Genomic DNA, 57,671 nt, shown 5'->3' with positions numbered 1-57,671 from the left:
AACGCTTTGAATGGCATGTCGCCCTGCCCGGAAATACAGGCTTTATGCCCCAGTCCACCGTCTTCATTGACGATAAGCGCATCTTTAATATGCACCTGGGTGATATGCGGGGACATGGTTTTTAACGCGTCCAAAGGATGTTCGTTGGCGTTAATCATGTTCGCAAAATCAAACAGTAAGGAGAGAGAATCCATCCCGCTGTCTTGAATAAGCATCGCCAGTTCGTGGCTCTTCAGGTCTTCATGCTGTTCAAGAGTGAAGGTCAACCCGCTGCCCTGATAGGTATCGCGAATGTATGCGATATCACAGGCAATCATCGCCATCACTTCCTGCAAATGCCCTTCGTAGCGCGGATAGAAACGGACCGATGACGCGCCCGTTTTTAAGGCAATGCCGGCAGCCAAATCGATCGCTTTTTTATCGGAAGCGCTGGTTTCGATATGCACATCCAGATTGAGCTGACGCGCTTTCTCACCAAAAGCGGCGAGTTCATTATCGCTCATGTTTTCCAGCGAGAAGCGCTCGCCATCCAGTACGTGAATTTTTACACCGCGTAGCTGATTCTCATGAGCAATATCCAGCAAATCACCTGGTAATACCCTTTCCAGACGCATATTTAAATGATACGCGTAGGCATGCAGATAAAGAGGAAGATTATCGACACGTTGTAGAATTTTTCTTGCGTTATTTATTGTGAGCATAAAACACCTACAGATTAATGATGAGGTCAACCGCCTCAAACCGCCAATATTCAATATCTACTTGTACAATATTGCCATTCCGGTCGGCCCGGTGTTTTTCAATTAAAATAGCTGGCATACCGGCAGAACCCCCCAGATATTTACTGATATCGCCCGGCATTCTGACGGGTTTAAACACTAGTTTTTTTACGATGGTCTCTTTTTGATAGCATTTTTCCCACACCGAGGAAAAAGAGTGGTTTTCAAGTTGATCGATAAAGCCCGGCGCCACTTCCGGGTTGATAAACGTTTCATGATAGAAGACTTTATGGCCTTCCAGCGCGCCCCAGCCGGTTACGCGATAAAGCGTCTCAGAGGGCGTCGCCGCCGTCAGAGGCAGCAGCATTTCCGGCAGGTCCGTAATACGGGTTTTCTCCGTAAATCCCCAGGAGGGCTCTCTACCCTGCTCTATGGCCGCGCGTTGAAAGCTTGCCGACAGTTCGGGGCTGTAATTAAAACGCGGTTGCGTGACAAACCAGCCTTTACGGTCTTTGCGGAAGATTTTTGATTCCGCCTCAAGGTTCAACAATGCCTGGCGCAGGGTCATACGTTTGATGCCCAGCAGCTCGCACAACTCTCTTTCAGAAGGGAGCTTTCCGCCCGGCGGGGTAAGGCCATCTTTTAACCACCGATCTAACTTCTCTTTGGCATTCTCAACGGTGGACTGATTTTCCGTCATTGTTTGTTTTAATCCTATTGGTTTAAACCAGATGATGCATCTTACGCTCACGGTGAAAATGAACGCAAACAGCGCCGCAGAACTTTGCGGATAATTGTGACAAAGCTCTCTTAAGCAGTAACCCTGGTGATGTCAGGGCAAAAAAAAACCTGCCATCGCTGGCAGGTTTTTCATGCGTTAAAGAGGAGGATTACTCTTCTTTCGCACCGCGCATCGCGCGTTTACGGTCGTTCTCGGTCAGGTGACGTTTACGGATACGGATAGACAGCGGAGTCACTTCTACCAGTTCGTCGTCATCGATGAACTCAAGAGCCTGTTCCAGCGTCATTTTAACCGGCGGAACCAGAACCGTTGCTTCGTCTGTACCAGACGCACGCATGTTGGTCAGTTTCTTACCGGTCAGGCAGTTTACAGTCAGGTCGTTAGAACGACTGTGAATACCGATGATCTGGCCTTCATAAACTTCAGCACCGTGACCCAGGAACAGCTTACCGCGGTCCTGCAGGCTGAACAGTGCGAACGCAACTGCTTTACCCTGGCCGTTAGAGATCAGTACGCCGTTCTGGCGCTGACCCACATCACCCGGACGAACATCGTCGTAGTGGCTGAAGGTGGAGTACAGCAGACCGGTACCGGAAGTCATGGTCATGAATTCTGAACGGAAGCCGATCAGGCCACGGCTTGGGATCACGTAGTCGAGACGTACGCGGCCTTTGCCATCTGGATTCATGTTTTTCAGGTCGCCTTTACGCTCACCCAGAGCCTGCATCACAGAACCCTGATGTTGCTCTTCAACGTCCAGCGTAACGTTTTCGAACGGCTCTTGTTTACGGCCATCGATTTCGCGGAAGATAACTTTCGGACGGGAAACCGCCATTTCGAAACCTTCACGACGCATGTTTTCGATAAGAACGGACAGGTGCAGTTCACCACGGCCAGAAACGCGGAATGCGTCTGCGTCCGGGGTTTCTTCAACGCGCAGCGCAACGTTGTGGACCAGCTCTTTGTTCAGACGATCAAGGATCTGACGAGAGGTAACGAATTTACCTTCTTTACCGCAGAACGGAGAGGTGTTGACGTTGAAGAACATGGAAACGGTCGGTTCATCAACGGACAGCGCCGGCAGCGCTTCCACATTTTGCGTATCGCAAATGGTATCGGAGATGTTCAGTTCGCCAAGACCAGTGATTGCGATGATGTCGCCAGCTTCCGCCTGATCGCTATCGATACGTTCCAGCCCCAGATGGGTCAGAACTTTACCGACTTTCGCGTTACGGGTTTTGCCTTCGCTATCGATGATAGTGACCTGCTGGTTCGGTTTCACTTTACCGCGTTTGATACGGCCGATACCGATAACACCCACATAGCTGTTGTAGTCCAGCTGGGAGATCTGCATCTGCAGCGGACCGTCGAGATCGACGTCCGGCGCAGGAACATGGTCAACAATCGCCTGATACAGCGGGGTCATGTCTTCAGCCATGTCTTCGTGATCCAGACCCGCGATACCGTTCAGCGCAGAGGCGTAAACGATCGGGAAGTCCAGCTGTTCGTCGGTCGCATCAAGGTTAACGAACAGGTCAAAGACCTGGTCAACAACCCAGTCAGGACGCGCGCCAGGGCGGTCAACTTTGTTGATAACAACAATAGGTTTCAGGCCATAGGCAAAGGCTTTCTTGGTCACGAAGCGCGTCTGCGGCATCGGGCCGTCAAATGCGTCAACGACCAGCAGCACGGAGTCTACCATGGACATTACACGTTCAACTTCACCACCGAAGTCGGCGTGCCCTGGGGTATCAACGATGTTGATACGGTAGTCATTCCATTTGATAGCGGTGTTTTTCGCGAGGATGGTAATCCCACGCTCTTTCTCCAAATCGTTGGAGTCCATCACACGCTCTTGAGTTTCGGCACGTGCATCAAACGTACCGGATTGCTGCAGCAGCTTATCAACCAGGGTAGTTTTACCATGGTCAACGTGCGCGATGATGGCGATGTTACGCAAATTTTCGATCACAACTTTGCCTCGGGCATTAGAAATAGCGCGTTATTGTACACGGATTAATCGCAGTACAAAACAGGATCACAAACATCCTCCGCAAACAAGTATTGCAGAGTTCCTTTGTGATCGCTTTCACGGAGCGAAAAAAGGGCACCTTAACGCAAATTGCACCAATATGGTGCTCTATGTTCACATATAAGCACTATACTGGTGCAATGACACCATCGTGGTGCAGCCCTTTTGCACTATGATGCGCATGATAGCGCCTTTTGGGGGTAATTTAAAAGTTGGCACAGATTTCGCTTTATAAATTTCAGGGCAACAACGCCACTTTTAAGAAGTGTTTGAAGACCTCGTTACCACGACGACAATGACAAATCCGGGAGATGTAAAGTATGTCCGCTGAACACGTTTTGACGATGCTGAATGAGCACGAAGTGAAGTTTGTCGATCTGCGCTTCACCGATACCAAAGGTAAAGAACAGCACGTCACTATCCCTTCCCATCAGGTTAATGCCGAATTCTTTGAAGAAGGCAAAATGTTTGACGGCTCCTCTATCGGCGGCTGGAAAGGCATTAACGAATCTGACATGGTTCTGATGCCGGACGCATCTACCGCACTCATTGACCCGTTCTACGAAGAACCTACACTGATCATCCGCTGCGATATCCTGGAACCAGGTACCCTGCAGGGCTATGACCGTGACCCGCGCTCTATCGCAAAACGCGCTGAAGAATACCTGCGCTCTACTGGCATCGCCGACACCGTACTGTTCGGGCCAGAACCAGAATTCTTCCTGTTTGACGACATCCGCTTCGGCGCATCCATTTCCGGTTCTCACGTGGCTATCGACGATATCGAAGGCGCGTGGAACTCTTCCACCAAATACGAAGGTGGTAACAAAGGTCACCGTCCGGGCGTGAAAGGCGGTTACTTCCCGGTTCCGCCGGTCGATTCCTCCCAGGACATCCGTTCTACCATGTGTATGATCATGGAAGAAATGGGCCTGGTTGTTGAAGCTCACCACCACGAAGTGGCAACGGCAGGTCAGAACGAAATCGCGACCCGCTTCAACACCATGACTAAAAAAGCGGACGAAATTCAGATCTACAAATATGTCGTTCACAACGTTGCGCACCGTTTCGGTAAAACCGCAACCTTCATGCCAAAACCGATGTTTGGCGATAACGGTTCCGGTATGCACTGCCACATGTCTCTGTCCAAGAACGGCGTAAACCTGTTCTCTGGCGACAAATACGCGGGTCTGTCTGAGCAGGCGCTGCACTACATCGGCGGTGTTATCAAACACGCAAAAGCAATCAACGCCCTGGCGAACCCGACCACCAACTCCTACAAACGTCTGGTCCCGGGTTACGAAGCGCCGGTTATGCTGGCTTACTCTGCCCGTAACCGTTCAGCTTCCATCCGTATTCCGGTTGTTACCAGCCCGAAAGCGCGTCGTATCGAAGTGCGCTTCCCGGACCCGGCAGCTAACCCGTACCTGTGCTTCGCAGCGCTGCTGATGGCTGGCCTTGACGGCATCAAGAACAAAATCCATCCGGGCGAAGCGATGGACAAAAACCTGTATGACCTGCCGCCGGAAGAAGCGAAAGAGATCCCACAGGTTGCGGGTTCTCTGGAAGAAGCACTGAAAGAACTGGATCTGGACCGCGAGTTCCTGAAAGCCGGTGGTGTGTTCACTGACGAATCCATCGATGCTTACATCGCGCTGCGCCGCGAAGAAGATGACCGTGTGCGCATGACTCCGCACCCGGTAGAGTTCGAGCTGTACTACAGCGTTTAATTTAAGTTAGTCATTCTCCGCCCACTTCTTGTCGCCACCTGGCGGCAAGAACAAGCTGAGTAAGTTGTTGCCGTGGAACTTTTAGCCCATCTCTGGATGGGCTTTTTTCTCCACAAAAACGCGTAGTTAGCGCCTTTTTCCCGTCCATCCAGCTATAATGCACTAAAACAGTGCAATCTAAGGAGACTGCTAAATGGCAACCGGCGCGCTGCCCGATGCTGGGCAGATCCTCAATTCTTTAATTAATAGCATTCTGCTGGTCGATGACGACCTGGCGGTGCATTACGCCAACCCGGCGGCGCAGCAGCTGCTGGCGCAAAGCTCGCGAAAACTGTTCGGTACGCCGTTACCGGAACTGCTGAGCTATTTCTCGCTGAATATCGGTTTGATGCAGGAGAGCCTGCAAACGGGCCAGGGCTTCACGGATAACGAAGTGACGCTGGTGATCGACGGACGCTCGCATATCCTCTCTCTGACGGCCCAGCGGCTGCCTGACGGCTTTATTTTGCTGGAGATGGCCCCGATGGATAACCAACGTCGTCTGAGCCAGGAGCAGCTACAGCACGCCCAGCAGATTGCGGCGCGTGATTTGGTCCGTGGCTTAGCCCATGAGATTAAAAACCCGCTCGGCGGCCTACGCGGCGCAGCACAGCTGTTAAGCAGAGCGCTGCCCGACCCGTCGCTCACTGAATACACCAAAATGATCATTGAGCAGGCCGACCGCCTGCGCAACCTGGTCGACCGACTGTTGGGGCCGCAACAGCCGGGCATGCACGTGACCGAAAGCATCCACAAGGTGGCCGAACGCGTCTTTTCGCTGGTGTCGATGGAGCTGCCGGATAACGTGCGGCTGGTGCGTGATTACGATCCGAGTTTGCCGGAGTTACCGCACGATCCCGACCAGATTGAACAAGTTTTGCTGAATATTGTTCGCAATGCGTTGCAGGCGTTAGGGCCAGAAGGCGGCGAGATCATTCTGCGCACGCGCACCGCGTTCCAGTTAACGCTGCACGGCGAGCGCTATCGCCTGGCGGCACGTATTGACGTTGAAGATAACGGGCCGGGCATTCCGTCCCATTTACAGGACACGCTGTTCTATCCGATGGTAAGTGGCCGCGAAGGCGGCACCGGGCTGGGTTTATCTATCGCCCGCAGCCTGATCGATCAGCATTCCGGAAAAATTGAATTTACCAGTTGGCCAGGCCATACCGAGTTCTCGGTTTACCTGCCAATTCGAAAATAAGGTGTGTTTATGCAACGAGGGATAGTCTGGGTCGTAGATGACGATAGCTCCATCCGTTGGGTGCTTGAACGCGCACTCACCGGGGCGGGCTTAAGCTGTACCACATTTGAAAGCGGCAACGAGGTGCTGGACGCGCTCACCACCAAAACGCCGGACGTGCTGCTATCGGATATCCGTATGCCGGGCATGGACGGCCTTGCGCTGCTGAAACAGATTAAACAGCGTCATCCGATGCTTCCGGTCATCATAATGACCGCTCATTCAGATCTGGACGCGGCGGTCAGCGCTTATCAACAAGGCGCATTCGATTACCTGCCCAAACCGTTCGATATCGATGAGGCGGTGGCGCTGGTTGAACGCGCCATCAGCCACTATCAGGAACAGCAGCAGCCGCGCGACGTGCCCGCGTTCGGGCCTACCGCCGATATTATCGGTGAAGCGCCGGCGATGCAGGACGTCTTTCGCATTATCGGGCGACTCTCCCGGTCATCAATAAGCGTGCTGATTAACGGCGAATCCGGTACCGGTAAAGAGCTTGTCGCACATGCGCTGCATCGCCACAGCCCTCGCGCGAAAGCGCCGTTTATCGCCCTGAACATGGCGGCGATACCGAAAGATTTGATTGAATCCGAACTCTTTGGCCACGAGAAAGGCGCGTTCACCGGTGCGAATACCGTGCGTCAGGGGCGTTTTGAGCAGGCGGACGGCGGCACACTGTTTCTCGATGAAATTGGCGACATGCCGAACGATGTGCAAACCCGTTTGCTGCGCGTGCTGGCAGATGGGCAGTTTTACCGCGTCGGCGGCTATGCACCGGTAAAAGTGGATGTGCGTATCATTGCAGCGACTCACCAGAATCTGGAGCTGCGCGTGCAGGAGGGGAAATTTCGCGAGGATTTATTCCACCGCCTGAACGTGATCCGCGTGCATCTGCCGCCGCTGCGCGAGCGTCGCGAGGACATTCCCCGTCTGGCGCGTCACTTCCTGCAAATTGCCGCACGCGAGCTCGGCGTAGAAGTGAAACTGCTGCACCCGGAAACCGAAGCGGCGCTAACGCGTCTGGCGTGGCCTGGCAACGTACGCCAGCTGGAAAACACCTGCCGCTGGCTGACGGTGATGGCCGCAGGCCAGGAAGTGTTGATTCAGGATCTGCCGAGCGAACTGTTCGAAACCACCGTTCCGGATGGTTCGACCCACACTCAGCCGGATAACTGGGCGACGCTGCTGGCGCAGTGGGCCGATCGCGCGCTGCGTTCCGGTCATCAAAACCTGTTATCAGAAGCGCAGCCGGAAATGGAGCGTACACTGCTGACAACCGCGCTACGTCATACTCAGGGGCATAAACAGGAAGCCGCGCGTTTGCTGGGTTGGGGGCGTAATACCCTGACGCGCAAGCTGAAAGAGCTGGGGATGGAGTAGCGCAGCGTTGCGCCGGATGGCGCTTCGCTTATCCGGCCTACAAACAACGAGGCGTTGTAGGCCCGGTAAGCGCCACGGGGCAATAACTTAAATCACGCGTGAGAACTGCTGCATCCGCGCTTTCTGGCGCAGGTAAGCATCGAAGCACATGCAGATATTACGTATCAACAGACGACCTTTTGGCGTCACCTGAATCCCCTTTTCATCCACATCCACCAGCCCATCTTTCGCCAGCGGCGCCAGCAGTTTTAAATCTTCTGCAAAATAGTCAGCAAAGTTCAGATCCCACTGCTGCTCAACGGCGGCGTAATCCAGGCGAAAATTACAAATCAACGCCTTAATCACGTCACGACGAATGCAGTCATCGCGCGTTAGGGCAATGCCGCGCCACAGCGCATCGCCGCGTTCATCAACCTGTTGATAATAGAGTTTCAGCTCTTTCTGGTTCTGCGCGTAGCAGTCGCCAATCATGCTGATCGCCGACACGCCCATGCCGAGCAGGTCGGTATCGCCCTGCGTGGTGTAGCCCTGGAAGTTACGATGCAGCACGCCGTCACGCTGAGCAACGGCCAGCTCGTTGTCCGGACGGGCGAAGTGATCCATACCGATAAACTGGTAACCGGCATCAGTGAGCGACGAGATGGTTTCCTGAAGAATATCCAGCTTCTGCTGGGCGGTCGGTAAATCTGCATCTTTAATTTTACGCTGCGCGGCAAACAGGGTGGGCAGATGCGCATAGTTAAAGACGCTCAGGCGATCCGGATTCAGTTCCGCCACGCGTTTAAGCGTAAAGGCGAAACTTTCCGGCGTCTGCTTCGGCAGGCCGTAGATCAGGTCAATGTTGGTTGAGGTAAAACCAATCTCGCGTGCGTGATTCAGCAACGCGAAGATAAATTCTTCATCCTGCTCGCGATTTACCAGACGCTGAACTTCTTTGTTGAAGTCCTGCACGCCCATGCTCAGGCGGTTAAATCCTTCAGCGCGCAGATGGTCGATCACGTCCAGTTCGATTTCGCGCGGGTCAACTTCAATCGAGATCTCGGCGTCGGCGGTAAAGTGGAAGTTCTCGCGCAGCAGCGTCATCAGGCGAGAAATTTGCGCTTTATTCAGATAGGTTGGCGTGCCGCCGCCCCAGTGTAGCTGGGTAACATGGCGCTCAGTGAACAATGGTGCGCGGTGGCGAATTTCCTGCTCCAGCGCGTCGAGATACTGATCGGCTTTATGCTGCTGGCGAGTGACAATTTTATTGCAGCCGCAGAAATAGCAGAGCTTATGGCAGAACGGAATGTGCACGTACAGCGACAGCGGCCGCTCGGGATAACGTGCAACCGCATTCAGAAACTCGCTTTCGCCGAACGCGTCAGAAAACTCCAGCGCGGTGGGATACGAAGTGTAACGTGGCCCGGAATAGTTATATTTCTGGATCAGGGCCAGATCCCAGTCGATTAACTGCACAGACATGCTTACTCCTTCCAGTGACGTCGCTAACGACGACGGCGTGCCGGCCTGGCTCCTTGTTGAGCCATTAGCCGGTTGCGCAGCCGTTTTTGACGCCGCGACAACCGTTGTAGTTTAACGAATAACCACACCAGATAACATATAACCAGAAGGGTTATAAGCAGGACCGGGAAACCGACTGCATGCAAACGTTAGTTTCCGCCCTTAAGCAGACGCATCATGTCTTCCTTGCCCTCTTCTTCCTCTTCTTCTTCGTCATCGTCGTAGGAGAGGCCAAGCTGCTGCATCAGCTCGTCGATGCGATCCAGTTTGGCATCGACCCAGCTTTGCTCTTCAGCATTCAGTTTTCCGCCTTCTTCCAGGCGTTCCAGCAGCGCATCCAAACGCTCATCCGTTTCTAACTGCTCCAGCTCAGCTTGCGGTGAAAGCATAGGTTTCTCGCTTTTTGGTTTTTGCTGACGAGGGGGTGTCTGCACAGCGGTAACGCCCAACTGAACAGGTTTTTTACTGCCAATACGGGGATCTTTTTCCTGACCTTTTTGGCCCGAGCGACCCGACTCACCGCCGCCACTTGCACGGCTGCCCGGCGTATGGCCACGATGCTTCTTCTGGCGCTTACGGTCGCGCGCTTCCTGGTCCAGTTCTTCGCGGGTTTTGCGGCGTGTTTTGGCACGCGGTGCAGATGTTGGTTTTTTCATGGTGTCGTCTTATGGCCGTTTTATTCAGTATAGAATTGAGGCGGAATCTAGCAGAATACCAACAAAGAAAAAAGGCGACAGAGTAATCTGTCGCCTTTTTCTTGACTCTCCACCCTCAACGGGCGCTACATTCCATGTTAGCTACCGACACACCCTGTCTTTCCTTTAGCCTGGAACAATCCCTGTACGATTCCATTTCCTTTTTCTACGTCTCCGGACGTTTGTCATCCTGACAATCCTAAGTCTTCGCCTCCTGGCGCTCCTGACCCTCATCCTGAGTTAGAAATCCTTCCGGCGTCCTCGCCAATGAGTGATACTTTACCTTGTTGAGCTAAACTAACAAGCAGCGAAACGGCACATAAATATAAAATCAGAGTTTTCCCCAACATTAACTCTATGATTTATCTATTTTTACCGATTTTTTCTTCTCAAACTTCTCTGAAATTTCGCATAGGGTTTATGGGCAATATCTCACAAACTGTAGGGGTTTTGCTTACATCCTGTAGACTCGCTGAGGAAAATCAGCCTTTTTTTACCGATCGGGTATAATCGCCAGCATTGCCTGATTTAACGGAGACGACCGTTTTGACTAACTGGAATTACCAACTGACGCACTTTGTGACCAGTGCGCCAGATATCCGCCATTTACCTTCCGATACCGGAATTGAAGTGGCATTTGCGGGCCGCTCCAACGCCGGAAAGTCCAGCGCGCTGAATACGCTGACCAACCAAAAAAGTCTGGCCCGTACGTCAAAGACGCCTGGCCGTACGCAGTTGATTAACCTGTTTGAAGTGGCTGACGGTAAACGTCTGGTCGACTTACCGGGCTACGGTTACGCCGAAGTGCCGGAAGAGATGAAAATCAAATGGCAGCGTGCGCTGGGTGAATACCTGGAAAAACGCCTGTGTCTGAAAGGGATTGTTATCCTGATGGACATCCGCCATCCGCTGAAAGATCTCGATCAACAGATGATTCAGTGGGCCGTAGACAGTGAAATTGAAGTGCTGGTATTGCTGACCAAAGCCGATAAGCTCGCCAGCGGTGCGCGCAAAGCGCAGGTTAATATGGTGCGCGAAGCCGTGCTCGCCTTTAACGGTGACGTGCAGGTTGAAGCGTTTTCATCGCTGAAAAAACAGGGTGTGGATAAGCTGCGTCAGAAGCTGGACACCTGGTTTGATGAGATCCCGCCAGAAGTGGCGGCTGAAGAAGCCGAAGAGTAATCGTTTTGTCGTCGGGCGCGCTGCCCGACCCTGATTTCACGCCAAAGCTGCCATCCGGCGGCTTTTCTTTCGCCCAATAAAAAACGCCCCGGTCATGACTGACCGGGGCGGCTAAAATATTCAGCCAAATCCGATTACGTGAAGTAAAAGGTCTGAAAGATAGAACATCTTACCTCTGTACCCTACGCGACTAACTCTACTCTTTTTTTTTGGTCACAGAAAGCACTTTTTGTAGTTTTTTTTCACTCATTACATAGCGAATTCTAATGTTCATCACAAAACGCTATAAGTTATGTTGCTTACTTACCAAAAAAGCGCTTGGTCACCGAAAGCTTAGTGCGCCTGATCCCAGTTTTCGCCACTGCCCACTTCCACCAGCAATGGCACATCCAGTTTGGTGCTGTTTTCCATCAGTTCATGGATTTTCTTCGACACGGCATCCACATCATCTTTATGTACTTCAAACACCAGTTCATCGTGCACCTGCATAATCATACGCACGCGCGGTTTTTCGCTCTCAAGCCAGGCATCCACAGCAATCATCGCACGCTTGATGATATCTGCGGCAGTGCCCTGCATTGGGGCGTTGATCGCGGCTCGTTCAGCCCCGGCACGACGCGCGCCGTTGCTGGATTTGATGTCCGGGAGGTAAAGACGACGGCCATCCAGCGTTTCAACGTAGCCCTGATCTTTCGCCTGTGCTCGGGTACGCTCCATATACTCCAGTACGCCAGGGTAACGCTCGAAGTAGAGATCCATATACTTCTGCGACTCTTTACGCGGAATGTTGAGCTGGCGAGAGAGGCCAAAAGCGCTCATGCCGTAGATCAGACCGAAGTTAATCGCCTTCGCGCTGCGACGCTGCTCGCTGCTTACGCTCTCTAATGGCAAGCCAAAAACTTCCGCCGCCGTCGCGCGGTGGATATCTTTCCCTTCCGCAAACGCGGTCAGCAGGCCCTTATCACGCGACAGATGCGCCATAATGCGCAGCTCGATTTGCGAGTAGTCCGCAGAGACAATCACGTAATCTTTCGGCGCAATAAACGCCTGGCGAATACGACGCCCTTCATCATTACGTACCGGAATGTTTTGCAGGTTCGGATCCGTCGAGGAGAGACGCCCCGTTGCGGTGACAGCCTGATGATAAGACGTGTGCACGCGCCCGGTTTTCGGGTTGATCATCAACGGCAGTTTGTCGGTATAGGTGGATTTCAGCTTCGCGAGGCCGCGATATTCAAGAATGACTTTTGGCAGCGGATAATCCAGCGCCAGCTCTTCCAGCACTTCTTCCGACGTAGACGGTGCGCCGCCCGGCGTTTTCTTCAGCGGTTTAATGCCCTGTTTTTCAAACAGAATGGTTTGCAACTGTTTCGGCGAGGAGAGGTTAAACTCTTCACCTGCGACCTCAAAGGCTTTCTGCTCCAGCTCCACCAGCCGTTTCGCAATCTCCTGCGAATGCGCATGCAGCACGGCCGGGTCGATCTTCACGCCGTTGCGTTCCACGCGCGACAGCACCGGCACCAGTGGCATCTCGATATTTTCGAAGACGCTCAGCGGCCCCTTCTCCTTTTGCAGCTTCGGCCACATTTTCAGATGCAGTTGCAGCGTGACGTCGGCGTCTTCCGCCGCATAGCGGCCTGCTTCTTCCAGTGCGATCTGGTTGAAGGTCAGTTGCTTCTTACCTTTACCGGCGATCTCTTCAAAGGTGATGGTTTTGTGCTTCAGCCAGCGTTCGGAAAGGCTGTCCATGTCGTGGCGGCCCGCAACGCTATCCAGCGTGTAGGATTCCAGCATGGTGTCATAGGCAATCCCACGCAGTTCAATACCGTAGTTAGCGAGGATCCCGCGGTCATATTTCAGGTTCTGCCCGACTTTCAGGCATTTTTCATCTTCCAGCAGCGGCTTGAGCAGTTCCAGCGCGCGTTCGCGGGAAATCTGTTCTGGCGCGTCAAGATAATCGTGCGCCACTGGCACGTACGCGGCAACACCGGGTTCGGTTGCGAACGACAGGCCAACCATATTGGCAGAGACATTATCGAGGCTGTCCGTTTCCGTATCGAAAGCAAACAACGGCGCTTTTTTCAGCTTCTCAATCCACTCGACCAGGGTCGCCTCGTCCAGGATCGTAACGTAGTTATCGGCGCTCAGGGTGGCGGTAGTTTCGACTTCATCTTCCACCATGATGGTTTCCGCAGGTTTAGCGGCGGATTTCGTCGGCTTCGCGCCTTTCGCCTGCAACCATTTACCGGACTCAACATCGGTTATCCAGCGTTTAAACTCGTACTTTTTGAACAGGCCCAACAGTTCTTCCGCCGCTGGCGGCTGTACTTCCAGCTGTTCACAGGTCAGTTCCAGCTCAACGTCGGTTTTGATGGTCGCGAGTTTATAGGAGAGATAGGCCACCTCTTTGTTCTGCTCGAGCTTCGCGGCCATGGTTTTCGCGCCACGGAAGCTCAGCCCGGCGATTTTATCCGACTCAGCATAAAGGGTATCCAGCCCCCCCAGCCCCTGAAGCAGAGCCTGCGCGGTTTTTTCGCCCACGCCCGGCACGCCAGGAATGTTATCCGAGGAGTCGCCCATCAGCGCGAGGAAGTCGATGATCAGTTCCGGCGGCACACCGTACTTGGTTACCACTTCATCCGGGCCAAGAATGGTGTTGGTCATGGTGTTAATCAGGGTGATACCTGGCGTAACCAGCTGCGCCATATCTTTATCACCGGTGCTGATCAACACCGGGCGACCCGCCGCTTCCGCTTCGCGCGCCAGCGTGCCGATTACATCATCCGCTTCAACGCCCGATACAGCCATCAACGGAAGCCCCATGGCTTTTACCATCGCGTGCAGCGGCTCGATCTGCGCACGCAGATCGTCAGGCATCGGTGGTCGGTGAGATTTGTAATCCTCAAACAGTTCGTCACGGAAGGTTTTACCCTTCGCATCAAATACCACGACCGCATGCGTCGGCTGATATTGCAGCAACAGGCTGCGCAGCATATTCAACACGCCATACATCGCGCCGGTCGGTTCACCTGCGCCATTGGTCAGCGGTGGGAAAGCATGATACGCCCTGTAAAGATACGAAGAGCCATCAACGAGGATAAGGGGATTTTCGGGGATCTGAACCATAATTTCCGTGCCTGTTTATCAGATTATGGTTAAAGGATGCCACAGACAGCATGAAAACATGAGTTTTTCGCCCCATTTACGCGAAAAGATTTGCAGATCTTCTGGATCACTCGCAAATCAAATCTGTGGATAACTTTGTGCATAGTTTTATTGTGCTAATAACATGTGATCATTTATGTCTATACAATCCATAAATATATTCTATTTTTCATATAGTTAAATAACGATCGTCAACACAAAGCAAGATGTGGTGACAATTTATGCTGTGTGGATATAAGCAGTGGTTATTTTTCTGTTCTGGTAAGACCCGTCATTAGGTGTGTTTTCTGATAAAATCAGCCCCTTGTGCGTTTTGCCTGCGCGCGTTAAATGACTAACTATCTGAATAAACTAATTATGTCGAGATTGCTCGCGGCGATTACGCTTCCCATAAGTATCGCGCTTACTATTTTACTGACCATATTGTGTTCCGTGCCGATCATCATCGCCGGGCTTGTTAAGCTTATTTTGCCCATCCCGGCAATCTGGCGTTCCGTCTCCGTTTTTTGCAATTTTATGATGTACTGCTGGTGTGAAGGCCTGGCGGCGTTGCTGCATCTCAACCCGCATCTGAAGTGGGAAATTGAGGGTCTGGAAAAGCTGAACAAAAAGAACTGGTATCTGCTTATCTGTAATCACCACAGCTGGGCCGACATCGTGGTGCTGTGCGTGATTTTCCGTAAGCATATTCCCATGAATAAGTATTTCCTGAAACAGCAACTGGCCTGGGTTCCCTTTATCGGTCTGGCCTGCTGGGCGCTGGATATGCCATTTATGCGCCGCTACTCGCACAGCTATCTCATCCGCCATCCGGAGCGTCGCGGAAAAGATGTTGAAACCACGCGCCGCTCCTGCGAGAAATTTCGCACGCATCCCACCACTATCGTGAATTTTGTCGAAGGCTCACGCTTTACCGAAGAGAAACGCCGCCAGACACGCTCGCCGTATAAAAATCTGCTGCCGCCAAAAGCTGCCGGTATTGCGATGGCGCTGGGCGTGCTGGGTGCGCAGTTCGATAAGTTGCTTGATGTGACGCTGTGTTACCCGGAAAACAACGATAGCCCGTTCTTTGACATGCTGAGCGGAAAGCTGACGCGCATAGTGGTACGCGTGAATCTGCTGCCTGTGGCCGAGGAGTTACACGGTGATTATGTCTCAGATAAGAACTTTAAGCGCCGTTTCCAGCAGTGGCTGAATACCCTGTGGGAAGAAAAAGATACGCTGCTGACGTCACTCATTACGCCGCACCCGCAGAAGAAATAATGCCTAACCTCGCCTCCTGAATGACAGGAGGCGAGGTAATCAGCTTATTGCAGGAAACGACCGCCCCGCGCCATAAACTCTTCCGCCGTCATCTCTTTGCCATTAAAGACAACTTTGCCCTGCTGATATTCAAAATCAAGCTTCGCCGCTTTGTCGTCTACGCTTATGACATCCATCATTTTGCCTAGCATCGTCGCATTTTTGACTTCTTTCTCTGCTTGTTTCTGAGCAGCAGCGTCATCCTTACCTTCTGCCAGCTTAACCTGCTTCGCGGTATAAGTGATGACATCCAGAGGCAGCATGATGTTTGCCGTAATGGTTTTGACATTCTGGTCAACGGATTCGGTTAACGACCCTGCCGTGAATTTCGCTTTGGCCGGGTCGGCAATAGCGATATTAACATTCCCCGTCATTTCGCCTTTGTCATTTTTCCAGCTAATCGGGAGTTTGATGACTGGCTCGCTTTTCTGGATATTGGCGATGTACTTCGTGAGCAGTTTCAAACTGACCTCACCCATCGCATCTTCATCCTCACCCAGCGCAGGATTCGCCACGATAGCCTTACTCAGTTCCGCGTTGTAGTTAGTGAACAACTCGCGAAGCGCGACAGGATCGAGATTCTCTAAGACCAGCGCAAATTTACCGCTTCCCAGATTCTGTTTTTCACGAATCAAATCCTTGATGCCATATTCCTGGGTGTAGTTAATGTGTTTTTTATCACTGGATAATGCCAAAGCGGTTGTTCCGGTGAAGGCATTAATCTGTACTAAATCTTTGCCGTTAGCGTTTACCCGTATGTTATTCAGTGATACATCCGCCTGCCCAACGGTAATATTTTCATCCACCTTATGACCCGTTGATGTAACAGTCATTGAATCTGAATAAATTTTTACATCATTACTATCCTGACTAATAACAATGTTTTTTAACTGACCATTAATCTGCGCATCCGTGAGCAATGAATTTTCGCCTGATACATTAAATTCACCGCCGTCAAAAGAAAATGTGGTTTTGGTATCTGAATAAGAGGCCGGCGCCACTACAACCTGGGTCGCGATAGATTTATCATAACTTGCACGAATATTTGCATCGATCGGCGAATGCCCTTTGGACGCGTCAAACAGCGGTTTGGTCATTTCGCCGTTAACCAGCGACACGTTCATCGCCGCCATGGCGGGCCCGAAATGTCCTTTAGCCAGCGAGGAAAGCGGGAAAGGGCCGTGATCAACATCGACATTAAACGCAATGTTCTGCCCGGCTTTAATTCCGCTTGCCTCTACGCCATGTTCAAACGTTAGTACCACCTGAAAATGAGAACTCAGTAAGCCGCTGGAGAAATCCTTGTAGCTTAATGTCATACCCATTTTTGAAGATTTCGCTTTACTGGCCTGATTAAACGAAGAAACAAAATCGGCAACTTTCGGTTCGATCTGTTTGCCGGTATACCATGCGCTTCCCAACCAACATACACCCAAAGCAACCACTACGCCCGCCGCTACGACACTCTTTTTCATGACAATCATCCCTAATAAATTGTTGGTTCAACTTATAAAAAATTAATATTTTAATTTTGGAACCTTAGTGGTTCTTCGATAAAAGATCTGCTACTGAAATTTCCTTATTGTTAAGGATCACTTTACCTTTGCTATACTGAAACTGCATTGTAACAATGTCATCATTCACATTGATAAGATCATATGTATTCGCCAACATAATAATATTTACCATATCATTATGTGCATATTTTTCTGCATTGTTTTTGTTTTCTCCTTTTGCTTGTTTAAACTGACTATCCAACTGCGCAGCTGCATTTATCGGAACGGTCATGCTCAGCGAAATATTATGTAAATTACGATCAATATTTGCAGTAATACTCTCATCATTGGTGACTGTCTTTTGTGGGTCAGCTATTGAAACATCAAGATTAGCCAATATGTCTCCCTTATCATTTTTCCAGTGCACGGGAACATTTATCGTAGGCTCGCTGATTTGTAACAGGGGAACATATGTAGAAATAATATTACTTATAATCTTGTTTATCCCTTGTGGATCACCTTTAATACGGCTTTCCTTAGCTACGAGAAGGTCCAGATCAGAGTTATATTTATCAACTGCTTTTTTGAGAATTTCCACATTCAACTTTCCTATATTAACTGAAAACTCTCCACTACCAATATTACGGCCTTCATTTTTTAAATTTTTAACCATATATCTTAATTTTAAATCTGAATTTATTTTATCTTTTGATTGATTAAGAGAGATAGATGCTGCAATTTGATCAGCACTTAAAACTTCCTTACCATTATCTTTTTTAGCAATGCCGTTAAATTCTATATCGACATGACCAGAGTCGACAATTTCAGAATAGTAGTGATCAGTAGCTTTTAATGAAATATCCTTAAGATAAAATAGACTTCCATTACCTAAATCTAATATAACCTTATCAATTTTCCCTTCTAGAGTATCATTGTCTGAACCTTCAAGATCTGCGAGATAGGTTATGTTCCCGCCGCCAATCGAAAGAGAACCAGTCGTTAAATTTAACGTCCCAGGGAAAATATTGATATCAGTCGTCATTTTTTTATCATATCCAATTACAGACTGAATATTGAGATCAAAAAATCGATTATTTTCACTCGATGTATTATAGCTAATATCTTCGATAAATTTAGCCTGAATGCTTGCACGTTGAGGAGAGAAGTGTCCTTTTTTCAAGCTAAGAAAAGGAAACGGGCCATGAGCAATATTAACATCCATCACAACACTGTTTTCAGGATCGTTATTTTTCTTATTAAGAAAAATAACTAACTGAAGATGAGAAGTGAACACTCCTCCTGAAAAGTTCTTACATACAATTTTCAGTGAGCGAGTATTAGAACTATTATATTCGTTGATGAGTCTCGTGACGACAGGTCCGACCTGCGTACCGGTATACCATGAGCAACCAGCCCAACATACACCTAAAGCAACGATAATCCCACCGAATAAAATGAATTTTTTCATAACTATCATCCTTAATATAAGATGGATGCAGTATATAAAAGGATAACAACGAAATCTAAGTAAATGTGTTTTATTGTTGATTAATAGGAATGTATTAATTTGCTCATATAAAAAAGGCCCGCAATAATTTGCGAGCCTTATATATTATTAATTAAACTTATTTTTTCTCAATAAGTTGTTTTACGGTATCAGCATACTGCTGAACAAAGATTTCCATATTGCTGGCATCCATACCCTGCGGATTCAGCTGATATTTGCCGTTAACAAACATCGCCGGAACACCCTGCAGTTGCAGATCAGCGGCCGCTTTTTCCTGCTGTGCTACCAGGGATTTCACCACAAAGCTGTTCCATGCGGCATCGTATTCTTCACCTTTCACGCCAGCATCAACGAAGACCTTACGGATATCGGCAACGTTCTGGACGGTCTGTGTTTTCTGAATGGCTTCGAACATCGGCGCAGTGATTTTATCTTCCACGCCCAGTGCCATTGCAACTGCCCACGCCTGAGTCAGGTCTTTGCCCAATGGGCCCAGGAACTCAACGTGGTATTTGGTCATTTTGGTGCCTTCCGGCAGTTTCTGTTTCACAGTATCGGAAACATGCAGCACTTCTTCAAACTGATAGCAGTGCGGGCAGTAGAACGAGAAGAACTCCAGCACCTGCGGCTCGCCGGCAACCGGTTTATCGAGGGTGGTGTATTGTTTGCCGTCGGTGATCTGAGCAGCGGAAGCGCTGAATGCCAGAATCATACCTGCCAGCGCAAGCCAAATTTTTTTCATAACGAATTCTCTCCTGAATATGTCAAATTAATACATTGGCGTTAACTGAAGAGGGGGCTCCTGAAGAACCTTCACCTGCTCAATAAATATCGAAATCTGCCGCAGCCAGAAATCTTCCCCGGTAAGCCAGGGGAAATTCTGAGGAAACGCAGGGTCATCCCAGCGCCTGATAATCCACGCAAGATAATAAACCAATCGCATCGCGCGTAAAGGCTCAATGAGAGCCAGCTCATCCAGATTAAAATTGCTGAACTCCTCATAGGCTTCAACAATCATCTCCATCTGCATCCGCTGCTCGGCACGATCGCCATTCAGCAACATCCACAGATCCTGTACGGCCGGGCCAGTGCGCGCATCATCCAAATCAACAAACAGCGGGCCGTCACGCCAGAGAATATTACCGGCATGGCAATCACCGTGCAGGCGCAGCGTGTTAAAGCGGCCATGCCACTGCGCCATTACGGCGTCAATGAGGTCATCGGTCGCTTTCAGAAAACGTTCTTTCAACGCGGCGGGAACCAGAGCGGAATGTTCAAAAACGGCGCGCGGCTCAATAAGATACTCTTTCACGCCAATTTCCGGACGGGCTACAAAGCGCGACTTACGGCCGGTTTGGTGCAAGCGGCCCAGATACCGCCCAACCAACTCCATTTGGTCCAGATTATCAGATTCAAACTGGCGGCCTCCCAGGCTTGGGAATACGGCGAAGTAAAACCCCTGATGGGTCAGCAGCGTTTTGTTGTTGAAAGCGATGGGGGCGGCAACAGGCACTTCATCATTAAGAAGTTCCTGGGCGAAGAGATGTTCTTCCAGAATTTGGTCAGCCGACCAGCGTTCGGGGCGATAGAACTTCACCACCATACGGCGGCGATCTTCATCCTGAAATTGATAAACCCGGTTTTCATAGCTGTTTAACGGGGTAAGGCCAGAATCCACCCAAATACCTTGATCGAATAACGCATCGATGATGGTATCCGGGTGCAATGTCTGAAAAGTGAAAGCCTTGTCGTTCATCCTGCCAATCCGACTAACTATACGAATAGTTCAGGATATCATTTCGTAGCGCTTTCAGCGGCTGTGCTTACAACCTTTTACTCTTTAATCACACCGCGTGCGCGTAACAGCGCGGTTTTAAAATCTTCTTCGTAATCTTTCTGAATACCCGGAATCACGGCATCTTTCGCCGAGTCACGCATTTTCAGGTGATAGATCAGAATATCATCCGTTAAATCCGCCAGTTCACCCTCATAACCTGACTCCTTCGCCAGTTTCTGCAAAAATTGCATCAGGTTCAGTTCCGGCTCTTTCTGCCAGGCTGGCTGGAGGAGTTCAATAACTTCATTCAGACGTTTACATTTCATGGTCGTGCTCCTTACTCTTGATTAACACACGGTAGCAGGGTCAAACCCACAATAAAAGAGGCGATATAGTGAATATAACGGGCGTCGTGCTGGCGGGCGGTAAAGCATCACGAATGGGCGGGCAGGATAAGGGGTTAATGCCGCTGCACGGGAAACCGCTATGGAAACATGTGGCGGATCGTTTACAGCCGCAGGTGAGCGCCGTGGCGATCAGCGCTAATCGCAATATTTCGGTGTATCAGGCCAGCGGTTTTCCCGTTTATCAGGATACGCTTGCCGACTTTCCGGGGCCGCTTGCCGGGATGGCCTCGGTAATCAGGCAAGCCGAGGGAGAGTGGTTCCTGTTCTGCCCCTGTGATACGCCGTTTATTCCTGCTCACCTTGCTGAACGACTGCAATCTCAGCGTAATGAAGCGCCGGTGGTGTGGGTTCATGATGGGGATCGCGATCATCCAGCAATCGCGTTAGTCCATCGGCGAATTGCTGCGGATATTGAAGCCTATCTTGCACGCGGCGACCGACGCGTGATGGTCTTTATGCGTGAGGCCGGTGGTCATGCGGTGGATTTTAGCGATTGCCGGGAAGCGTTCAGTAACGTGAACACGCCAGAGGATTTGGCCTGGTTTGAGGCGCACTCATGATTCCCTTATTAGCGATAGCGGCATGGAGCGGGACCGGGAAGACAACACTACTTAAGCAGTTGATCCCCGTACTATGTCAGCGCGGGATACGTCCGGGGCTTATAAAGCATACGCACCACAATATGGATGTGGATAAACCGGGCAAGGATAGTTATGAATTACGTAAAGCAGGCGCTGCGCAGACGCTGGTTGCCAGCAAACAGCGCTGGGCGCTGATGACGGAGACGCCGGAGGAAGAGGAGCTGGATCTCGTATTCCTGGCCAGCAGAATGGACGCATCAAAGCTGGATTTAATTCTGGTAGAGGGATTCAAGCATGAGGAGATCGCGAAGATTGTGTTGTTTCGCGAGGATGCCGGGCATCAGCCAGAAGAGCTGGTGATCGATCAGCATGTTATCGCGGTGGCCAGTGATGTTTCGCTTAGCGTGGATGTGCCGTTATTGGATATCAATGACGTCGAGGGAATAGCGGATTTTGTTGTGCGGTGGATGCGGATGTTGTGAGTTATGTGCGCTGTGTTGCCCGGTGGCGCTTGCGCTTACCGGGCCTACGGGTTCGTGCCATTCGGTGGGGGAGGTTATTCTTTTGTAGGCCGGATAAGGCGCAGCCGCCATCCGGCGTTGCTTTTCGCACCAACGCAAAAAGGCCATCCTTGCGGATGGCCTTCTGCTTTATTTGATGCCTGGCAGTTTATGGCGGGCGTCCTGCCCGCCACCCTTCGGGCCGTTGCTTCGCAACGTTCAAATCCGCTCCCGGCGGATTTGTCCTACTCGGGAGAGCGTTCACCGACAAACAACAGATAAAACAAAAGGCCCAGTCTTTCGACTGAGCCTTTCGTTTTATTTGATGCCTGGCAGTTCCCTACTCTCGCATGGGGAGACCCCACACTACCATCGGCGCTACGGCGTTTCACTTCTGAGTTCGGCATGGGGTCAGGTGGGACCACCGCGCTACTGCCGCCAGGCAAATTCTGTTGTATTAACCCGCTTATCGCCGGTCAATTTAATCTGTTATCAAGCTTACTTATCGATGTCTCTTCGCCAAAACATCTTCGGCGTTGTAAGGTTAAGCCTCACGGTTCATTAGTACTGGTTAGCTCAATGCATCGCTGCACTTACACACCCAGCCTATCAACGTCGTCGTCTTCAACGTTCCTTCAGGACTCTTAAAGAGTCAGGGAGAACTCATCTCGGGGCAAGTTTCGTGCTTAGATGCTTTCAGCACTTATCTCTTCCGCATGTAGCTACCGGGCAATGCCATTGGCATGACAACCCGAACACCAGTGATGCGTCCACTCCGGTCCTCTCGTACTAGGAGCAGCCCCCCTCAATTCTCCAGCGCCCACGGCAGATAGGGACCGAACTGTCTCACGACGTTCTAAACCCAGCTCGCGTACCACTTTAAATGGCGAACAGCCATACCCTTGGGACCTACTTCAGCCCCAGGATGTGATGAGCCGACATCGAGGTGCCAAACACCGCCGTCGATATGAACTCTTGGGCGGTATCAGCCTGTTATCCCCGGAGTACCTTTTATCCGTTGAGCGATGGCCCTTCCATTCAGAACCACCGGATCACTATGACCTGCTTTCGCACCTGCTCGCGCCGTCACGCTCGCAGTCAAGCTAGCTTATGCCATTGCACTAACCTCCTGATGTCCGACCAGGATTAGCTAACCTTCGTGCTCCTCCGTTACTCTTTGGGAGGAGACCGCCCCAGTCAAACTACCCACCAGACACTGTCCGCAACCCGGATCACGGGTCTACGTTAGAACATCAAACATTAAAGGGTGGTATTTCAAGGTTGGCTCCATGCAGACTGGCGTCCACACTTCAAAGCCTCCCACCTATCCTACACATCAAGGCTCAATGTTCAGTGTCAAGCTATAGTAAAGGTTCACGGGGTCTTTCCGTCTTGCCGCGGGTACACTGCATCTTCACAGCGAGTTCAATTTCACTGAGTCTCGGGTGGAGACAGCCTGGCCATCATTACGCCATTCGTGCAGGTCGGAACTTACCCGACAAGGAATTTCGCTACCTTAGGACCGTTATAGTTACGGCCGCCGTTTACCGGGGCTTCGATCAAGAGCTTCGCGTTGCCGCTAACCCCATCAATTAACCTTCCGGCACCGGGCAGGCGTCACACCGTATACGTCCACTTTCGTGTTTGCACAGTGCTGTGTTTTTAATAAACAGTTGCAGCCAGCTGGTATCTTCGACTGATTTCAGCTCCATGAGTAAATCACTTCACCTACATATCAGCGTGCCTTCTCCCGAAGTTACGGCACCATTTTGCCTAGTTCCTTCACCCGAGTTCTCTCAAGCGCCTTGGTATTCTCTACCTGACCACCTGTGTCGGTTTGGGGTACGATTCAATGTTACCTATAGCTTAGAGGCTTTTCCTGGAAGCAGGGCATTTGTTACTTCAGCACCGTAGTGCCTCGTCATCACGTCTCAGTGTTAACAGAAGTCCGGATTTACCTAAACTTCCCACCTACACGCTTAAACCGGGACAACCGTCGCCCGGCCAACATAGCCTTCTCCGTCCCCCCTTCGCAGTAACACCAAGTACAGGAATATTAACCTGTTTCCCATCGACTACGCCTTTCGGCCTCGCCTTAGGGGTCGACTCACCCTGCCCCGATTAACGTTGGACAGGAACCCTTGGTCTTCCGGCGAGCGGGCTTTTCACCCGCTTTATCGTTACTTATGTCAGCATTCGCACTTCTGATACCTCCAGCATGCCTCACGACACACCTTCGACGGCTTACAGAACGCTCCCCTACCCAACAACACTTAGTGTCGCTGCCGCAGCTTCGGTGCACAGTTTAGCCCCGTTACATCTTCCGCGCAGGCCGACTCGACCAGTGAGCTATTACGCTTTCTTTAAATGATGGCTGCTTCTAAGCCAACATCCTGGCTGTCTGAGCCTTCCCACATCGTTTCCCACTTAACTGTGACTTTGGGACCTTAGCTGGCGGTCTGGGTTGTTTCCCTCTTCACGACGGACGTTAGCACCCGCCGTGTGTCTCCCGTGATAACATTCTTCGGTATTCGTAGTTTGCATCGGGTTGGTAAGTCGGGATGACCCCCTAGCCGAAACAGTGCTCTACCCCCGAAGATGAGTTCACGAGGCGCTACCTAAATAGCTTTCGGGGAGAACCAGCTATCTCCCGGTTTGATTGGCCTTTCACCCCCAGCCACAAGTCATCCGCTAATTTTTCAACATTAGTCGGTTCGGTCCTCCAGTTAGTGTTACCCAACCTTCAACCTGCCCATGGCTAGATCACCGGGTTTCGGGTCTATACCCTGCAACTTAACGCCCAGTTAAGACTCGGTTTCCCTTCGGCTCCCCTATTCGGTTAACCTTGCTACAGAATATAAGTCGCTGACCCATTATACAAAAGGTACGCAGTCACCTAACAAGTAGGCTCCCACTGCTTGTACGTACACGGTTTCAGGTTCTTTTTCACTCCCCTCGCCGGGGTTCTTTTCGCCTTTCCCTCACGGTACTGGTTCACTATCGGTCAGTCAGGAGTATTTAGCCTTGGAGGATGGTCCCCCCATATTCAGACAGGATACCACGTGTCCCGCCCTACTCTTCGAGTTCACAACATATGCATTTTGGTGTACGGGACTTTCACCCTGTATCGTGCGACTTTCCAGACGCTTCCACTAACACACATGCTGATTCAGACTCTGGGCTGCTCCCCGTTCGCTCGCCGCTACTGGGGGAATCTCGGTTGATTTCTTTTCCTCGGGGTACTTAGATGTTTCAGTTCCCCCGGTTCGCTTCATTACGCTATGTATTCACGTAATGATAGTGTGACGAATCACACTGGGTTTCCCCATTCGGAAATCGCCGGTTATAACGGTTCATATCACCTTACCGACGCTTATCGCAGATTAGCACGTCCTTCATCGCCTCTGACTGCCAGGGCATCCACCGTGTACGCTTAGTCGCTTAACCTCACAACCCGAAGATGTTTCGTAAAACACCATCGTGTTGCGAAAATTTGAGAGACTCGAACACACTTAAAGTGTGTCGTTTCAATTTTCAGCTTGATCCAGATTTTTAAAGAGCAAAACTTCTTAATGCACTCGAAAGTACATTCAGAAGTTCATCATTTATCAGACAATTTGTGTGAGCACTTCAAGGAACGGTTCTTTAAGGTAAGGAGGTGATCCAACCGCAGGTTCCCCTACGGTTACCTTGTTACGACTTCACCCCAGTCATGAATCACAAAGTGGTAAGCGCCCTCCCGAAGGTTAAGCTACCTACTTCTTTTGCAACCCACTCCCATGGTGTGACGGGCGGTGTGTACAAGGCCCGGGAACGTATTCACCGTAGCATTCTGATCTACGATTACTAGCGATTCCGACTTCATGGAGTCGAGTTGCAGACTCCAATCCGGACTACGACATACTTTATGAGGTCCGCTTGCTCTCGCGAGGTCGCTTCTCTTTGTATATGCCATTGTAGCACGTGTGTAGCCCTACTCGTAAGGGCCATGATGACTTGACGTCATCCCCACCTTCCTCCAGTTTATCACTGGCAGTCTCCTTTGAGTTCCCGGCCGAACCGCTGGCAACAAAGGATAAGGGTTGCGCTCGTTGCGGGACTTAACCCAACATTTCACAACACGAGCTGACGACAGCCATGCAGCACCTGTCTCACGGTTCCCGAAGGCACCAATTCATCTCTGAAAAGTTCCGTGGATGTCAAGAGTAGGTAAGGTTCTTCGCGTTGCATCGAATTAAACCACATGCTCCACCGCTTGTGCGGGCCCCCGTCAATTCATTTGAGTTTTAACCTTGCGGCCGTACTCCCCAGGCGGTCGACTTAACGCGTTAGCTCCGGAAGCCACGCCTCAAGGGCACAACCTCCAAGTCGACATCGTTTACAGCGTGGACTACCAGGGTATCTAATCCTGTTTGCTCCCCACGCTTTCGCACCTGAGCGTCAGTCTTCGTCCAGGGGGCCGCCTTCGCCACCGGTATTCCTCCAGATCTCTACGCATTTCACCGCTACACCTGGAATTCTACCCCCCTCTACGAGACTCAAGCTTGCCAGTTTCAAATGCAGTTCCCAGGTTGAGCCCGGGGATTTCACATCTGACTTAACAAACCGCCTGCGTGCGCTTTACGCCCAGTAATTCCGATTAACGCTTGCACCCTCCGTATTACCGCGGCTGCTGGCACGGAGTTAGCCGGTGCTTCTTCTGCGAGTAACGTCAATTGCTGTGGTTATTAACCACAACACCTTCCTCCTCGCTGAAAGTACTTTACAACCCGAAGGCCTTCTTCATACACGCGGCATGGCTGCATCAGGCTTGCGCCCATTGTGCAATATTCCCCACTGCTGCCTCCCGTAGGAGTCTGGACCGTGTCTCAGTTCCAGTGTGGCTGGTCATCCTCTCAGACCAGCTAGGGATCGTCGCCTAGGTGAGCCGTTACCCCACCTACTAGCTAATCCCATCTGGGCACATCCGATGGCAAGAGGCCCGAAGGTCCCCCTCTTTGGTCTTGCGACGTTATGCGGTATTAGCTACCGTTTCCAGTAGTTATCCCCCTCCATCAGGCAGTTTCCCAGACATTACTCACCCGTCCGCCACTCGTCAGCAAAGCAGCAAGCTGCTTTCTGTTACCGTTCGACTTGCATGTGTTAGGCCTGCCGCCAGCGTTCAATCTGAGCCATGATCAAACTCTTCAATTTAAGTTTGATGCTCGTGAATTAAACTTCGTAATGAATTACGTGTTCACTCAGAGACTTGGTATTCATTTATCGTCTTGCGACGTTAAGAATCCGTATCATTGAGTGCCCACACAGATTGTCTGATAAATTGTTAAAGAGCAGTGCAACGCGGCGTGAAGCTCACCGTTGCGAGGTGCGCATAATACGCTTTCCTCCTTCAGAGTCAAGCGCTTATTTTCGCTTTTCTCTGGCGGCAATCCCGAAGGAAGCCTGCTCACCCGGCGGCTTAGAGGCCGTTGTTCCGTGTCAGTGGAGGCGCATTATAGGGAGTTATTTCACGCAGACAAGCGTTTATTTAAAAAAAATTACAGTCCGTGCTTTTTTTCACCAATCCGCATGGTAATACGCCATAAAATGCACTCTTTGGTGTTTTTACAGCCGATTTCTGTCGGTGAATGGCATACTAGAAACAATAACAAGATACAGGACACCTTTTATGTCTTTAAGCGCACAGCAATTAGCAGCTCAAAAAAACATCTCGTGGGTATTAGCAGAGAAGTTAGCCCAGAAAATCCTTAAGGGTGAATATCCTCCAGAAAGCATTCTGCCTGGCGAAATGGAATTAGGGGATCTCTTCGGCGTAAGCCGTACCGCCGTTCGAGAAGCGGTCAAAACCCTTTCCGCAAAAGGGATGCTTTTGCCACGCCCGCGCATTGGCACTCGTGTTATGCCGCAATCGCACTGGAACTTTCTCGATACCGAGCTGCTTTCCTGGTGGCTGACGGAAGATAATTTTCAGGAAGTAATGAAACACTTTGTGGTTCTCCGCCACAGTCTTGAGCCGCAAGCCTGCTTACTGGCCGCCGTATTAGGCACCGCAGAGCAAAAAGCGGAGCTCAATACCTTAATGAAGGAGATGGCAATTCTGAAAAAGAACTTCGATCGCCAACGCTGGATTGATGTGGATACCGCCTGGCATGAACATATCTATGAAATGACGGCCAATCCGTTCCTGATATCCTTTGCGAAACTCTTCCATTCGGTCTATCACACCTACTTTACGTCGATTACCCAGGATGAAGTGATCGAACTGGAAAAGCATCAGGCAATTGTTAACGCTATTCAGGAAAGCGATAGTCAAAAAGCGTTTATTGCCTGCCAGGCGCTATTAAGCGCACCGCATATTCGACCTGGAGTATAAAAGCATCGCATGATAAAGAAAAAAGCGCGGAGTATGGCCGGACTGCCGTGGATAGCCGCCATGGCATTTTTTATGCAGGCCCTGGATGCGACAATCCTTAATACAGCGCTCCCCGCCATCGCACATAGCCTTAATCGTTCACCGCTCGCTATGCAGTCCGCCATCATCAGTTACACCCTGACGGTAGCCATGCTGATACCGGTTAGCGGCTGGTTAGCCGACCGCTTCGGTACTCGTCGCATCTTTATGATTGCGGTGACGCTTTTCACGCTGGGTTCGTTAGCCTGCGCCCTCTCAACATCGTTACTTGAGCTGGTTATCTTTCGCGTTATTCAGGGCATCGGCGGGGCGATGATGATGCCCGTCGCTCGCCTGGCGCTACTGCGAGCCTACCCGCGCAGCGAACTTCTACCGGTACTCAATTTTGTCACCATGCCTGGTCTTGTGGGCCCCATTCTTGGCCCGGTACTTGGCGGCGTGCTGGTCACGTGGGCCAGTTGGCATTGGATTTTCCTGATTAACATCCCGATTGGTATTACCGGCCTTATCTATGCCCGCAAATACATGCCTAACTTCACCACGCCGAAGCGCAGCTTTGATATGTCCGGGTTCCTGCTGTTCGGCCTGAGCCTGGTGCTGTTCTCCAGCGGGATGGAGCTGTTCGGAGAACGTATTGTGGCAAGCTGGATAGCTTTCGCGATTATTGGCATCAGTATTCTGCTGTTGCTGGCGTATATTCGCCACGCTCGCCGTCATCCGACGCCGCTTATCTCTCTGTCACTCTTTAAGACGCGCACTTTTTCCGTCGGCATTGCCGGGAACCTGGCTACGCGTTTGGGCACCGGCTGCGTGCCGTTCCTGATGCCGCTGATGTTGCAGGTCGGCTTTGGCTATCCGGCGTTGATAGCCGGTTGCATGATGGCGCCGACCGCGCTCGGGTCTATTCTGGCAAAATCGACGGTTACGCAGGTGCTGCGCTGGCTCGGTTATCGGAAAACACTGGTCGGTATTACGCTGTTTATTGGCGTAATGATTGCGCAGTTCTCACTGCAATCACCCTCGATGCCGATATGGATGCTGATTCTGCCGCTGTTTGTGCTCGGGATGGCGATGTCAACGCAGTTTACGTCGATGAACACCATCACGCTTGCCGATCTGACGGATGAGAACGCCAGCAGCGGCAACAGTATGCTGGCCGTCACCCAGCAGCTTTCAATCAGTTTAGGGGTGGCGATCAGCGCCGCCGTGTTAAGAGTGTACCAGGGAATGGAAGGCTCAAACACCATCGAACAATTCCACTACACCTTTATTACGATGGGCGGGATAACGGTAGTTTCTGCATTCATGTTTATGCTGCTGAAGCCGAAAGATGGCCGCAACCTGATCAAAGAACGCCACAAAGCTTAAACGGAGCCGCGAACCACCAGCTCGGGCGTCAACTGTACACGCTGCTGTTTTTGTCCGGGCTGGGCCATACGGTGGATCAACACATCAATCGCCAGTTCGCCCAGTTCATCTTTGGGCTGATGAATGGTCGTCAGAGGTGGCGTCATGTAGCGCGCCAGTTCAATATCGTCATAACCAATCACCGCCATATCCTGCGGAATGCGCAATCCGGCCTGATAAAGCGCCTGATACGCACCCACCGCCATCGCGTCATTACCGACGAATACCGCCTGCGGCAATTCCGGCAGCGCCAGCAACTGCTGCATGGCATCAAAACCACCGCCGAACTCAAAGTTACTGGTGATCACATAACCGTCAGGAACGGGAAGCCCCGCATGCTGCATGGCTGAGTGATATCCTTCCAGACGCAGACGCGCAGGCGTTTTATCCAGCGGCCCGGCGATACAGGCGATGCGGGTGTGGCCCTGTTCAATGAGATAGCGCGTCGCCATGTCACCGCCCAGCAAAGAGTTATCCTGAATCAGATCGCTGTCGCCATCGAACGGCGCCCAATCCATCATCACCGTCGGAATGGACGGATAACGCTGCATAATCTCCTGCGACGGCTGGTGCGTTTCGGTGCATAACAGCAATAACCCATCAACGCGTTTCTGCATTAGCGTCTCCAGGTTGCGGTTCATCCGCTGCTCGTCACCTTCGGTATTACACAGCACCAGACTGTAGCCGCGTTCAAAACAGCTTCGCTCCACGCCGCGCACCAGCTCCGAATAGAACGGATTGGTACTGGCGGTGATCAGCATGCCAATAGTGCGGGTTTGATTTAGTTTGAGACTACGCGCTATCGCAGATGGCGCGTAGTTCAGGCTTTTGATGGCCGCATCGACTTTTTCAGTGATCGCTTCACTGACGTAGCGGTCTTTATTGATGACGTGAGAAACGGTAGAGGTTGAAACGCCCGCCACGCGAGCGACATCTTTCATGGTAGCCAAACATTACCTCTGCTGATTCAGAAATTCGTCGATCTCTTCACGCCAGGGAACGGAAGGCTGAGCTCCTTTACGGGTGACGGCAATGGCCGCCGCCGCGTGCGCAAACCGAATCGCCTCGTTCAGCGGTTTCTCTTCCAGCAGTGCGGTGATCAGCGCGCCGTTAAAGGTATCTCCGGCGGCGATAGTATCAATGGCCTGCACTTTAAAGCCCGCCACGCGTTGACCTTCGCCCTTCACGCTGGCCCACACGCCACGGCTACCCAGGGTGATGATAACGGTATCGATGCCTTTGGCGTGTAACGCCAGCGCCGCTTTCGCCGCATCGTCATCGTTTTCCACACGGATGCCGGTTAGCTTCTCAGCTTCCGTTTCATTCGGCGTGATGATGTCCACCAGCGCCAGTAATTCGTCAGACAGTTCACGTGCCGGAGCCGGGTTTAAAATCACCTGCGTCTGGTGCTGATGGGCAATTTTAGCCGCCAGCAGGACGCTTTCCAGCGGTGATTCCAGCTGCATCAGCAGCGCATCCGCCTGCGCAATACGCGTTTTCTGTGCTTCAACCAATGCAGGCGACAGCGCCGCATTGGCGCCCGCATGAATACCAATGACGTTTTCGCCTTCGCCGTTAACAAAAATCAGCGCCACGCCGGTTGATTCCTCCGGAATCACGCTCACCGGCGCCACATCGATGCGATCGTTCGCCAGCTGATGACGCACGCGCTCGCCAGTATCGTCGTCACCCGTACAGGCGATAAACGCAATATCCGCGCCGCTGCGTCCGGCAGCCACCGCCTGGTTTGCGCCTTTGCCGCCAAACGCGACCTGATACTGGTTACCGGTGACGGTTTCACCCGGCGTAGGGAAGGATTCGAGATTAAGGATGTGATCGGCATTGATGCTGCCAAGAACGACGAGTTTGCCTGCGGTTTTCATTTCAGCGTGTCCGATAAGTGCGCCACCCGTTACCGGGTGGCGCGTGCCCTGCTTTTCTTTATAGGTTGTCCCTCAAGCCTTTTGTGGCCTGATGGTGACTTATTGCTTAATGACCAGTTTCAGGTCAACCGGATATTTAGCCTGAACTTTCTCGCCTTTCAGGACCTTATCCGCAGTTTCAACGCCTTTCGCGCCGATCTGCTCTGGCAACTGAGCAATAGTCGCCGACAGTTTGCCATCATTTACTGCTTTTTCGCCATCTGGCGTGCCGTCAAACCCGACAACCATCACATCAGATTTACCTGCGGTTTGCAGCGCACGCAGTGCACCCAGCGCCATTTCATCGTTCTGAGCAAATACCGCCTGTACATCCGGATGCGCGGTCAGCAGGTTCTGCATGACGTTTAGCCCCTTAGTACGGTCGAAGTCAGCCGGTTGGCTCGCCAGCACGTTAAATTTGTGCGCGGCCACAGCCTGCTGGAAACCTTCACCACGCTCACGTGCAGCAGAGGTTCCGGCGATACCTTGTAATTCAATCACTTTCGCGCCTTCACCGGCTTTTTTCGCAATGTAATCACCGGCGATTTTTCCGCCCAGCACGTTATCAGACGCGATATGGCTGACCACTTCGCCTTTCGACGCGACGCGGTCGAGGGTGATCACCGGAATTTTAGACTGGTTAGCCATTTTAATGGCGTTACCTACCGCGTCGGAATCCGTCGGGTTGACCAGCAGAATTTTCGCGCCGCGCACGGTCAGGTCCTGCACGTTCGCCAGCTCTTTCGCCGGGTTGTTCTGCGAATCCAGCACCACCAGGTTGTAACCCAGTTTGTCGGCTTCTTTCTGCGCGCCATCTTTCAGGGACACGAAGAACGGGTTATTCAGGGTAGAGATGACCAGCGCGATGGTGTCTTTCGCCATCGCGTTTGCGCTCACAGTGGCGCTCAGCGCAACAGCAGAAACCAGGGTAGCCAGTTTTTTCATATTCATAGTTAAGATGTCCTGTAGAGTCGTGAGTTACTGCTTTTTGTTGTCTACCAGCACCGCCAGCAAAATCACCACTGCTTTAACGATCATCTGGTAATAGGAAGAAACACCCAGCAAATTCAAACCATTATTCAGGAAACCGAGGATCAGTGCGCCGATCAGCGTCCCAACAATACGACCTTTACCGCCCGCAAGGCTGGTGCCGCCCAGCACAACCGCCGCGATAGCATCCAGCTCGTAGCCGGTACCCGCCGTCGGCTGCGCAGAAGAGAGACGCGCCACTTCGATAACACCCGCCAGCGACGCCAGCAGGCCGCACAAAGCGTAGACGATAATTTTGATTTTATTGACGCTGATACCGGAAAGACGTGTTGCCGCTTCGTTACCGCCCAGCGCATAGATATAGCGACCAAGACGCGTGTGATGCAGCATGTACCAGGCCGCGAGGAAGACAATCGCCATGATCCACACCGGCGTCGGAATGCCGAGCGGGCGGCCAATCCCGAACCAGCCGAACAGATCGGCGTTATCGGTAAAACCGGTATTCACCGGGCTGCCGTTGGTGTACACCATGGTCACCCCGCGCAGCAGCAGCATCATCACCAGCGTGGCGATAAACGCCTGCACGCGGCCTTTCGCCACAATCACCCCGGTCACCGCGCCAATAGCGCCGCCCAGCGCCAGCGCGGCAGCCACAGCCACCAGCGCATTGACTTCAAGGCCAACAATCGAGGCAGCGACAGCGCCGGTGAGCGCCAACAGAGAACCGACGGACAGGTCGATTCCCGAGGTTAAAATCACCAGCGTCATCCCCACCGCCATAATGGCGTTAACAGAGGTCTGTTGCAGGATGTTGAACAGGTTATTGACGGTAAAAAAGTTGGGGCTCATGGTCGAGACGATGGCAATCAGCACCAGCAAAGCGATCAGCGATTTTTGCTCCATCAGCCATGCTTTTGTGAAATAGCGGCGACCAGCGACAGCCTGGTTTGTCATCTTCTTTACTCCTGATTCACACGGTTAAGCTTGCCCACAGCGGCAGCCATTAATACTTCCTGGGTGGCCTGCTCGCGTGTGAACTCACCGCCGAGATGCCCTTCATGCATCACAATAATGCGATCGCTCATCCCCAGAACTTCCGGCATCTCGGAGGAGACCAGAATGATGCTCAGGCCATCGGCCTTAAACTGGTTGATCAGCTGATAAATCTCTTTTTTGGCGCCAACGTCGACGCCGCGCGTCGGTTCGTCGAGAATCAGCACTTTCGGGCGCGTCATCAGGCCACGCGCGATGGCGACTTTCTGTTGATTACCGCCGGAGAGCAGGCCGATAGCCTGTTCCATTGATGGCGTTTTGACGTTAAACAGACGGATAAAATCGCTGACCGCCTGCTGCTCATCTTTATGCTTCAGGCTGCCGCCCGCGTGGCTGAAGTAGCGCAGCGCCGTCAGCGACATGTTCTCTTTCACCGACATGCCGAGCACTAAGCCGTCCCGTTTGCGGTCTTCAGAGATATAGACAATGCCGTTCGCCAGGCCATCCTGCGGGGAACGCGCCACCACTTCGTGGCCGTCGAGGGTGACATAGCCGCTGCTGCGCGGCAGCGCGCCGTACAGCACTTTCATCAGTTCCGTACGCCCTGCGCCCATCAGGCCCGCCACGCCAAGAATTTCGCCTTTGCGTAGCGTGAAGGAGACGTTTTCAACGCCCGATCCGCACAGGTTATCGACCTTCAGGCGGATCTCGCCAGGCGCTTTATCGAGGCGTGGGTATTGATCTTCGAGCTTGCGCCCAACCATCATTTCGATCAGCGAATCTTCCGTTAGCGAGGAAACTTCCCGCTCGGCGATAAACTGCCCATCGCGAAATACGGTCACGTCATCGCAAATCTCGAAGATTTCTTTCATGCGGTGGGAGATATAGACAATGCCGCGCCCCTGGGATTTCAGTTCGCGGATCACGCGGAACAGGGATTCGGTTTCGGTATCCGTCAGCGCATCGGTCGGTTCATCCATCACGATGACTTTCGATTCAAAGCTCAGCACCTTGGCAATTTCCACCATCTGCTGATCGCCGATGGAGAGTTCGCCCACCAGCCTGTCGCTTTTAAAGCGCAGGTTGAGTTTCGCCAGCAGCACGTTCGCTTCGGCGTACATCTTCTTCCAGTCGATTTTGCCAAAGCGATTCACAAACTCGCGGCCAAGGAAGATGTTTTCCGCAATGGTGAGCTGCGGGATCAGGTTCAGTTCCTGGTGAATGATGCCAATCCCGGCTTCCTGCGACGATTTCGGCCCGCTAAAGGTGGTTTCTTTACCCAGCCATAACAGCGAACCGGCATCGCGAGAGTAGATACCGGTCAGCACTTTCATCATCGTGGATTTGCCGGCGCCGTTTTCGCCAACCAGCGCCATCACGCGGCCCGCATAAACATTTAACGCCGCGCCAGAGAGGGCTTTTACCCCCGGGAAGGATTTATCGATACCTTTTAATTGCAGTAATGCGTCCATGTTGGCCTCAGAAGGTGACGCCAGCACAGAGAATAATGTTCGCATACGGGGAACACTCCCCGCTGCGAATCACCGCCTGACTGTCTGCGGTTTGTTTTTTAAACTGCTCATGGGTGGTGTAACGAATTTCTATGGTATTTCCCTGGTGTTGTTGCAGTTGCCCGATGAATTTGAGCAACGTTTCGTGGAGTTGCGGATTATGTTGTTTAATCTCCGAGGCGAGAATGGCGGCCTCAACCTGCATTTCACGGGTCACGACGTCCAGCACCTGCATAAAGGTGGGAACGCCCTGGGTTAATGCCATATCGATACGCGTTGTACCGCGTGGGATGGGTAACCCCGCATCACACACCACCAGCGTATCGGTATGCCCCAGGCGGGAGATGACCGATGAGATCTCAGAATTAAGTACCGTGCCTTTCTTCATTTTCTTGCTCCACTAGCGAAACGTTTCGCTGATGTAAGTTTAATCTTAAGAGTGAGCAGAAAACCAACATGGCGTAACAGAATTGTGATCGTCGTCGAAACGTTTCGCTCGCGACGTAAAAAGCGAAGCGTAGAAAGAGAAACGCCGGGAGGTAAAAACCTTCCCGGCGTGTTGATAGACTTTAAATCTCGACCTGGGTGCCCAGCTCGATAACCCGGTTCGGCGGGATTTCGAACTGATCCGGTGCGCGCAGGGCGTTACGTTGCAGCAGCAGATAGAGCTTACCGCGCAGGCGTAAATACCATGGGCGTTTGCCGACAATCAGCGACTCGTGCGACATAAAGAACGATGTTTCCATCATTCGGCAGCTTAAACCTTCCAGGCCGCAGCGGTGGAACACCTCTTCCACGTTCGGCGTTTCACGCCAGCCGTAGCTGGCCACTACGCGCCAGAAGGTCGGCGAAAGCTGTTCAATCTGCACACGACGCACGTTGTGGACGTAAGGCGCATCTTCCGTGCGCAGCGTCAGCAGGATCACCCGCTCATGCAGCACTTTGTTGTGCTTGAGGTTGTGCATCATGGCAAACGGAATCACGTTCAGCGCACGCGACATATACACCGCAGTACCTGGTACGCGAACCGGCGGTGATTTCTCCAGCGAGGCGATCATCGCTTCCAGAGAATTACCGTGCTCATGCATACGACGCAGCAGGCGGAAGCGCTCGCTTTTCCAGGTGGTCATCACGATAAACATCACCGTACCGAGGCTCAGCGGCAGCCAGCCACCGGAGACGATTTTATCGAGGTTTGCCGAGAACAGCGGAATATCGATACACAGGAAGGCGACCAGAATGAACGCCACCAGGAACTTGTTCCAGTGCCAGTTTTTACGCGCCACGGTGGTCGACAGTATCGAGGTCAACACCATCGTACCCGTTACCGCGATACCGTAAGCTGCCGCCAGATTACTGGAGTGCTCGAAGTTGATAATGACGATAACCACCGAGAAATAGAGCAGCCAGTTGATGAACGGGATGTAAATCTGCCCGGACTCCATTTCAGAGGTGTGGATAATGCGCATCGGTGAGAGATACCCCAGACGCACCGCCTGGCGAGTCAGCGAGAAGACGCCCGAAATAACCGCCTGCGAGGCGATAACCGTCGCCAGCGCCGCCAGAATCAGCAGCGGGATCAGCGCCCATTCCGGCGCGAGCAGGAAGAACGGGTTCTTAATCGCTTCCGGATGCTTCAAAAGCAGCGCGCCCTGACCGAAGTAGTTCAGCGTCAAAGACGGCAGCACCACCGAGAACCAGGCCAAACGAATCGGGAATTTGCCGAAGTGGCCCATATCCGCATACAGCGCTTCTACCCCGGTGATGGAGAGGACAACCGCCCCCAGCGCGACAAACGACACCATCTTATATTCAAGGAAGAAGTGCACCGCCCACATGGGATTCAGCGCCTGAAGCACTTCCGGGTTACCCATAATGCTACGCACGCCCAGCACCGCCAGAATCAGGAACCACGCCAGCATAATCGGGGCGAAGAGTTTGCCCACCATGCCGGTACCGTGCTTCTGAATCATAAACAGCAGCGTCAGCACCAGAATGGAAAGCGGCACTATCCAGCTATCAAGCTGTGGCGCGACAATTTCCAGGCCTTCAATGGCCGACATCACCGATATCGCCGGCGTGATGACCACTTCCCCATAGAAGAAGCTGCCGCCGATCAATCCAATTATCACCAGGAAGGAGGTGGTTTTTGCCGACGTGTTGCGCCCCGCCAAAGACATTAGCGTCAGGATCCCCCCCTCACCGGCGTTATCCGCACGCATGACGAAGGTCAGGTACTTAATGGAGACAACTAAGATCAGCAGCCAGAAGATTAATGACAGAAAGCCAAAAACCGCGTCACGTTCAACGCCAAAACCAAACTGCCCGGACAAACATTCTCGAAGAGTATAAAGAGGGCTGGTGCCGATATCGCCGTATACCACCCCAATGGCGGCGAGGGTAATCGCCGACAAAGATTGCTTCTTATCAGTGCTCATAGACTAGTCTTTCGTTTGTAAAACAAATGAGTGCCTGGTCCCTTGGCCCACGAAAAGCGCACAGTATGCACGATTAATCGCAAAATCGTACCCTTATGTGAATTCATATTAACCTGGCGCAAAGAAAATGAAGCGCTTCTTCAGCCTATTATCCTCGTCCATGAAACGTCTATACTCGCTCAGTTAGCCGTATGTTCGGCGAAAGGATGCAACTCAATTATGGCCCAATCACATTTATTAGCAGAAAGAATTTCGCGCCTGAGTAGCGCGCTTGAGAAAGGGCTGTATGAACGCAGTCACGCTATCCGCCTGTGCCTGCTGGCAGCGCTCAGCGGCGAGAGCGTGTTTTTGCTTGGCCCGCCAGGCATTGCCAAAAGCCTGATTGCGCGACGCATTAAGTTCGCTTTTCAACACGCGCGCGCCTTTGAATATCTGATGACCCGCTTCTCTACGCCGGAAGAGGTTTTTGGCCCACTGTCCATCCAGGCGTTAAAAGATGAAGGGCGCTATGAGCGTCTGACCGCAGGCTATTTACCGGAAGCGGAAATCGTCTTTCTTGATGAGATCTGGAAAGCTGGCCCGGCGATTCTGAACACCCTGCTGACCGCCATTAACGAACGTCATTTCCGCAACGGCGCGACGGTTGAGAAAATCCCGATGCGCCTGCTGGTGGCGGCATCGAACGAACTGCCGGAAGCCGAAAGCAGCCTTGAAGCGCTGTATGACCGTATGCTGATTCGTCTGTGGCTCGACAAAGTGCAGGAGAAGGGCAACTTCCGTTCCATGCTGGTGAGCCAGCAGGACGAAAACGAAAACCCGGTATCGCCGGTGCTTCAGGTCACGGATGAAGAGTTCTTTCAGTGGCAGAAAGAGATTGCCGCAATCAAACTGCCGGAAGCGGTATTTGAACTGATCTTCACCCTGCGCCAGCAGCTCGATACGCTGCCCAATGCGCCGTATGTTTCCGATCGTCGCTGGAAGAAAGCGATTCGTCTGCTACAGGCCTGCGCATTCTTCAGCGGGCGCGATGCCATTGCGCCTATCGATCTTATTCTGCTTAAAGAGTGCCTGTGGCACGACGCGCAAAGCCGCAATTTAATGCAGCAACAGCTCGAAATATTGATGACCGGGCACGCCTGGCAACAGCAATCGATGCTGAACCGCCTGAGCGCAATTACTCAGCATCGCTTACAGCTTCAGCAGCAGGAAAGCGATAAAACCGCGCTCAAAGTGACGCGTATAGGCGGTATGTTCAGCCGTAAACCGCACTATGAGCTTCCGGCGGAAGTTCAGGGCCCAACGGTTACGTTACTGCTGCAAAAACCGCTGAAATTGCACGATATCGACGTTATTCACATCACCTTCGAGCGTCAGGTGCTGGCACACTGGCTGGAGAAAGGCGGTGAAATTCGCGGCAAACTCAACGGCATCGGTTTTGCGCTGACGCTGAATATGGAAGTGGATAACGCGCAGCATCTGGTGGTGCGTGATATCAGTTTGCAGGGCTCACGCCTGGCGCTGCCGGGAACCGAAAGCCAGCAGAACATGCCTGCCGAAATCAAACAGCAGCTCGACGAACTGGCGGAGGAGTGGCATCGACAGCATCTCAGCTTTAACGATCAGCAGAAATGCCTGTTCATTCATAGCGACTGGCTGGCGCAGATCGAAGCCAGCCTGCAGGATGTCGCGGCGCAGATCAAACAGGCCCAGCAATGCTGACGATCGATACGCTCAACGTGATGCTGGCGGTCAGCGAAGAGGGATTGATCGAAGAGACGATCATCGCCCTGCTGGCGTCACCACAGCTATCGGCATTCTTTAAGAAATTCCCGCGCCTGAAAAGCGCCATTACGGAAGATCTGCCCCGCTGGCGCGAAAACCTGAAAAGCACGCTTAAGGGTACGCATGTGCCGCCGGAGCTGGAAGAAGAAGTGCTCTGCTATCAGCAGTGCCAGACCTTTTCCACGCCGCAAATCAATGCGCAGCTGCCGCAGATCCTGGCGCTTCTGAAAAAGGTGCGCTCACCCTACGCCGAGCAGGCTCAGCAGCTGGCGACGCATAATCCCACCTTTACCCCGGCGCTGCATACGCTGTTCCTGCAGCGCTGGCGGCTGAGCCTGGTGGTGCAGGCAACATCGCTCAACCAGCAGTTACTGGAAGGTGAACGGGAACAGTTACTGAGCGAAGTTCAGGAGCGAATGACTCTGAGCGGCCAACTGGAACCGGTGCTGGTCGAGAACGAAAACGCCGCCGGTCGCCTGTGGGACATGAGCGCCGGGCAGCTTAAGCGCGGTGATTATCAGCTGATCGTGAAGTATGGCGATTTCCTCAGCCAGCAGCCGGAACTGATGCAGCTGGCGGATCAGCTTGGGCGCTCGCGTGAAGCAAAATCGGTGCCCAAAAAAGATGCACTAATGGAAACCTTCCGCACCCTGGTGCGCGAACCGTCAACGGTGCCGGAGCAGGTCGACGGCATTCAGCAAAGCGATGACATCCTGCGCCTGCTGCCGCCGGAATTGGCCACGCTCGGTATTACCGAGCTGGAGTATGAATTCTACCGGCGGCTGGTGGAGAAACAGCTTCTCACCTACCGTCTGCACGGCGATGCGTGGCATGAGAAAGTCACCGAACGCCCGGTGGTACACCAGGATGTAGACGAACAGCCGCGCGGGCCGTTTATCGTCTGCGTAGATACTTCAGGCTCCATGGGCGGCTTTAACGAGCAGTGCGCGAAAGCCTTTTGCCTTGCAATGATGCGCGTCGCGCTGGCGGATAACCGCCGCTGCTTCATTATGCTGTTTTCCAGCGAAGTGGTGCGCTACGAGCTGACTGGCCCGCAGGGGATCGAACAGGCGATCCGTTTCCTGAGCCAGCGTTTTCGCGGCGGCACCGATATGGCGAGCTGTTTTCGCGCCATCGTCGAACGGCTGGAGAACCCGGCCTGGCAGGATGCCGATGCGGTGGTGATTTCAGACTTTATTGCCCAGCGGCTGCCGGATGAGGTGGTGAATAAGGTAGGGGAGTTACAGCGAAAACATCAGCACCGTTTTCACGCGGTGGCGATGTCCGCCCATGGCAAGCCCGGCATCATGCGCATCTTTGACCACATCTGGCGCTTCGATACCGGGTTGCGTAGCCGCCTGCTCAGACGCTGGCGGCGTTAATCTTACAGCAGGGAAGAGACGCCTTCACGTACCTGCGCCGGCCATACGCCGCACTGAACCTGCCCGATGTGGGAGAGTTGCAGCAGCAGCATGGTCAGACGCGACTGGCCAATCCCGCCGCCGATAGTCTGCGGCATTTCACCGCGCAGCAGCGCCTGATGCCATTCCAGCTGCAGGCGCTCTTCGTCGCCGGTCAGCTGTAACTGGTGTTGCAGCGCGTTGGCATCAACGCGGATCCCCATAGAAGAGAGCTCGAACGCATCTTGCAGAATCGGGTTCCACACCAGGATATCGCCGTTAAGGCCCGCCAGACCAGATTCCGCCTGCGTGCTCCAATCATCATAATCCGGCGCACGGACGTCGTGGCGATGACCATCAGAGAGTTTCCCGCCGATCCCAATCAGGAAGACGGCACCCAGTTCTTTGGCAATAGCACGTTCACGGCCTTTCGCGTCGAGATCCGGATAACGGCTTAGCAGCGTCTGGCTGTGCACAAAGTGGATCTGTTCTGGCAGGAACGGTGCCAGGCCAAACTCTTTGCTTACTGCCGCTTCAGTTTCTTTAATACCCGCCCAAATCGCCTTCACGGTGCTTTCAAGGGTACCGAGATGACGCTCGCCATCACCCATCACGCGTTCCCAGTCCCACTGGTCAACGTAAACGGAGTGGATCGGCGAAAGGCGGTCTTCATCGGGGCGAAGGGCTTTCATGTGCGTGTAGAGCCCTTCGCCCGCGCTGAAGTCGTGCTGTCCCAGGGTTTGACGTTTCCACTTAGCCAGAGAGTGCACCACTTCAAACTGGGCCTCCGGCAGGGCTTTCACTTTTACCTGTACCGCTTTTTCGCAACCAGAAAGGTTGTCCTGCGTCCCATCCCCTACGCGGCTCAGCAGCGGTGCCTGGACTTCAATCAGGCCCAACTTTTCTTCTAGCTGGCGAGAGAAAAAGGATTTTACGAAACTAATCTGGCGTTGTTTTGCGATGTAAGCGGTTTTCATTTTTTATTACTCCTGCGTCCTGTTGGTTATGATTAAGCAACAGAATGCGGGTCATATTCAATAATCAACAGATAAAAAGGCGTCTTCACTTTTGATTCGTTAAAAACAGGCGCTAAAATAGAAAGAATCCTCATTCTTCATAAGAAAAAGCTATGGAAAATTATCAGATCGACAATCTGGACCGCGGCATCCTCGACGCCTTAATGGCGAATGCCCGCACCGCCTACGCCGAATTAGCCAAACAGTTCGGCGTCAGCCCCGGCACCATTCACGTTCGCGTCGAGAAAATGAAACAGGCGGGCATCATTACCGGCGCGCGCGTCGACGTAAGCCCAAAACAGCTCGGATACGATGTCGGCTGCTTTATCGGCATTATATTGAAGAGTGCAAAAGACTATCCGTCCGCGCTGGCGCGGCTGGAAAGCCTGGATGAAGTGACCGAGGCGTACTACACCACCGGCCATTACAGCATCTTTATTAAAGTCATGTGCCGTTCGATCGACGCGTTGCAGCACGTACTTATCAACAAGATCCAAACAATTGATGAAATTCAGTCCACCGAAACCCTGATCGTCCTGCAGAACCCGATCATGCGTACCATCAAGCCGTGATCGGCTTTTTTAATCCCGCACTTTTCCACAGGTAGATCCCAGACCGTTCACAGCGTACAATACGCCACTCTTAATAAAGGTGGCGGTTATGGCAGATATCACACTCATCAGCGGAAGCACACTTGGCAGCGCCGAGTATGTGGCGGAACACCTGGCTGAAAAGCTGGAAGACGCGGGTTTTTCGACCGAAACGCTGCATGGTCCTTTATTAGAGGATCTCACGGCGTCGGGGATCTGGCTGGTTATCAGCTCCACGCACGGTGCCGGTGACATTCCTGACAACCTGCTGCCTTTTTATAACGATCTCCGCGAGCAGAAACCCGACCTTTCCCAGGTACGCTTCGGTTCAATCGGTATTGGCAGTCGTGAATATGACACTTTTTGCGGCGCCATCGATAAAATCGACACCGAATTGGCCGCCTGTGGCGCGAAACAGGTGGGCGAAACGCTCAAGATCAATGTCCTTGAACATGACATTCCTGAAGATCCCGCGGAAATTTGGGTCGGATCATGGGCCGATCGGCTCAGAGATTTGTAAAGATCCAACTTTATTCTGTGGATAACCCTGGTTAAAACCTTGGATCAACCGGTAGTTATCCCAAGAACAACCGTAGGTCAGTTTTTGAGTTGTGTATAACTCCCCGTTTTGATCCCAGCTTATACGGAACAGGATCACCGATCATTCACAGTTAGTGATCCTTCTTAAGCTTATGATCTTAAATAGTGGATCGCACTTATCCACAGATACTGGCGATCCTAATAAGAGATCACAATAGAACAGATCTCTAAATAAAAAGATCTTCTTTTAAATAGCAAAGATCCAGACGCTTTCTCCATCGACTAAAGTTGAGTAGAATCCACGCCCGGGCTTCAATCCATCATCAAACCGCGTTATGCGAGGCAGACCACCATGTTTTATCAGGATCCTTTTGACGTCATCATCATTGGCGGGGGTCATGCAGGCACTGAGGCCGCGATGGCCGCAGCGCGAATGGGTCAGCAGACCCTGCTTTTGACACACAATATCGACACTCTGGGGCAGATGAGCTGCAACCCGGCGATTGGCGGCATTGGGAAAGGACACCTGGTAAAAGAAGTGGATGCACTTGGCGGCCTGATGGCCACCGCGATCGACCATGCGGGTATCCAGTTTAGGATACTAAACGCGAGCAAAGGGCCGGCGGTACGCGCCACTCGTGCTCAGGCGGATCGCGTGCTCTATCGCCAGGCAGTGCGCACTGCGCTGGAGAACCAACCGAACCTGATGATCTTCCAGCAGGCGGTTGAAGATCTGATTGTGGAAAACGATCGCGTGGTTGGCGCTGTCACCCAGATGGGGCTGAAATTCCGCGCTAAAGCGGTTGTGCTCACTGTCGGGACTTTCCTCGACGGCAAAATTCATATCGGGCTGGATAACTACAGCGGTGGCCGTGCTGGCGATCCGCCGTCCATTCCGCTCTCTCGTCGTCTGCGTGAACTGCCGCTGCGCGTAAGCCGTCTGAAAACCGGCACCCCGCCGCGTATCGACGCGCGCACCATTGATTTCAGCGTGCTGGCGCAACAGCTTGGCGATAACCCAATGCCCGTTTTCTCGTTCCTCGGCGATGCGTCCCAGCATCCGCGTCAGGTACCGTGCTATGTCACGCATACCAACGAGAAAACCCATGACGTGATCCGCAATAACCTCGACCGCAGCCCAATGTATGCTGGCGTGATTGAAGGGATTGGCCCACGTTACTGCCCGTCTATCGAAGACAAAGTGATGCGCTTTGCCGACCGAAACCAGCACCAGATTTTCCTGGAGCCGGAAGGGCTGACCTCCAACGAAATTTACCCTAACGGTATCTCCACCAGCCTGCCATTCGATGTGCAGATGCAAATCGTCCGCTCCATGCAGGGGATGGAAAACGCGAAGATCGTCCGTCCAGGCTATGCTATCGAGTACGATTTCTTCGATCCGCGCGATCTGAAACCGACGCTGGAAAGCAAATTTATCCACGGTCTGTTCTTTGCCGGCCAGATCAACGGCACCACCGGTTACGAAGAAGCCGCCGCACAGGGGCTGCTTGCTGGTCTGAACGCCGCGCGTTTCTCGGCGGAAAAAGAGGGCTGGGCGCCGCGTCGCGATCAGGCCTACCTGGGCGTGCTGGTCGACGATCTCTGCACGCTGGGTACCAAAGAACCGTACCGCATGTTTACCTCGCGTGCGGAATATCGTCTGATGCTGCGCGAAGATAACGCCGATCTGCGTCTAACCGAAGCGGGCCGTGAGCTGGGCCTGGTGGACGATGTGCGCTGGGCGCGCTTCAACGAGAAGCTGGAAAATATCGAGCGTGAACGTCAGCGCCTGAAAACGACCTGGGTTGCGCCGTCTTCCGAGTCAGCAGGCGAAGTGAATGCTCACCTGAGTGCGCCGCTGTCGCGTGAAGCCAGTGGGGAAGATCTGCTGCGTCGCCCGGAAATGACCTACGAACAGCTGACCGCGCTGACGCCATTCGCGCCTGCGCTGGCCGATGCTCAGGCCGCTGAACAGGTTGAGATTCAGGTGAAATACGAAGGTTACATTGCGCGTCAGCAGGATGAGATTGAAAAACAGCAGCGTAACGAAAATACGCTCCTGCCTGCGACGCTCGATTATCGTCAGGTTAACGGTCTCTCCAACGAAGTGATCGCCAAGCTGAATGACCATAAACCGGTTTCAATTGGCCAGGCGTCACGTATTTCCGGGATTACCCCCGCCGCCATCTCAATTTTGCTGGTTTGGCTGAAAAAACAAGGTATGCTGCGCCGCAGCGCGTAATAACGGTTTTGGGCGGCGGCGTTTCGCGAGCCGCCCTACAAATTCGTAAGCCGGATAACGCTAACATCCGGCAAATTATCCCCAACAGGTAACTTTCGTGATTAACAAACTCTCTCGTCTGCTGGATGAAGCAGGCATTTCGCTCACCGATCACCAGAAACATCAGCTGGTGGCCTATGTCGATATGCTGAACAAATGGAACAAAGCGTACAACCTGACGTCCGTGCGCGATCCTAACGAGATGTTAATTCGACATATTCTGGACAGCATCGTGGTTGCGCCGCATTTGCAGGGGCAACGGTTTATTGATGTCGGTACGGGCCCTGGATTGCCGGGTATCCCGCTTTCGATCGTGCGTCCGGAATCTCATTTTACGCTGCTCGACAGCCTGGGTAAGCGTGTACGCTTTCTGCGTCAGGTGCAGCATGAGCTGAAACTTGAGAACATCGCGCCGGTGCAAAGCCGAGTTGAAGAGTTCCCCGCAGAGCCGCCTTTTGATGGCGTCATCAGCCGTGCGTTTGCGTCTCTGACGGACATGGTGACCTGGTGTAAGCACTTACCTGCGGAAAATGGCCGCTTCTATGCGCTGAAAGGGCAGAGGCCAGACGATGAAATCAGCCAGTTACCGACTGAATTCTCCGTAGAAAATATCGTTGAACTCCGTGTTCCGCACCTGGAAGGCGAACGCCATCTGGTGATAATTAGAACAAACAAAAGTTAACTTTTATCAAAAAATATCGGAAAAAACCGACCTCGATTTTGTTAAAAAGAAGCGACAAAAACGATGGAACATTCAGTTACATTTAACGACATTTTAACTAGACTGTATCGGGCATTTAACGTGGCTCTTTTTGTTAACAATAAAAATAGTCAACGTGGAAAATATCAGCTTACTAGCAGTCGATTCGCTGAATGAAAATTGAATGTTAAATTTTTATTATAAATGTCAATAAGCTGTTTTTACGGTGTGTGTGTCATTTTTGAAAAGAGTTGTCTCTAATTGCCTTTAAGATCAAAACACTGGCAAGTTATGAATTGAGGCTAATCTCAATCGAACATCATCAAAAATGTTTATTATGTGATCTGGAGCACGCTTTGTAGTCAGCGTTTTCGCGGTATTTGCACTTTTGTTCGATCGTTCACACTTTCACAAAAATCGCGAAAATAGAGGTGAGGAAAAAAATTTAAACATTTATTCACCTTTTTGCTACTTATTGTTTGAAATCACGAGGCGTCACCGTATAATTTGACCGCTTTTTGATGCTTGACTCCGAGCCTTAAAGAACGTTTTATACGACACGCGGCATACCTCAAAGGGAGCAGGAGTAATAACGTGATGTCATTGTCGCTCGTGAGTCGAAACGTTGCTCGTAAGCTTCTGTTCATTCAGCTCCTGGCAGTAATAGCAAGTGGACTGCTGTTCAGCCTCAAAGACCCCTTCTGGGGCATTTCCTCCGCGTGCGGAGGTATGGCAGTATTTCTGCCTAACATGTTGTTTATGATTTTTGCCTGGCGCCACCAGGTACATACACCGGCTAAGGGCCGAGTCGCATGGACATTCGCGTTTGGCGAAGCGTTCAAGGTGTTGGCGATGCTGGTGTTGCTGATCGTGGCGTTGGCAGTTTTGAAGGCGGTGTTCTTGCCGCTAATCGTGACATGGATTTTGGTGCTGGTGGTTCAGATACTGGCACCCGCTGTAATTAACAACAAAGGGTAAAAGGCATCATGGCTTCTGAAAATATGACGCCGCAGGATTACATAGGTCACCACCTGAATAACCTTCAGCTGGACCTGCGTACATTCTCGCTGGTAGATCCGCATAACCCCCCAGCCACCTTCTGGACGCTCAATATTGACTCCATGTTCTTCTCGGTGGTGCTGGGTCTGTTGTTCCTGCTTATGTTCCGTAGCGTTGCTAAACGAGCAACCAGCGGCGTACCAGGCAAATTTCAGACCGCGATTGAGCTGGTAATCGGCTTCGTTCATGGCAGTGTCAAAGACATGTACCATGGCAAAAGCAAGCTCATCGCTCCTCTGGCTCTGACGATTTTCGTCTGGGTCTTCCTGATGAACCTGATGGACCTTCTGCCTATCGACCTGCTGCCGTATATTGCTGAGCATATACTGGGCCTGCCGGCGCTGCGCGTGGTGCCGTCTGCGGACGTGAACATTACCCTGTCTATGGCACTGGGCGTGTTCATCCTGATTCTGTTCTACAGCATCAAAATGAAAGGCATCGGCGGCTTCACGAAAGAGTTGACGCTGCAGCCGTTCAATCACTGGGCTTTCATTCCTGTCAACTTAATCCTTGAAGGGGTCAGCCTGCTGTCCAAACCGGTTTCTCTCGGTCTGCGACTGTTCGGTAACATGTATGCCGGTGAGCTGATTTTCATTCTGATTGCTGGTCTGTTGCCGTGGTGGTCACAGTGGATTCTGAATGTGCCGTGGGCCATTTTCCACATCCTGATCATTACGCTGCAAGCCTTCATCTTCATGGTTCTGACGATCGTCTATCTGTCGATGGCGTCTGAAGAGCATTAATTTACCAACACTACTACGTTTTAACTGAAACAAACTGGAGACTGTCATGGAAAACCTGAATATGGATCTGCTGTACATGGCTGCCGCTGTGATGATGGGTCTGGCGGCAATCGGTGCTGCGATCGGTATCGGCATCCTCGGGGGCAAATTCCTGGAAGGCGCAGCGCGTCAACCGGATCTGATTCCACTGCTGCGTACTCAGTTCTTTATCGTTATGGGTCTGGTGGATGCTATCCCAATGATCGCTGTAGGTCTGGGTCTGTACGTGATGTTTGCTGTCGCGTAGTAAGCGTTGCTTGAATTAGTAAGCAATATCAGAACGTTAACTAGATAAGAGGCATTGTGCTGTGAATCTTAACGCAACAATCCTCGGCCAGGCCATCGCGTTTGTCCTGTTCGTTCTGTTCTGCATGAAGTACGTATGGCCGCCGTTAATGGCTGCCATCGAAAAACGTCAAAAAGAGATTGCTGACGGTCTTGCTTCTGCTGAACGAGCTAAAAAGGATTTGGACCTTGCACAGGCCAACGCGACCGACCAGCTGAAAAAAGCGAAAGCGGAAGCCCAGGTTATCATTGAGCAGGCGAACAAACGTCGCGCCCAGATCCTGGACGAAGTGAAAGCTGAAGCAGAACAGGAACGTACTAAAATCGTGGCGCAGGCTCAGGCGGAAATCGACGCTGAGCGTAAACGTGCTCGCGAAGAACTGCGTAAGCAAGTTGCTATCCTGGCTGTTGCTGGCGCCGAGAAGATCATCGAACGTTCCGTGGATGAAGCTGCTAACAGCGACATCGTGGACAAACTTGTCGCTGAACTGTAAGGAGGGAGGGGCTGATGTCTGAATTTGTTACTGTAGCTCGCCCCTACGCCAAAGCAGCTTTTGACTTTGCCGTCGAACACAACAGTGTAGAGCGCTGGCAGGACATGCTGGCGTTTACCGCTGAAGTGACGAAAAACGAACAAATGGCAGAGCTTCTGTCTGGCGCGATGGCGCCGGAAACGCTCGCTAAGTCGTTTATCGCCGTCTGTGGTGAGCAACTGGACGAAAACGGCCAGAACCTGATTAAGGTTATGGCTGAAAATGGTCGTCTGCGTGTGCTCCCGGATGTTCTCGAGCAGTTCATTCATTTACGTGCCGCCAGCGAGGCGGTTGCCGAAGTCGAAGTGACTTCCGCGACAGCACTGAGTGAAGAACAGCTTGCGAAAATCAGCACAGCGATGGAAAAACGTCTGTCACGCAAAGTGAAGCTGAATTGCAATATCGATAAGTCTGTAATGGCAGGCATTATCATCCGCTCGGGTGATATGGTCATTGATGGCAGCGTACGCGGCCGTCTTGAACGCCTTGCAGACGTCTTGCAGTCTTAAGGGGACTGGAGCATGCAACTGAATTCCACCGAAATCAGCGAACTGATCAAGCAGCGCATTGCTCAGTTCAGTGTTGTGAGTGAAGCTCACAACGAAGGTACTATTGTTTCTGTAAGTGACGGTGTTATCCGCATCCACGGCCTGGCCGATTGTATGCAGGGTGAAATGATTTCCCTGCCGGGTAACCGTTACGCTATCGCACTGAACCTGGAGCGCGACTCTGTTGGTGCAGTAGTAATGGGTCCGTATGCTGACCTTGCCGAAGGCATGAAAGTTAAGTGTACTGGTCGTATCCTGGAAGTTCCGGTTGGCCGTGGCCTGCTGGGTCGTGTGGTTAACACCCTGGGTGCGCCAATCGACGGTAAAGGTGCGCTGGATAACGACGGCTTCTCCGCTGTTGAAGCTATCGCGCCGGGCGTTATCGAACGTCAGTCCGTTGATCAGCCAGTACAGACTGGTTATAAGTCCGTTGATGCCATGATCCCAATCGGTCGTGGTCAGCGTGAACTGATCATCGGTGACCGTCAGACCGGTAAAACTGCGCTGGCAATCGATGCCATCATCAACCAGCGTGATTCCGGTATCAAATGTGTCTACGTTGCTATCGGCCAGAAAGCGTCCACCATCTCTAACGTGGTACGTAAACTGGAAGAACACGGCGCGCTGGCTAACACCATCGTTGTTGTGGCAACCGCGTCTGAATCCGCTGCACTGCAATACCTGGCGCCGTATGCCGGTTGCGCAATGGGCGAATACTTCCGTGACCGTGGTGAAGATGCGCTGATCATTTATGATGACCTGTCTAAACAGGCTGTCGCATACCGTCAGATCTCCCTGCTGCTCCGTCGTCCGCCAGGACGTGAAGCATTCCCGGGCGACGTATTCTACCTGCACTCCCGTCTGCTGGAGCGTGCTGCGCGTGTTAACGCCGAATACGTTGAAGCCTTCACCAAAGGTGAAGTGAAAGGGAAAACCGGTTCTCTGACCGCTCTGCCGATTATCGAAACTCAGGCGGGTGACGTTTCTGCGTTCGTTCCGACTAACGTAATCTCCATTACCGATGGTCAGATCTTCCTGGAAACCAACCTGTTTAACGCCGGTATTCGTCCTGCGGTTAACCCGGGTATCTCCGTATCCCGTGTAGGTGGTGCAGCGCAGACCAAGATCATGAAAAAACTGTCCGGTGGTATTCGTACCGCGCTGGCGCAGTATCGTGAACTGGCGGCGTTCTCTCAGTTTGCATCCGACCTTGACGATGCAACCCGTAAGCAGCTTGACCACGGTCAGAAAGTGACCGAACTGCTGAAACAGAAACAGTATGCGCCGATGTCCGTTGCGCAGCAGTCTCTGGTTCTGTTCGCAGCAGAACGTGGTTACCTGGCAGATGTTGAATTGTCGAAAATCGGTAGCTTCGAAGCCGCTCTGCTGGCTTACGTCGACCGTGATCACGCTCCACTGATGCAAGAGATCAACCAGTCCGGTGGCTATAACGACGAAATCGAAGGCAAGCTGAAAGGCATCCTCGATTCCTTCAAAGCAACCCAATCCTGGTAACGTCTGGTGGCCTGCCCTAAGGCAGGCCGCAAGGCATTGAGGAGAAGCTCATGGCCGGCGCAAAAGAGATACGTAGTAAGATCGCAAGCGTCCAGAACACGCAGAAGATCACTAAAGCGATGGAAATGGTCGCCGCTTCCAAAATGCGTAAATCGCAGGAACGTATGGCGGCCAGCCGTCCTTATGCAGAAACCATGCGCAAAGTGATTGGTCACCTTGCAAACGGTAATCTGGAATATAAGCACCCGTACCTGGAAGAACGCGACGTTAAACGCGTGGGCTACCTGGTGGTGTCGACAGACCGTGGTCTGTGTGGTGGCTTGAACATTAACCTGTTCAAAAAAATTCTGGCGGAAATGAAAGGTTGGTCTGATAAAGGCGTTCAGTGCGATATCGCAATGATCGGCTCTAAAGGCGTCTCTTTCTTCAATTCCGTTGGCGGTAACATCGTCGCGCAGGTCACTGGCATGGGGGATAACCCTTCCCTGTCCGAACTGATCGGCCCGGTAAAAGTGATGTTGCAGGCTTACGATGAAGGCCGTCTGGACAAGCTTTATATTGTAAACAACAAATTTATCAACACCATGTCTCAGGTTCCTACCATCACTCAGCTGCTGCCGCTGCCTGCGTCAGAAGATGAGGATCTGAAGCGTAAATCCTGGGATTACCTGTATGAACCCGATCCGAAAGCGCTGCTGGATACCCTCCTGCGCCGCTACGTAGAGTCTCAGGTTTATCAAGGTGTTGTAGAAAACCTGGCCAGCGAGCAGGCCGCACGTATGGTGGCGATGAAAGCCGCGACCGACAATGGCGGCAGCCTGATCAAAGAGCTGCAGTTGGTATACAACAAAGCTCGTCAGGCCAGCATTACTCAGGAACTCACCGAGATCGTCGGTGGTGCATCCGCGGTATAACCAGGTTAATTCGTAGAGGATTCAAGATGGCTACTGGAAAAATTGTCCAGGTAATCGGCGCCGTAGTTGACGTCGAATTCCCTCAGGATGCCGTACCGCGCGTGTACGAAGCTCTTGAGGTACAGAATGGTAATGAAGTGCTGGTGCTGGAAGTTCAGCAGCAGCTCGGCGGCGGTATCGTGCGTACCATCGCAATGGGTTCTTCTGACGGCCTGCGCCGTGGTCTGGATGTAAAAGACCTCGAGCACCCGATCGAAGTCCCGGTAGGTAAAGCAACACTGGGTCGTATCATGAACGTACTGGGTCAACCGGTTGACATGAAAGGCGACATCGGTGAAGAAGAGCGTTGGGCTATCCACCGCGCAGCACCGTCCTATGAAGAGCTGTCAAACTCTCAGGAACTGCTGGAAACCGGTATCAAAGTAATCGACCTGATGTGTCCGTTCGCTAAGGGCGGTAAAGTCGGTCTGTTCGGTGGTGCGGGTGTAGGTAAAACCGTAAACATGATGGAGCTTATTCGTAACATCGCGATCGAGCACTCCGGTTACTCTGTGTTTGCGGGCGTAGGTGAACGTACTCGTGAGGGTAACGACTTCTACCACGAAATGACCGAATCCAACGTTATCGATAAAGTATCCCTGGTGTATGGCCAGATGAACGAGCCGCCGGGAAACCGTCTGCGCGTTGCACTGACCGGCCTGACCATGGCTGAGAAATTCCGTGACGAAGGCCGTGACGTACTGCTGTTCGTCGATAACATCTATCGTTATACCCTGGCCGGTACGGAAGTATCCGCACTGCTGGGTCGTATGCCTTCAGCGGTAGGTTATCAGCCGACCCTGGCGGAAGAGATGGGTGTTCTTCAGGAACGTATCACCTCCACCAAAACCGGTTCTATCACCTCCGTACAGGCGGTATACGTACCTGCGGATGACTTGACTGACCCATCCCCAGCAACCACCTTTGCGCACTTAGACGCAACCGTGGTACTGAGCCGTCAGATCGCGTCTCTGGGTATCTACCCAGCCGTTGACCCGCTGGACTCCACCAGCCGTCAGCTGGACCCGCTGGTTGTTGGTCAGGAACACTACGACACTGCGCGTGGCGTTCAGTCCATCCTGCAGCGTTATCAGGAACTGAAAGACATCATCGCCATCCTGGGTATGGATGAACTGTCTGAAGAAGATAAACTGGTGGTAGCACGCGCACGTAAAATTCAGCGCTTCCTGTCCCAGCCGTTCTTCGTAGCGGAAGTATTCACCGGTTCTCCGGGTAAATACGTTTCTCTGAAAGACACCATCCGTGGCTTTAAAGGCATCATGGACGGCGAATACGATCACCTGCCAGAGCAGGCGTTCTACATGGTCGGTTCCATCGACGAAGCCGTGGAAAAAGCCAAAAAACTTTAACGCCTTAATCGGAGGGTGATATGGCAATGACTTACCACCTGGACGTCGTCAGTGCAGAGCAACAAATGTTCTCTGGTCTGGTCGAGAAAATCCAGGTAACGGGTAGCGAAGGTGAACTGGGTATTTACCCGGGTCACGCCCCGCTGCTCACCGCCATTAAGCCTGGTATGATCCGCATCGTGAAACAGCACGGTCATGAAGAGTTTATCTACCTGTCTGGCGGCATTCTTGAAGTGCAGCCTGGTAGCACGACCGTTCTGGCTGATACCGCCATTCGTGGCCAGGATCTCGACGAAGCGCGAGCCCTGGAAGCGAAACGCAAAGCGGAAGAGCACATCAAGAGCTCTCACGGCGACGTGGATTACGCTCAGGCGTCTGCGGAACTGGCCAAAGCGATCGCGCAGCTGCGCGTTATCGAGCTGACCAAGAAAGCGATGTAACACCGGCTTGAAAAGTCAAAAAGCCAGTCTGGTTTCCAGGCTGGCTTTTTTTATGATTGTGACCCATCACATACATGATATTTATTAATATTCAAAAAGTTAGCCGATCCCTTCAACGCTAATTGTCACCCTCTCGACGCAGTGCTATTTTGTCTCGCATGTAACTATTACAGCTGTAACTATATGAGGGATCATTAGCATGTCATTTAAACCGTTATTTGAAGGCCCGCAATCTGCTCGTCAGACTGACCGCGCCACGTTTATTCGCCAAACCTACATTCACCTTGCCGTTTCGGTGCTGGGCTTTATTTTGCTGAGCGCAGTGTTTATGAATCAGGGCGTGGGCGAGATGATGCTGGCAAAACTGGCCGCGGGCGGTCGTTATGGCTGGCTGGTGATACTGGGGGCGTTTATGCTGGTGAGCATGCTGGCGACGCGTCTCGCCGATAACGTGGCATCAGACAATACCCAGCAGATTGGTCTTGGGATTTACGTGCTCGCTGAAGCGTTAATCTTCGCGCCGTTGCTCACCATGGCCAGATACATCAACCCGGACATCATCCCATCCGCTGCGATTACTACGTTGCTGCTGGTGTGCGGCCTGACCTTTACCGCCTTCACCACGCGTAAAGACTTTTCTTTTATGCGCTCTTTTTTGACGATGGCGAGCTTTATCGCGCTGGGCGCTATTGTGGCGAGCGTGATACTCGGGTTCTCTCTTGGCATTTGGTTCAGTGCCGCGATGGTGCTGCTGTGCGCAGGGTTCATTCTGTACGATACGTCTAACATCATTCACCACTATCCAACCAACCGCCCTGCGGGGGCGGCGCTGCATCTGTTTGCGTCCATCGCCACGATGTTCTGGTATGTGCTGCGTCTGTTTATGTCACGCAACTAAGTTCACGCGGTAAATCGTGCATATGCAGGTTTTACCGCGCTGTTTCAATTTGCCTGAAACTGAAAAGCGGTTTTGATATTTTGTGATGAACATCACAAAAAAGTTGATCGATTAAAAAATGAGGCGTAGACTTCTTTTTGTGAGTTGAGTCACAAAAATTATTTTCCTACAAAGGTGCTATCATGAAACTGATCAACAAAATCATCGCTCTTTTCAGCTCTATGAATATCTCTTTCGGTACTATCAACCACTAAGGTTGCATGGCTGAAAGCCTCGTTTGCTGTGTTTCGTTTTGCGCTGTACCGCTAACTAAAACCACAACACATGCGGTGTGAACGAGAACCAAACGAAGAAGGTCGCCTGATGGCGACCTTTTTGTTTATGGGCAGTTTTAGTTTTTAGTCAGGAAATCCCCGGTCTTAAAGCTGCCATCCGCGTTACGCTCCAGCGGCTGTGGCAGGTCCAGCGAGAGATACTCCTTGCTGTTTATGCTTTTCCCTTCAGCAATAAAGATGTTGCTGGCATCAATATTCCCCACCACCGCATCATCGTATTTTCCAGGCGTTGTGCGCAGCGACAGGTTGTCACTGAAGACACCCTGCGTTGACGCATCGCCGTAGGGGCTCGGGCGGAAGATGTAGTTGAAACGCTGATTGTCGACGGCAACGTTGTTCACCACCACCAGCTTGCCAGGGTTAAAGTTATCGGTGAAGCCATCAAGGTGGTTGCCAATCGCAATACTGTTACGGATCTCATGCGCGACCGGTTGCCCTTCTCCACCTAACTTAAAGCCGTTACTGGTGTTGTTACGGGCGATGGAGTTCTCAATGACCACCACCCCGTTGGCGCCGTCTTCGATCTTGTTAAACAGATCGTAGCCGTCATCAATGTTGTCGTGTGAATAGCATCCTTCCAGCCGGTTACCTTCTCCCACGCGCATCTTCACCGCAAAGCCGTCGGCATTGATCTTACCCGGATCTTCATTGCTGAACGATTCTGAATTCACCACCCGGTTATAGCTGGCCCAAAGTGGGCGACCCAGTTTATCCGGTGAAGAGATTTGAATCCCTGTATCGTCGTTGTGATAGGCCACAACGTTCTCGATAATGTTATGGCTGCCCTGAATACGCAAACTCTTGTCGGTAATATCGATACCGTTGAGATGCCAGTAGTTCGCGTCCAGCAGCATACCGTGGATCACCGCTTTACCGTTGGCCGTCAACGTTTTCGGCTTCTCCTTCAGGCCGCTGGCGCTGAGTGGAATATCCGTTTTCGGATAGCTTCCCGCGGCAAGAATAATCTTTCCGCCGGGCGGCAGCAGGCTGATAGCGGTATTGAGATCTAACGGTGATGCTTGCGTCCCTTTCCCTTCCGCTTTTCCGTCTGGTGCGACATACAGCGTGTTGCCCGTGATGGTCGTGACGAGTTGCACGTCCATACTCTGGGTTACCGGCTTGTCGTTTGTGGGCGTCCAGATAATCTGGAAATTATTGTTCTCATGAAGCTGAGTGGGCAGGGTAAACATCTCGCCGGCCTTCACCGCTTTATCAAGCCCGATCACCACTTCGTTGTGACGCACGGTAAAGTTTCCGTCACCGTTGGCACGCGCCTGGAGGGTATAATCCTTGCTCAGACTCTTATCTGCGGACGCTATCTGCATCACCGGCGGCCAACTTTTCGCCACAAAAGGTGCGGATGCCACGGTTTGCGCGCTAGACGTGGTGAGTGACGCATCGCTGACGGTGATTTTTGCATTACGCGAGGCAAAGAAGCCGACGTAGTAATGTTGCTTATCCTGCACCGAAATTAGATCGGCGCGCGGCAGTTTTTCGCTGACCCACTCTTCACTGCCCGCAGGCGCCCAGGCGGTAATGAAGCCTTCGTTCGTACGTTCAAGCTTCAGGCGGAAGGTCGGCGTCTTTTGCAGGTCAACTTCTTCTTTGTAGCTCACCTTATTTATCGCTGACCCGGCATTGCCCCACGGTTGTGTGATGCCTTCGCGCGCGATGGCCTGTAGCTTCACGCGGTGAGCATCTTTTTTGTCCTGCGTCATGATGGCATTCATCACCATGTTGGCTGCGGCGGGGAACTCTTCATAACCCTCTTTCAGCGGTTCCTGTCTCGGGGTGCCAATCACATCGCGCACCAGTAAACCCGCACCCTCTTGTGCCGCCGGTTTGGCGCCGTTTTCCGGGCCAAACTGATCGACGGTCACCGTGGCCTGCAGCACAAAGTTTTCATCCGTAGGGAGTTGGGTATAGAAGAACGTCAGACCGTCATGCGAGTTAGCAATCTTGCCGCCGCGGCTTTCGATTGTTATCGGTTTACTCAAATCTGCCGTGCTATCCGGGCTGAGCGTTTTACCCTCAATGGTGACATTATTCACACCAATCTTTTCCGGCAGAACGTTGGAAGAGAAATTCATATCTGTCGATTGCCCAAAGGCGATCGCTTTCCAGAGTGGTGCGTCTGCGGCCAGTGCTGGTAGGGTGATAGCAGCGCTGCACAGGGTTAAAGCCAGAGGTAATTTGTTTTTCATATTATCTTCCTGAATGGTTTCCCGCTGCGATTATCACCAAAATGAAATGCTGTTTCTTTTTTGTTCGTCACAAAACCGCTCAAATAAAACACTGTTTTATTTCTAGGCGATCTTTATTCAGGTGACAAAAGAAGAGCCTAAGCAGTGGCATAGCGCGTAATTCGGCGTGTTGCCTAAACTTTTACAAGACAAAACCTTTTATGATGGTCGAAAATGGGCCTGGAAAGGCGTGTAACAACAGACGGTTGACCGTTTTAACAGCAGACCATTTCATGATGAAAAATATGTAGAAATTTCAAGGTGAAATGGGGTTTACTTCCTACTTAATTTACAGACAGGATGCATATGTCTAACAGTACAATGAGCGTCGTGATCCTTGCCGCTGGCAAAGGCACCCGCATGTATTCCGAACTTCCTAAAGTGCTGCACACCCTGGCAGGAAAGCCGATGGTGCAACACGTCATTGATGCTGCCAATAAATTAGGCGCAGCGCAGGTTCATCTGGTGTATGGCCACGGCGGCGAACTGCTCAAAAAGACGCTGACCGACGGTAACCTGAACTGGGTGCTTCAGGCAGAACAGCTGGGTACGGGCCATGCCATGCAGCAGGCCGCGCCGTTCTTTGCCGATGATGAAGACATCATGATGCTGTATGGCGATGTACCGCTGATTTCCATCGAAACGCTGCAACGCCTGCGCGATGCGAAACCGCAGGGCGGCATTGGCCTGCTGACCGTCAAGCTCGACGATCCTACCGGCTATGGCCGCAT

47 protein-coding genes and 3 rRNA genes (2 of these 50 cut by a window edge) are annotated in these 57,671 nt (G+C 52.2%); 26 read left to right on the top strand and 24 right to left on the bottom strand.

Annotated elements, in window-relative coordinates:
* The 3 genes from G163CM_RS18090 to typA all read right to left on the bottom strand — a co-directional run.
* Window positions 1-701, bottom strand: the 5' portion of a protein-coding gene (locus G163CM_RS18090; protein ID WP_231825845.1) for a sugar phosphate isomerase/epimerase family protein. The gene continues 280 nt to the left of window position 1, outside the view; 701 of the gene's 981 nt are visible here — the first part of the coding sequence; it begins with the start codon at window positions 699-701; its stop codon lies off the left edge, out of view.
* 7 nt (window positions 702-708) lie between these two features.
* Entirely contained in the window at window positions 709-1,419 is a 711-nt protein-coding gene (locus G163CM_RS18085) for a GntR family transcriptional regulator (RefSeq protein WP_231825844.1), read from the bottom strand.
* 190 nt (window positions 1,420-1,609) lie between these two features.
* Complete coding sequence (gene typA / locus G163CM_RS18080) at window positions 1,610-3,433, bottom strand: ribosome-dependent GTPase TypA (RefSeq protein ID WP_015966559.1); 1,824 nt, start codon at window positions 3,431-3,433, stop codon at window positions 1,610-1,612.
* 380 nt (window positions 3,434-3,813) lie between these two features.
* Between typA and glnA the strand changes: the two genes are divergently transcribed.
* The 3 genes from glnA (at window position 3,814) to glnG (ending at window position 7,885) form a co-directional block, all read left to right on the top strand.
* Window positions 3,814-5,223, top strand: a complete 1,410-nt coding sequence (glnA, locus tag G163CM_RS18075; RefSeq protein ID WP_015966560.1) for a glutamate--ammonia ligase — start codon at window positions 3,814-3,816, stop codon at window positions 5,221-5,223.
* A gap of 193 nt (window positions 5,224-5,416) precedes the next feature.
* A complete protein-coding gene (gene glnL / locus G163CM_RS18070; RefSeq protein ID WP_015966561.1) occupies window positions 5,417-6,466 on the top strand; it encodes a nitrogen regulation protein NR(II) in 1,050 nt (349 codons plus the stop codon).
* 9 nt (window positions 6,467-6,475) lie between these two features.
* Window positions 6,476-7,885 carry a nitrogen regulation protein NR(I) gene (glnG, locus tag G163CM_RS18065; protein WP_015966562.1) on the top strand — a complete coding sequence of 470 codons (1,410 nt, stop codon included), beginning with the start codon at window positions 6,476-6,478 and terminating at the stop codon, window positions 7,883-7,885.
* A gap of 87 nt (window positions 7,886-7,972) precedes the next feature.
* Here glnG and hemN read toward each other — a convergent pair whose 3' ends face one another.
* Both hemN and yihI read right to left on the bottom strand, forming a co-directional pair.
* Window positions 7,973-9,346 (bottom strand): oxygen-independent coproporphyrinogen III oxidase, encoded by a 1,374-nt coding sequence (gene hemN, locus G163CM_RS18060; RefSeq protein ID WP_231825842.1) that lies wholly within the window; start codon window positions 9,344-9,346, stop codon window positions 7,973-7,975.
* A 188-nt stretch (window positions 9,347-9,534) separates the two neighbouring features.
* The gene (gene yihI, locus G163CM_RS18055) at window positions 9,535-10,041 is read right to left on the bottom strand and encodes a Der GTPase-activating protein YihI (protein ID WP_231825841.1); all 507 of its coding nucleotides are present in this window, start codon (window positions 10,039-10,041) and stop codon (window positions 9,535-9,537) included.
* Between the two features lie 585 nt (window positions 10,042-10,626).
* Between yihI and yihA the strand changes: the two genes are divergently transcribed.
* The gene (yihA, locus tag G163CM_RS18050; protein ID WP_231825840.1) at window positions 10,627-11,262 is read left to right on the top strand and encodes a ribosome biogenesis GTP-binding protein YihA/YsxC; all 636 of its coding nucleotides are present in this window, start codon (window positions 10,627-10,629) and stop codon (window positions 11,260-11,262) included.
* Between the two features lie 120 nt (window positions 11,263-11,382).
* On the opposite strand, the gene spfP is transcribed toward yihA, so the two are convergent.
* Window positions 11,383-11,430: a small protein SpfP gene (gene spfP, locus G163CM_RS23615; RefSeq protein WP_071892919.1), complete on the bottom strand. Its 48-nt coding sequence runs from the start codon at window positions 11,428-11,430 to the stop codon at window positions 11,383-11,385.
* 165 nt (window positions 11,431-11,595) lie between these two features.
* Complete coding sequence (gene polA / locus G163CM_RS18045) at window positions 11,596-14,388, bottom strand: DNA polymerase I (RefSeq protein ID WP_231825839.1); 2,793 nt, start codon at window positions 14,386-14,388, stop codon at window positions 11,596-11,598.
* 396 nt (window positions 14,389-14,784) lie between these two features.
* Between polA and G163CM_RS18040 the strand changes: the two genes are divergently transcribed.
* Complete coding sequence (locus G163CM_RS18040) at window positions 14,785-15,690, top strand: acyltransferase (protein WP_231825838.1); 906 nt, start codon at window positions 14,785-14,787, stop codon at window positions 15,688-15,690.
* Between the two features lie 44 nt (window positions 15,691-15,734).
* Here G163CM_RS18040 and G163CM_RS18035 read toward each other — a convergent pair whose 3' ends face one another.
* From G163CM_RS18035 to G163CM_RS18015, 5 genes are all read right to left on the bottom strand, one after another.
* On the bottom strand, window positions 15,735-17,213 hold the full coding sequence (locus G163CM_RS18035; protein WP_231825836.1) for a DUF945 family protein: 1,479 nt from the start codon (window positions 17,211-17,213) through the stop codon (window positions 15,735-15,737).
* A 55-nt stretch (window positions 17,214-17,268) separates the two neighbouring features.
* Complete coding sequence (locus tag G163CM_RS18030; RefSeq protein ID WP_231825834.1) at window positions 17,269-18,693, bottom strand: YdgA family protein; 1,425 nt, start codon at window positions 18,691-18,693, stop codon at window positions 17,269-17,271.
* 157 nt (window positions 18,694-18,850) lie between these two features.
* Window positions 18,851-19,474 (bottom strand): thiol:disulfide interchange protein DsbA, encoded by a 624-nt coding sequence (dsbA, locus tag G163CM_RS18025; protein WP_149464275.1) that lies wholly within the window; start codon window positions 19,472-19,474, stop codon window positions 18,851-18,853.
* Window positions 19,475-19,501: 27 nt separating this feature from the next.
* Window positions 19,502-20,488, bottom strand: a complete 987-nt coding sequence (locus G163CM_RS18020) for a serine/threonine protein kinase (protein ID WP_231825833.1) — start codon at window positions 20,486-20,488, stop codon at window positions 19,502-19,504.
* 77 nt (window positions 20,489-20,565) lie between these two features.
* Window positions 20,566-20,835 carry a YihD family protein gene (locus G163CM_RS18015; protein WP_015966571.1) on the bottom strand — a complete coding sequence of 90 codons (270 nt, stop codon included), beginning with the start codon at window positions 20,833-20,835 and terminating at the stop codon, window positions 20,566-20,568.
* Between the two features lie 113 nt (window positions 20,836-20,948).
* On the opposite strand from G163CM_RS18015, the gene mobA reads away from it, so the two are divergent.
* Both mobA and mobB read left to right on the top strand, forming a co-directional pair.
* Window positions 20,949-21,476, top strand: a complete 528-nt coding sequence (mobA, locus tag G163CM_RS18010; RefSeq protein ID WP_231828395.1) for a molybdenum cofactor guanylyltransferase MobA — start codon at window positions 20,949-20,951, stop codon at window positions 21,474-21,476.
* Window positions 21,473-21,979, top strand: coding sequence for a molybdopterin-guanine dinucleotide biosynthesis protein MobB (gene mobB / locus G163CM_RS18005; RefSeq protein WP_231825832.1), 507 nt, complete (start codon window positions 21,473-21,475; stop codon window positions 21,977-21,979). Before mobA ends, mobB begins: the two co-directional genes overlap by 4 nt.
* Window positions 21,980-22,324: 345 nt before the next feature.
* On the opposite strand, the gene rrf is transcribed toward mobB, so the two are convergent.
* From rrf to G163CM_RS17990, 3 genes are all read right to left on the bottom strand, one after another.
* Window positions 22,325-22,440: ribosomal RNA gene (rrf, locus tag G163CM_RS18000) — 5S ribosomal RNA — on the bottom strand.
* Between the two features lie 97 nt (window positions 22,441-22,537).
* Window positions 22,538-25,444 (bottom strand): 23S ribosomal RNA (locus G163CM_RS17995).
* A gap of 204 nt (window positions 25,445-25,648) precedes the next feature.
* Window positions 25,649-27,190: ribosomal RNA gene (locus G163CM_RS17990) — 16S ribosomal RNA — on the bottom strand.
* Together the 16S, 23S and 5S rRNA genes form the textbook arrangement of a ribosomal RNA operon.
* Before the next feature lie 475 nt (window positions 27,191-27,665).
* On the opposite strand from G163CM_RS17990, the gene G163CM_RS17985 reads away from it, so the two are divergent.
* Entirely contained in the window at window positions 27,666-28,370 is a 705-nt protein-coding gene (locus G163CM_RS17985) for a FadR/GntR family transcriptional regulator (RefSeq protein ID WP_231825831.1), read from the top strand.
* A gap of 9 nt (window positions 28,371-28,379) precedes the next feature.
* Window positions 28,380-29,777: a multidrug transporter subunit MdtD gene (gene mdtD, locus G163CM_RS17980; protein WP_231825830.1), complete on the top strand. Its 1,398-nt coding sequence runs from the start codon at window positions 28,380-28,382 to the stop codon at window positions 29,775-29,777.
* Here the strand turns inward: mdtD and rbsR are convergent.
* The 7 genes from rbsR to kup all read right to left on the bottom strand — a co-directional run bounded on the left by rbsR (window position 29,774) and on the right by kup (window position 37,670).
* Complete coding sequence (gene rbsR / locus G163CM_RS17975) at window positions 29,774-30,766, bottom strand: ribose operon transcriptional repressor RbsR (RefSeq protein WP_231825829.1); 993 nt, start codon at window positions 30,764-30,766, stop codon at window positions 29,774-29,776. The genes mdtD and rbsR overlap by 4 nt on opposite strands.
* 3 nt (window positions 30,767-30,769) lie before the next feature.
* Window positions 30,770-31,699: a ribokinase gene (gene rbsK, locus G163CM_RS17970; RefSeq protein WP_231825828.1), complete on the bottom strand. Its 930-nt coding sequence runs from the start codon at window positions 31,697-31,699 to the stop codon at window positions 30,770-30,772.
* Window positions 31,700-31,798: 99 nt separating this feature from the next.
* A complete protein-coding gene (rbsB, locus tag G163CM_RS17965) occupies window positions 31,799-32,689 on the bottom strand; it encodes a ribose ABC transporter substrate-binding protein RbsB (RefSeq protein WP_015966578.1) in 891 nt (296 codons plus the stop codon).
* A gap of 27 nt (window positions 32,690-32,716) precedes the next feature.
* The gene (rbsC, locus tag G163CM_RS17960; RefSeq protein ID WP_015966579.1) at window positions 32,717-33,682 is read right to left on the bottom strand and encodes a ribose ABC transporter permease; all 966 of its coding nucleotides are present in this window, start codon (window positions 33,680-33,682) and stop codon (window positions 32,717-32,719) included.
* A 5-nt stretch (window positions 33,683-33,687) separates the two neighbouring features.
* A complete protein-coding gene (gene rbsA / locus G163CM_RS17955) occupies window positions 33,688-35,193 on the bottom strand; it encodes a ribose ABC transporter ATP-binding protein RbsA (RefSeq protein ID WP_015966580.1) in 1,506 nt (501 codons plus the stop codon).
* Between the two features lie 7 nt (window positions 35,194-35,200).
* On the bottom strand, window positions 35,201-35,620 hold the full coding sequence (rbsD, locus tag G163CM_RS17950) for a D-ribose pyranase (protein WP_015966581.1): 420 nt from the start codon (window positions 35,618-35,620) through the stop codon (window positions 35,201-35,203).
* 181 nt (window positions 35,621-35,801) lie between these two features.
* Complete coding sequence (gene kup / locus G163CM_RS17945) at window positions 35,802-37,670, bottom strand: low affinity potassium transporter Kup (RefSeq protein ID WP_231825827.1); 1,869 nt, start codon at window positions 37,668-37,670, stop codon at window positions 35,802-35,804.
* 219 nt (window positions 37,671-37,889) lie between these two features.
* On the opposite strand from kup, the gene ravA reads away from it, so the two are divergent.
* Together ravA and viaA are read left to right on the top strand one after the other, a co-directional pair.
* Complete coding sequence (ravA, locus tag G163CM_RS17940) at window positions 37,890-39,389, top strand: ATPase RavA (RefSeq protein ID WP_231825826.1); 1,500 nt, start codon at window positions 37,890-37,892, stop codon at window positions 39,387-39,389.
* A complete protein-coding gene (viaA, locus tag G163CM_RS17935; RefSeq protein WP_231825825.1) occupies window positions 39,383-40,834 on the top strand; it encodes an ATPase RavA stimulator ViaA in 1,452 nt (483 codons plus the stop codon). The genes ravA and viaA overlap by 7 nt, the downstream gene beginning before the upstream one ends.
* Before the next feature lie 2 nt (window positions 40,835-40,836).
* Here the strand turns inward: viaA and asnA are convergent, their stop codons facing one another.
* Window positions 40,837-41,829 (bottom strand): aspartate--ammonia ligase, encoded by a 993-nt coding sequence (gene asnA, locus G163CM_RS17930; RefSeq protein WP_015966585.1) that lies wholly within the window; start codon window positions 41,827-41,829, stop codon window positions 40,837-40,839.
* Between the two features lie 152 nt (window positions 41,830-41,981).
* Between asnA and asnC the strand changes: the two genes are divergently transcribed.
* From asnC to G163CM_RS17860, 14 genes are all read left to right on the top strand, one after another.
* Window positions 41,982-42,440 carry a transcriptional regulator AsnC gene (asnC, locus tag G163CM_RS17925; protein WP_015966586.1) on the top strand — a complete coding sequence of 153 codons (459 nt, stop codon included), beginning with the start codon at window positions 41,982-41,984 and terminating at the stop codon, window positions 42,438-42,440.
* A gap of 88 nt (window positions 42,441-42,528) precedes the next feature.
* A complete protein-coding gene (gene mioC / locus G163CM_RS17920) occupies window positions 42,529-42,978 on the top strand; it encodes an FMN-binding protein MioC (RefSeq protein WP_231825824.1) in 450 nt (149 codons plus the stop codon).
* Between the two features lie 372 nt (window positions 42,979-43,350).
* A complete protein-coding gene (gene mnmG, locus G163CM_RS17915; protein WP_231825823.1) occupies window positions 43,351-45,240 on the top strand; it encodes a tRNA uridine-5-carboxymethylaminomethyl(34) synthesis enzyme MnmG in 1,890 nt (629 codons plus the stop codon).
* 97 nt (window positions 45,241-45,337) lie between these two features.
* Window positions 45,338-45,961 (top strand): 16S rRNA (guanine(527)-N(7))-methyltransferase RsmG, encoded by a 624-nt coding sequence (rsmG, locus tag G163CM_RS17910; protein ID WP_231825822.1) that lies wholly within the window; start codon window positions 45,338-45,340, stop codon window positions 45,959-45,961.
* Between the two features lie 615 nt (window positions 45,962-46,576).
* Window positions 46,577-46,957, top strand: a complete 381-nt coding sequence (atpI, locus tag G163CM_RS17905) for a F0F1 ATP synthase subunit I (RefSeq protein ID WP_015966590.1) — start codon at window positions 46,577-46,579, stop codon at window positions 46,955-46,957.
* Between the two features lie 8 nt (window positions 46,958-46,965).
* Window positions 46,966-47,781, top strand: a complete 816-nt coding sequence (gene atpB, locus G163CM_RS17900) for a F0F1 ATP synthase subunit A (RefSeq protein ID WP_015966591.1) — start codon at window positions 46,966-46,968, stop codon at window positions 47,779-47,781.
* Window positions 47,782-47,827: 46 nt separating this feature from the next.
* Complete coding sequence (atpE, locus tag G163CM_RS17895) at window positions 47,828-48,067, top strand: F0F1 ATP synthase subunit C (protein ID WP_000429386.1); 240 nt, start codon at window positions 47,828-47,830, stop codon at window positions 48,065-48,067.
* 61 nt (window positions 48,068-48,128) lie between these two features.
* The gene (atpF, locus tag G163CM_RS17890) at window positions 48,129-48,599 is read left to right on the top strand and encodes a F0F1 ATP synthase subunit B (protein ID WP_015966592.1); all 471 of its coding nucleotides are present in this window, start codon (window positions 48,129-48,131) and stop codon (window positions 48,597-48,599) included.
* Window positions 48,600-48,613: 14 nt separating this feature from the next.
* The gene (gene atpH / locus G163CM_RS17885) at window positions 48,614-49,147 is read left to right on the top strand and encodes a F0F1 ATP synthase subunit delta (protein ID WP_108476243.1); all 534 of its coding nucleotides are present in this window, start codon (window positions 48,614-48,616) and stop codon (window positions 49,145-49,147) included.
* A 12-nt stretch (window positions 49,148-49,159) separates the two neighbouring features.
* On the top strand, window positions 49,160-50,701 hold the full coding sequence (gene atpA / locus G163CM_RS17880; protein WP_015966594.1) for a F0F1 ATP synthase subunit alpha: 1,542 nt from the start codon (window positions 49,160-49,162) through the stop codon (window positions 50,699-50,701).
* A gap of 50 nt (window positions 50,702-50,751) precedes the next feature.
* Window positions 50,752-51,615 carry a F0F1 ATP synthase subunit gamma gene (atpG, locus tag G163CM_RS17875; protein WP_015966595.1) on the top strand — a complete coding sequence of 288 codons (864 nt, stop codon included), beginning with the start codon at window positions 50,752-50,754 and terminating at the stop codon, window positions 51,613-51,615.
* Window positions 51,616-51,641: 26 nt separating this feature from the next.
* Window positions 51,642-53,024: a F0F1 ATP synthase subunit beta gene (gene atpD, locus G163CM_RS17870; RefSeq protein ID WP_015966596.1), complete on the top strand. Its 1,383-nt coding sequence runs from the start codon at window positions 51,642-51,644 to the stop codon at window positions 53,022-53,024.
* Between the two features lie 20 nt (window positions 53,025-53,044).
* Window positions 53,045-53,464, top strand: a complete 420-nt coding sequence (locus tag G163CM_RS17865; RefSeq protein WP_015966597.1) for a F0F1 ATP synthase subunit epsilon — start codon at window positions 53,045-53,047, stop codon at window positions 53,462-53,464.
* 199 nt (window positions 53,465-53,663) lie between these two features.
* A complete protein-coding gene (locus G163CM_RS17860) occupies window positions 53,664-54,362 on the top strand; it encodes a Bax inhibitor-1/YccA family protein (RefSeq protein WP_231825821.1) in 699 nt (232 codons plus the stop codon).
* 391 nt (window positions 54,363-54,753) lie between these two features.
* On the opposite strand, the gene G163CM_RS17855 is transcribed toward G163CM_RS17860, so the two are convergent.
* Window positions 54,754-56,901, bottom strand: coding sequence for a right-handed parallel beta-helix repeat-containing protein (locus G163CM_RS17855; protein ID WP_231825820.1), 2,148 nt, complete (start codon window positions 56,899-56,901; stop codon window positions 54,754-54,756).
* 345 nt (window positions 56,902-57,246) lie between these two features.
* Here G163CM_RS17855 and glmU point away from each other — a divergent pair, with 345 nt between their 5' ends.
* Window positions 57,247-57,671, top strand: partial view of a bifunctional UDP-N-acetylglucosamine diphosphorylase/glucosamine-1-phosphate N-acetyltransferase GlmU gene (glmU, locus tag G163CM_RS17850; RefSeq protein WP_231825819.1) — the start only. It continues 946 nt past the right edge of the window; only the first 425 of its 1,371 coding nucleotides appear in the window; the start codon lies at window positions 57,247-57,249; its stop codon lies beyond the right edge, outside the window.

This window comes from Pseudocitrobacter corydidari, assembly GCF_021172065.1.
Lineage (GTDB): Bacteria > Pseudomonadota > Gammaproteobacteria > Enterobacterales > Enterobacteriaceae > Pseudocitrobacter > Pseudocitrobacter corydidari.
Note: the sequence above shows the minus strand (reverse complement) of the source record. Positions and strands in the feature narration are given on the sequence as shown.

Coding starts and splice junctions, on each gene's coding strand:
- G163CM_RS18085 (WP_231825844.1), bottom strand. CDS start 1,419: ATGACGGAAAATCAGTCCACCGTTGAGAATGCCAAAGAGAAGTTAGAT.
- glnA (WP_015966560.1), top strand. CDS start 3,814: ATGTCCGCTGAACACGTTTTGACGATGCTGAATGAGCACGAAGTGAAG.
- glnL (WP_015966561.1), top strand. CDS start 5,417: ATGGCAACCGGCGCGCTGCCCGATGCTGGGCAGATCCTCAATTCTTTA.
- glnG (WP_015966562.1), top strand. CDS start 6,476: ATGCAACGAGGGATAGTCTGGGTCGTAGATGACGATAGCTCCATCCGT.
- hemN (WP_231825842.1), bottom strand. CDS start 9,346: ATGTCTGTGCAGTTAATCGACTGGGATCTGGCCCTGATCCAGAAATAT.
- yihI (WP_231825841.1), bottom strand. CDS start 10,041: ATGAAAAAACCAACATCTGCACCGCGTGCCAAAACACGCCGCAAAACC.
- polA (WP_231825839.1), bottom strand. CDS start 14,388: ATGGTTCAGATCCCCGAAAATCCCCTTATCCTCGTTGATGGCTCTTCG.
- G163CM_RS18040 (WP_231825838.1), top strand. CDS start 14,785: ATGTCGAGATTGCTCGCGGCGATTACGCTTCCCATAAGTATCGCGCTT.
- G163CM_RS18035 (WP_231825836.1), bottom strand. CDS start 17,213: ATGATTGTCATGAAAAAGAGTGTCGTAGCGGCGGGCGTAGTGGTTGCT.
- G163CM_RS18030 (WP_231825834.1), bottom strand. CDS start 18,693: ATGAAAAAATTCATTTTATTCGGTGGGATTATCGTTGCTTTAGGTGTA.
- dsbA (WP_149464275.1), bottom strand. CDS start 19,474: ATGAAAAAAATTTGGCTTGCGCTGGCAGGTATGATTCTGGCATTCAGC.
- G163CM_RS18020 (WP_231825833.1), bottom strand. CDS start 20,488: ATGAACGACAAGGCTTTCACTTTTCAGACATTGCACCCGGATACCATC.
- G163CM_RS18015 (WP_015966571.1), bottom strand. CDS start 20,835: ATGAAATGTAAACGTCTGAATGAAGTTATTGAACTCCTCCAGCCAGCC.
- mobA (WP_231828395.1), top strand. CDS start 20,949: ATGGGCGGGCAGGATAAGGGGTTAATGCCGCTGCACGGGAAACCGCTA.
- mobB (WP_231825832.1), top strand. CDS start 21,473: ATGATTCCCTTATTAGCGATAGCGGCATGGAGCGGGACCGGGAAGACA.
- G163CM_RS17985 (WP_231825831.1), top strand. CDS start 27,666: ATGTCTTTAAGCGCACAGCAATTAGCAGCTCAAAAAAACATCTCGTGG.
- mdtD (WP_231825830.1), top strand. CDS start 28,380: ATGATAAAGAAAAAAGCGCGGAGTATGGCCGGACTGCCGTGGATAGCC.
- rbsK (WP_231825828.1), bottom strand. CDS start 31,699: ATGAAAACCGCAGGCAAACTCGTCGTTCTTGGCAGCATCAATGCCGAT.
- rbsB (WP_015966578.1), bottom strand. CDS start 32,689: ATGAATATGAAAAAACTGGCTACCCTGGTTTCTGCTGTTGCGCTGAGC.
- rbsC (WP_015966579.1), bottom strand. CDS start 33,682: ATGACAAACCAGGCTGTCGCTGGTCGCCGCTATTTCACAAAAGCATGG.
- rbsA (WP_015966580.1), bottom strand. CDS start 35,193: ATGGACGCATTACTGCAATTAAAAGGTATCGATAAATCCTTCCCGGGG.
- rbsD (WP_015966581.1), bottom strand. CDS start 35,620: ATGAAGAAAGGCACGGTACTTAATTCTGAGATCTCATCGGTCATCTCC.
- kup (WP_231825827.1), bottom strand. CDS start 37,670: ATGAGCACTGATAAGAAGCAATCTTTGTCGGCGATTACCCTCGCCGCC.
- ravA (WP_231825826.1), top strand. CDS start 37,890: ATGGCCCAATCACATTTATTAGCAGAAAGAATTTCGCGCCTGAGTAGC.
- viaA (WP_231825825.1), top strand. CDS start 39,383: ATGCTGACGATCGATACGCTCAACGTGATGCTGGCGGTCAGCGAAGAG.
- asnA (WP_015966585.1), bottom strand. CDS start 41,829: ATGAAAACCGCTTACATCGCAAAACAACGCCAGATTAGTTTCGTAAAA.
- asnC (WP_015966586.1), top strand. CDS start 41,982: ATGGAAAATTATCAGATCGACAATCTGGACCGCGGCATCCTCGACGCC.
- mioC (WP_231825824.1), top strand. CDS start 42,529: ATGGCAGATATCACACTCATCAGCGGAAGCACACTTGGCAGCGCCGAG.
- mnmG (WP_231825823.1), top strand. CDS start 43,351: ATGTTTTATCAGGATCCTTTTGACGTCATCATCATTGGCGGGGGTCAT.
- atpI (WP_015966590.1), top strand. CDS start 46,577: ATGTCATTGTCGCTCGTGAGTCGAAACGTTGCTCGTAAGCTTCTGTTC.
- atpB (WP_015966591.1), top strand. CDS start 46,966: ATGGCTTCTGAAAATATGACGCCGCAGGATTACATAGGTCACCACCTG.
- atpE (WP_000429386.1), top strand. CDS start 47,828: ATGGAAAACCTGAATATGGATCTGCTGTACATGGCTGCCGCTGTGATG.
- atpH (WP_108476243.1), top strand. CDS start 48,614: ATGTCTGAATTTGTTACTGTAGCTCGCCCCTACGCCAAAGCAGCTTTT.
- atpA (WP_015966594.1), top strand. CDS start 49,160: ATGCAACTGAATTCCACCGAAATCAGCGAACTGATCAAGCAGCGCATT.
- atpG (WP_015966595.1), top strand. CDS start 50,752: ATGGCCGGCGCAAAAGAGATACGTAGTAAGATCGCAAGCGTCCAGAAC.
- atpD (WP_015966596.1), top strand. CDS start 51,642: ATGGCTACTGGAAAAATTGTCCAGGTAATCGGCGCCGTAGTTGACGTC.
- G163CM_RS17865 (WP_015966597.1), top strand. CDS start 53,045: ATGGCAATGACTTACCACCTGGACGTCGTCAGTGCAGAGCAACAAATG.
- G163CM_RS17860 (WP_231825821.1), top strand. CDS start 53,664: ATGTCATTTAAACCGTTATTTGAAGGCCCGCAATCTGCTCGTCAGACT.
- G163CM_RS17855 (WP_231825820.1), bottom strand. CDS start 56,901: ATGAAAAACAAATTACCTCTGGCTTTAACCCTGTGCAGCGCTGCTATC.